A 42,658-nucleotide genomic window follows, 5' to 3' on the forward strand; every position below is an offset into this window, starting at 1 on the left:
ACATTCATGTATATGGTGTTATGTTACATAGGCTTCATTTAGCAACGACCAGGCGGTGAACTACGTCACGGATAGCTAGGTTTATTTGACGAAGCGGCACCATGCGACCATTCCCCGGAGGGGTTCGTCGGTAGCGTCAGATGTGTCTACGAGCCAGCCCGGGAGGGGGCCGGGGGCCCGGGACGGGGCCGTGGCGGGCCCCTGCAGGGGCCCTGCTCCCGCCGCTCGCGCCGGGCCCTCCGCGGGGGAGTGTCGGCCCCCGGGGGTGTCGGCGCGGACACTAGCCTCGGGGGCCGGTGTCCAGCGGGTGCGGAGGTGTCGTGACGTCGTCGAACGGGCCGTCGGCCGCCGCCTCGGCCCGGCCGGGGGCGAGCGTGTCGGCCCTGCCCGACCGCAACGAACTGCCCGACCGGGTGTGGACGGTGCCCAACGCGCTGTCGGTGCTGCGGCTGCTCGGCGTCCCGCTGTTCCTCTGGCTGCTGCTGGGCCCGCAGGCCGACGGCTGGGCGGTGATCGTGCTGATGGTCGCCGGCGCCACCGACTGGGCCGACGGCAAGATCGCCCGCGCCCTCGGGCAGTCCAGTCGGCTGGGCGCGCTGCTCGACCCGGCCGCCGACCGGCTCTACATCGTCGCCACGCTGGTCGCGTTCGTGCTGCGCGACGTCGTCCCGCTGTGGGTGGTCGCCGTCCTGGTCGGGCGCGAGCTGGTGCTGGGGCTGGCCCTGCTGGTGCTGCGCGCCCACGGCTACCCGCCGCTGCAGGTGCACTACCTGGGCAAGGCGGCCACGTTCATCCTGCTCTACGCCTTCCCGCTGCTGCTGCTCGCCGACGGCGACGGCCCGGTCGCGACCGTGGTCCAGCCGGTCGCCTGGGCACTCACCGTCTGGGGCGGGGCGCTGTACCTGCTGGCCGGCGCCTTCTACGTCGTCCAGGTCGCCGGGCTGGTCCGCGCCGACCGGGCGGCCCGGTGACGACGGTGCAGCGCGGTGGCGGGCCACGCTCGCTGGGCGCCTCGCTGCTCGACCAGGTGCTGGCCGAGACCCTCGACCCCGCCTACGCCCAGGCCGCGCGGGCCCGGGACGCACGCGCCGCGGGGGAGGAGGCCCCGCCGTCCCGGCGGCGTGGGCAGCTGGCCGTCGCGCTGGTGCTGGCCCTCGCCGGCCTGCTGGCCGCGGTCACCTACGACCAGGCCGCCGCCGGCGAGCAGGGCCGCGAGGAGGTGCGCGCGGCGCTGGTCGCCGAGGTCGAGGGGGAGTCCGGGATCACCGACCGGCTCGCCGCCGACCTCGAGGTGCTGCGGGCCGACGTCGCCGCCGCCCGGGACGACGCGCTGGCCGCCACCGCCGTCGGGCAGCGGGCCCTCGAGCGGCTCGAGACCGCCGAGCTCACGGCCGGGGCCCTCCCGGTCAGCGGCCCCGGCCTGCTGGTCACCCTCGCCGACGCCGGGCCCGACGCCGACGAGGACCCGGTCGGCGGGACGGCAGAGGCCGACCCCCGCGGCCAGGTCCGCGACGGGGACCTGCAGCTGGTGGTCAACGCGCTCTGGGCGTCGGGCGCCGAGGCGGTCAGCATCAACGGCCAGCGGCTGGGCCCGACGACGGCGATCCGCTTCGCCGGCGAGGCGGTCCTGGTCGACTTCCGGCCGGTCACCAACCCGTACCTGGTCAGCGCCGTCGGCGACCCCGCGACCCTGCGCAGCCGCTTCCTGGGCAGCCCCGAGGTCAACGCCCTGGCCGTCATCTCCGAGACCTACGGTCTGCGCTTCGAGTTCGCCCAGGAGGACGAGCTGTCCCTTCCCGCCGGGAGCCCGCCCGTGCTCCGTTCCGCCGTCCCGGTGTCCGAGGCGCCGCCCGTCCCGGCCCCCGAGCCCGCGCCGGGGGGCTGACCGTGATCCCGATCCTCGGCCTGGCCGCCGGCATCCTGCTCGGCCTGGTGTTCGACCCCACCGTGCCGCTGTGGCTGCAGCCCTACCTGCCGATCGCCGTGGTCGCCGCCCTCGACGCGGTCTTCGGCGGCTTCCGGGCCCGCCTCGACGGGATCTTCGACGCCAAGGTGTTCGTCATCTCGTTCGTGTCCAACGTCGTGGTCGCCGCGCTCGTGGTGTTCCTCGGCGACCAGCTCGGCGTGGGCGCGCAGCTGTCCACCGCGGTGGTCGTCGTCCTCGGCATCCGCATCTTCGGCAACGCCGCGGCCATCCGCCGGCACGTCTTCCGGGCATGACCGGCCAGCTGCACGCGGGTCCCGGGCCCGAGGAGACGCCGGTCGGCGCCTCCCCGGCTCCCGAGCCCGAGGGGACGCCGGGTACGGACGCCGGCCCGCCGGGGGACCCCGCCGGCGGACCACCCGGTGAGCAGCCGGACGCGCAGCCGGACGGGCAGCCGGACGGGCAGCCGGACGGGCCGAGCGCCGCCCCGGAGGGCCAGAGGAGACCGCGGCGCCGACGGGACCCGCTGGCCGCGGCGCTGATCGGTGTCCTGACCCTGCTGCTCGGGTTCGCCTTCGCCGTCCAGGTGCGCACCACGGGGACGGGGGAGGCGTACTCCGCCGCCCGCGAGGAGGACCTCGTCCGCATCCTCGACGACCTCGACGCCCGCGAGGACCGGCTGCGCGAGCAGATCGCCGACCAGCGGGCCGCGCTGCGCGATCTCACCAACGACGACAGCCAGTCCGAGGCCGCGCTGCAGGCGGCCGAGGAGCGCGCCGAGGCCCTCGGCATCCTCAACGGCACCGTCGCCGCCCAGGGCCCGGGGCTGCTGATGACCATCCGCGACCCGGAGGGCCGGGTGCGGGTCGCCGACCTGCTCGACGCCGTCCAGGAGCTGCGCGGCGCCGGCGCCGAGACGATGCAGATCGACGGCGTCCGCGTCGGGGTGTCGACGGCGGTCACCGGCGAGCCGGGCGCCCTCCGGGTCGACGGCACCGAGGTGGAGAGCCCCTACGAGGTCCGGGTCATCGGCTCGGCGCAGGACCTGGAGACGGCGATGTACATCCCCGGTGGCGTCGTCGACCGGGTCGGTCGGCAGGGCGGCAGCGTGGAGATCGAGCAGTCCGAGACCGTCGTCGTGGACGCGTTGCGGCCGCTCGACCGCCCTCAATACGCTCAGCCCGACACCGGTGACGGCGACTGACGCCGTGCCGGACCCCCACCCACCCCACCGACCAGGAGCCGCTGCATGACCACGCCCGACGACCGCCGTTACACCGAGCAGCACGAGTGGGTCCTGCTGCAGCCGGGTGGGGGCGAGGGCAGCGTCGTGCGGGTCGGCATCACCGACCACGCCCAGGACGCGCTCGGCGACATCGTCTTCGTGCAGCTGCCCGAGGTCGGTGCCGAGGTCGCCCCCGGCGCCCCCATGGGCGAGGTGGAGTCGACCAAGTCGGTCTCCGACGTCTACGCGCCGGTCGCCGGCGTCGTCGCCGCGGTCAACGAGGCCCTCACCGACGCGCCCGAGACCATCAACGCCGACCCCTACGGCGCCGGCTGGCTGGTCGAGATCACCGTCGCCGGGGACGGCGGCGACCCCACCGCGGAGCTGATGGACGCCGCCGCCTACCAGGCGCTTGTCGAGGCCGGCTGACCCGCGCGCCGGGCCGACAGCAGCGGTCCCCCCGGCCCCGGTGGCGATCACTATGCTGCCGGTCGGGGCGCCGCGGAGCCCGCTGAGCGACCGCTGAGCCTCACCCTGTACGTTCGGTTGACCCTCGGGTCGGCCGCTGGTTCCATGACCCACGGCCCGCCGTGCTCGACGCGGCGACCGACCCGCGACGGGCTGTCCGGCCCGTCGTCCGCCGGCCGCCCACGGCCAGACCCCAGGTCCGCGGCGGAGCCACCCCTGCACCGGAGGAGACAGACGTGCACTGCACTCGTTGTGGCCACAACAACCCCGAGGGCAGTCGCTTCTGCGCGCAGTGCGGCGCGGCGCTGTCCCAGGAGCGGATCGGCGAGTCCACCAGCGTCATCCCCAAGGTGGGTGGCGAGGACTCCGCGGAAACCCCCGAGGTCACCGAGGCCGACGCCCACGCCGGCGCGGTCGAGTCGCTGCCGGCGGGCTCGGCGCTGCTGGTCGTCAAGCGCGGCCCGAACGCCGGCAGCCGCTTCCTGCTCGACCAGGACGTCACCACGGCCGGCCGGCACCCCGACAGCGACATCTTCCTCGACGACGTGACCGTCAGCCGCCGGCACGTGGAGTTCCACCGCGAAGGCGGCGGCTTCTCGGTGCACGACGTCGGCAGCCTCAACGGCACCTACGTCAACCGCGAGCCGGTCGACGTCGCGACGCTGGCCGGGGGCGACGAGGTGCAGATCGGCAAGTTCCGTCTCGTCTACCTGACCGGTCCGCGCACGGGCGAGCCCGCCGGCGCGTGACCCGGCGCGCAGCCAGGGGGACGGGGACGGTGCCGACGACACGGACGGCGGCGTGAACGCGGCGTCCTCGCGCGCCGACGCGTCCGGGGAGCCCGACGGCCCGCACACGCCGCGCCTCACGATCGGCGAGGTGCTGACCGTGCTCCGCGAGGACTTCCCGGATGTCACGATCAGCAAGATCCGGTACCTCGAGTCCGAGGACCTGGTCCACCCGCAGCGCACGCCGTCGGGGTACCGGAAGTTCTCCTCGGCCGACGTGGCCCGGCTGCGGTACGTGCTGGCCGCCCAGCGCGACCAGTACCTGCCGCTGCGGGTCATCAAGGAACACCTTGAGGCCCTCGACCGGGGTGAACCGCTGCCCGGCAGCACGCCCCCGGCCGCCCCGCCGCCCGAGGAGGAGGCCGACACCGGCAGCCTGACCGGCGAGCAGTTCGCGCGGGCGTCGGGCCTGGAGGCCGGGCAGCTGGCCGACTGCGTGCAGTTCGGGCTGCTCACGCGCGACACGGACGGCCGGCACCCCGCGGCCGACCTGCCGATCGCGCGCGCAGCGGCGGGGCTGGCCCGGCACGGCATCGAACCGCGGCACCTGCGCGTCTATCAGAACGGCGCCGAGCGCGAGGCCGGGCTGGTCGAGCAGCTGGTCGCGCCGGTGCTCCGGGCCCGCTCGGAGGAGGCCCGCAACCGGGCCACCGAGAAGCTGCGCGAGCTGGCCGCCCTCTCCGCCCAGCTGCACGGTGCGCTGCTGGAGGCGCGCCTGCGGGATCTCCTGCGCCCCTGACTCGGGCGTACCGTGGTCGGGGTCGGGTATCGGCCGGAGTCCACGGCCCCCGGCGCCGACCCGTCGTCCACCAGCCGCCCCTACCGATCCACCGCCCGTCCCCGGGCCGCAGCTGAGGGAGCCCCACCGTGCAGGAACTCAGAGTCGTCGGCGTCCGGGTCGAGCTGCCCGGGAACCAGCCGATCCTGCTGCTCAAGGAGACGCAGGGTGAGCGGTACCTGCCCATCTGGATCGGTGCGGTGGAGGCGGCGGCGATCGCTTTCGAGCAGCAGGGGGTGCGCCCGGCCCGGCCGATGACGCACGACCTGCTCAAGGACGTCGTCCGTGCGCTCGGCGCGACACTCGAGGCGGTCAACATCACCGAGATGCGCGACGGCATCTACATCGCCGAGCTCGTCTTCGGCGACGACCGGGTGGTCAGTGCACGCCCGTCGGACGCCGTCGCCCTCGCCGTCCGCACCGGCGCGCCCATCTACGGCGCCGAGGAGCTGCTCGACGAGGTGGGGATCGAGATCCCCGACGAGCAGGAGGACGAGGTCGAGAAGTTCCGCGAGTTCCTCGACCAGATCTCCCCGGAGGACTTCGGCGCCGGCTCCGGCTCGGGCGGCAGCGGCCCCGCCTGAGGAAGGACCTCCTGCCCCCCGCCACTCGCGAGCTCGCGGCGGGACCCTGCAGGAGGCCGCCCTCCTCCCCGCCCTCCGCAGGCTCACGGCGGGACCTGGGACGGGTCGCAGAGCCGGCGGGCCTGGGGCGCATGTGACCGCTGTGACGGGCAGGGGCACGTGCGGCGGCTCCCTGCGGATGGCGGGGCGCTCCGGTCAAGGAGCGGGGCCCTGCGCCGATACCCCTCCGATGGGTGAGTGCTGCGACACGCCGCCCTGCTCAGTTGACCCACCCCAGGGCCCGGCTTACGGTCGGCGAACAACAGCGGTGTGACACCGGCGACCCGACGAGCAGCCCCGGCTGCAGCGACCCGAGTCCCGGTCAGCACCGCGGGGAACCGCGGCGTCAGCTGCGGGAGCAGAGGAGGACGCTGACGTGAGCGACCAGAGCAAGGGCTCCCAGGGTCAGCTCTTCAGCGACGCTGCCGTGGGCGCGCCGTCCTACGACGAGGTCGACAGCGACCTGGTCGGGTACCGCGGCCCGACGGCGTGTGCCGCTGCCGGCATCACCTACAGGCAGCTCGACTACTGGGCCCGTACCGGGCTGGTTGCGCCGTCGGTGCGCAGCGCCACCGGCTCGGGCACCCAGCGGCTGTACTCCTTCCGCGACATCCTGGTGCTCAAGGTCGTCAAGCGGCTGCTGGACACCGGCGTCTCGCTGCAGAACATCCGCAAGGCCGTCGACCACCTGCGCAACCGCGGCATCAAGGACCTCGCCAACGTCACGCTCTTCTCCGACGGCGCCACCGTCTACGAGTGCACCTCCGCCGAGGAGGTCGTCGACCTGCTCGCCGGCGGTCAGGGCGTCTTCGGCATCGCCGTCTCCGGCGCGCTGCGCGAGCTGTCCGGTGAGCTCGCCGAGCTGCCCGCCGAGCGCATCGACGGCGCCCCGCTGCACGCCGCGGACGACGAGCTCGCCGCGCGCCGCCGCCGCCGCGCCGCGGTGTAGACGGGGAATCCCCACACGAGGGCACCCGCACACCGCGGGTGCCCTCGCGCATTTCCCGGCGAGATCGCCGATCTCCCACGCGGGAAGCCGCGTAGCCGCGCCACATCGCCGATCTCGCCGCCTGCACAGCCGCTGGTAGCGTCGACGTAATGGCGGACCGTGCCCCTGAGCCCCTGCCCGCACTCGCCGCGCTGGACCCCGCCGGGTCCTTCGCCGCCCGGCACATCGGCCCGCGTCCCGACGAGACGCAGGCGATGCTGGCCGCCGTCGGCCACCCGACGCTGGAGTCCCTGGTCGACGCCTGCGTGCCCGAGGGCGTGCGCGACCGGACGCCGCTGGACCTGCCGCCGGCCGCGGACGAGGCCACCGTGCTGCGGTTGCTGCGCGAGCGCGCCGAGGCCAACGAGGTCTTCACCTCGATGATCGGCCTGGGCTACTCGGGCACGGTCACCCCCGCGGTCATCCAGCGCACCATCCTGGAGAACCCGGCCTGGTACACCGCCTACACGCCCTACCAGCCCGAGATCAGCCAGGGCCGGCTCGAGGCGCTGATCAACTTCCAGACGATGGTCGCCGACCTCACCGGCCTGCCCGTCGCCGGGGCCTCCATGCTCGACGAGGCCACCGCGGCCGCCGAGGCTATGACCCTGGTCCGCCGCGCGGGCCGGGCCAAGGCCGAGGCCGTCTTCGTCGTCGACGAGGACACCCTGCCGCAGACCCTCGCCGTGTTGCGCACCCGCGCCGAGCCGCTCGGCATCCGGCTGCACGTCGCCGACCTCTCCGCCGGCTGGCCCGCCGACCTGCCCGAGGCCGGCGCCTTCGGCGTGCTGCTGTCCTACCCGGGGGCCAGCGGCGCCGTCCGCGACCATCGCGGGCTGACCGCCGCCGCCCACGAGGCCGGGGCCGCGGTCGTCGTCGCCGCCGACCTGCTGGCGCTGACGCTGCTGGAGGCGCCGGGGGAGTGGGGCGCCGACGTCGCCTGCGGCAGCTCCCAGCGCTTCGGCGTCCCCATGGGGTACGGCGGCCCGCACGCCGGCTACCTGTCGGTGCGCGAGGGGCTGGCCCGGCAGCTGCCCGGCCGGCTGGTCGGCGTCTCGGTGGACGCCGACGGCGACGTCGCCTACCGCCTGGCGCTGCAGACCCGCGAGCAGCACATCCGCCGGGAGAAGGCGACCAGCAACATCTGCACCGCCCAGGTGCTGCTCGCCGTCATGGCCGGCGCCTACGCCGTCTACCACGGCGCTGAGGGTCTGACCGCGATCGCCGCCCGGGTGCACCGCAGCGCGCAGACCCTGGCCGGCTGGCTGCGGGCCGGGGGAGTGGACGTCGTCCACGACCGGTTCTTCGACACCGTGCTGGCCCGGGTGCCCGGCCGCGCCGCCGAGGTGGTCGCCGCCGCGGCCGAGCGGCGGATCAACCTGCGGCTGGTGGACGCCGACACCGTCGGCGTCGCCTGCGACGAGACGACGACGGTCGACACCCTCCGCCTGGTCGCCGGGGCCTTCGGGATGAGCGCGGACGACGCGGCGCTGGAGGACGGCGGGGCCGACGCGCTGCCGGCCGAGCTGCGCCGTCGCACCGCGTTCCTCACCCACCCGGTGTTCTCCGCGCACCGCTCGGAGACCGCGCTGCTGCGCTACCTGCGCTCGCTGGCGGACAAGGACCTGGCGCTGGACCGCACGATGATCCCGCTGGGCTCCTGCACGATGAAGCTGAACTCCGCGGTGGAGATGGCCGCGATCACCTGGCCGGAGTTCGCCCAGCTGCACCCGTTCGCCCCGGCCGAGCAGGCCCGCGGGTACCGGCAGCTGATCGACGAGCTGTGCACGGCGCTGGCCGAGGTCACCGGTTACGCCGCGGTCAGCGTGCAGCCCAACGCCGGCTCGCAGGGCGAGTTCGCCGGGCTGCTGGCCATCCGCGGCTACCACCACAGCCGCGGCGAGGCGCACCGCGACGTCTGCCTCATCCCGTCCTCGGCGCACGGCACCAACGCCGCCAGCGCGGTCATGGCCGGCATGCGCGTGGTCGTCGTGGCCTGCGACGAGGCCGGCAACGTCGACGTCGCCGACCTGCACGCCAAGGTCGACCAGCACGCCGACCGGCTGGCCGCGATCATGATCACCTACCCGTCGACGCACGGGGTGTTCGAGGCCGACATCCAGGAGATCTGCGGCGCGGTGCACGACGCCGGCGGGCAGGTCTACGTCGACGGCGCCAACCTCAACGCGATGGTGGGCCTGGCCCGGCCGGGGCGCTTCGGCTCCGACGTCAGCCACCTGAACCTGCACAAGACCTTCTGCATCCCGCACGGCGGCGGCGGCCCCGGCGTCGGGCCGATCGGCGTCCGGGAGCACCTGGTGCCCTTCCTCCCCGGCCACCCGCTGGTGGACACCGGCACGCAGGGTCCCGCGGTCTCGGCCGCACCGTGGGGGTCGGCGGGCATCCTGCCCATCTCGTGGGCCTACGTGCGGCTGATGGGCCCCGACGGGCTCACCCGCGCCACCGAGCACGCCATCCTCGGGGCCAACTACCTCGCCGCCCGGCTGCGCGAGCACTACCCGGTGCTCTACACCGGCGCCGGGGGGCTGGTGGCGCACGAGTGCATCCTCGACATCCGGCCGCTGACCAAGGCCACCGGCATCACCAACGACGACATCGCCAAGCGGCTGGTCGACTTCGGCTTCCACGCCCCGACGATGAGCTTCCCGGTGGCCGGCACGCTGATGGTCGAGCCGACCGAGAGCGAGGACCAGGGCGAGCTCGACCGCTTCGTCGACGCGATGGTCGCCATCCGCGCCGAGATCGAGAAGGTCGTCACCGGCGAGTACGACCGCACCGACAACCCGCTGCGCAACGCCCCGCACACCCTCGCCATGGTGGCGGGGGAGTGGGGGCGGCCGTACCCGCGCGAGGCCGCCGTGTACCCGGTGCCGGGGCTGCGCGGCCGCGGCTACCTGTCCCCGGTGCGCCGCATCGACCAGGCCTACGGCGACCGCAACCTGGTCTGCTCCTGCCCGTCGCCGGAGGCCTTCGCCGAGCCCGAGCCGGCGCCGGGGCCGGTGGCCTCCGTCCCGGACCGCAGCGAGGGTGCACCCGACGACCTGGGGACGGCGGCCGACGCCGTGCCCGCGGGCGCCCAGGCCTGACGAGCCCGACGAGCTGCGGCGTCGGCCCACCGACCGGCGCTGCAGCTGGCACTCGCCTGCGCTCGACCGTTATCCCTAACAACCGATCGCTGACCAGTGACAGGACGGGAACAGCGGTCGGGGCAGGGCCTCTCCGGTCCCGACCGCAGGCAGGACGTCGACACGTCCGGGCGACGCGCCCCGCGATGATCGCCGACGCTGGATGCGGCCGGTCGGTTCAGCCCTTGGCGTACGTCTCGGCCGTCTTGCTCTCGAACTCCAACGCCACGAACGGTTCGTCGCCCACGACCCAGGCGTCGTGGCCGGGTTCGAGACGGTAGGCGTCACCGGCACTGAGGTCGGCCTCGGCGCCGTCGGTCGCGGCGATGTGGATCGTCCCGGAGACGACATAACCGAGGTGCGCCGCCTGACAGGTGTCCGTGCCGGCCACCGGCTTGATGCAGTCCGACCATCTCCATCCCGGTTGGAGGGTGAAACGACCGACGGTGGCGTCGCCCAGGTGGACGACGCCCACGCTCGTCTTGGCCGGGGTCCGCGACTCGTCGGGGTGGTCCATGTTCTTCGTCTCGATGCTGGCCATCGCTGGTCGCCTCCTGCTCACTCGGAGGAGTTGGGATGACCGGGCAGTGTCCCGCGCAGCGCGACCGAACAGGATGCCCCTGCCGCGTCGGGCGAGGATGTCCGGTGCCATGAACTGTCCGCGCTCCGTCCTCGACGGTCAACGGGTGCGGCCGTGGGAGCGCCTCGCCGCGCCGTCATCGGCGCTCGACGGACCGGATCTGCGCTCGGAGTGGCGATCGGGGCGGCCATGAGGACGTCTCGGCCAATACTGCCGTTATCCCCAACAACCATACCAAAAAACGACGAAGAGGAAAAAGACGACGACGATCCGGGCCGGACCCTAGATCTTCCGGAGCAGCACCCGGCGGACCTCGTGGTCGGCCGCCTTCTGCAGCACCAGGCGGGCGCGCGAGCGGGTCGGCGCGATGTTGTCGCGCAGGTTGGGCCCGTTGACCGCCGCCCAGATGCTCAGGGCGGTCTCACGCGCCTGCTCGTCGGTCAGGTCGGCGAAGCGGTGGAAGTAGGCGCTGGTGTCGGCGAACGCCGTCCGTCGCAGGGCGAGGAAGCGCTCCACGTACCAGCGCTGGATGTCGGTCTCCGCGGCGTCGACGTACACGGAGAAGTCGAAGAAGTCGGAGAGGAACACCTCGGGCGCGCGGCCGTCGGCCCGCCGGCCGGCCTGCAGCACGTTGAGCCCCTCGAGCACGAGGATGTCGGGCCGGTCGACGACCTGCCGGGCACCGGGGACGACGTCGTAGGACTGGTGGTCGTACAGCGGGGCGCTGACCTCCCCGCGGCCGGACTTGACGTCGGCCAGGAAGCGCAGCAGCGCCCGCCGGTCGTAGCTCTCGGGGAAGCCCTTGCGCCCGAGCAGCCCGCGCGCCGCTAGCTCGGCGTTGGGCAGCAGGAACCCGTCGGTGGTCACCAGGTCGACCCGCGGGTGGCCGGGCCCGGCCGCCAGCAGGGTCTGCATCAGCCGGGAGGTGGTGCTCTTGCCGACGGCCACGCTGCCGGCCACCGCGATGACGTAGGGCACCTTGGCCGTCGAGTCGCCCAGGAACTCGCTGCGGGCCGCCCACAGCCGCCGGCTGGCCTCGACGTGCAGCCGCAGCAACCCGGCCAGCGGCAGGTAGACCGTCGTCACCTCGTCGAGGTCGATCCGGTCGCCGAGGCTGGCCAGCGACTCCAGCTGCGTCGCGTCGAGAGGCAGCGAGGTGCCCGCCGCGAGCGCCCGCCACGAGTCGCGGTCGAACACCGCGTAGGGCGACACCTGGGGCCGTGCCGCCGCCGTCACGCCACCCGTCCCACTCCGGTCACGGACCCCATCGTGCCGTCCGGCCTCCACGCCTCACCCGCCCGGGTGGGGCAGGGGCGTGCGACCGGCGGTCGAGCGGACGTCGTCGCACCACCCGTCTAGGGTGCCGGTGTGTCCCTGCTCCCGGGCCGGCTCGAGCGCGTCGAGCGGTACTTCGCCGCGGCTCCGCTGCCGGATGCACGCATCGAGTCCGTCGGCGGTCTCGACGTGCCGATCGGCGGCCCGACCTGGCCCTACCCGGCGCGGCCGCGGCCGGGGGAGCCGGTGACCGCGGACGACGTCCGGGCCGCCGTGGCGCTCCAGGAGGCCGCCGGCCTGCCGGTCGCGGTCGAGTGGATCTGCGAGGACGCGCCCACGGTCGAGGCCGCCGTCCGGGCCGCGGGGCTGACCGTGGGCTCCTCGCCGCTGCTGGTGGCCGTGGACCCGGTGGAGCTGCTGCTGCCCTCCGGCGTGCGGCTCTACCTCGTGGGCGCCGACGACCCCGAGCTGCCCCGCTACGAGCGGCTGGCCTCCATCGCCTTCGCCCACCCGGGACCGCGCTCGGAGGCCGACGGTGCCTCGGTCGGCGTGGCCTTCGGCTCGCCGCGCACCGCGGTGCTGCGCGAGCGGATCGCCACCGGCCGCACCGTCATGATGGTCGCGGTGGAGGACGGCGAGCCGGTGGCGGTCGGCACCCACCACCCGGTGGACGTCGGCGGCGCCGAGGTCACCGAGATCGCCGGCGTGGCCACCCTGCCGCGGCTGCGCGGGCGCGGCCTCGGTGCGGGGCTGGCCTCGGCGTTGACCGCGCACGCCCGGGAGACCGCCGAGCTGGTGTTCCTGGTCGCCGGGGACGACGACGTCGCCCGGGTCTACGAGCGGACCGGCTTCGCCCGCCTGGCCACCGTGGGCGTGGCCGACCTCTCCGCCACGGACTGAGCCGCCGTCAGCAGGTCGGCAGCAGGGGCACCGCCGCCGCCGCGGCCGCGTCCAGGGCTGCCCTGGCCCGGTTCCAGCCCACCGACGAGGGCACCTCGCTGAGCAGGACGACCACGCGCCCGCCGACAACGCCCAGCGAGTGCAGGTGCCGCTGGCCGCCGAGGCAGCACATCCAGCCCTGCTTGACCGCGGCGCCGGGCAGCGTGCCGAAGACGCCGAACTCCTGGTCGAAGCCGTCGGAGGCGATCGGGGTGGCCGTGCGCATCCAGCCCAGCAGCGCCTCGGCGTCGTCCGGGTGCGCGATCACCGGCAGCCGGGCGAGGAAGCGGGCCAGGTCGGCGGCGGTCGTGGTCGTCTCGCCCCACTGCCCCCACCTGCGCGGCGGCGCGGTGCCGGTGAGCCCGTACCGCACGGCGACGTCGCGGACGGCCCGGGCGCCGTCGAAGCGCACCCAGACGTCCGAGGCGACGGGGTCGTCGGAACTGCGGATCATCACCTCGAGCTCCGCCCGGTCGTCCGGTGTCAGGGCGACGGTGCCGGTGCGGGCGCGGTGCAGCACGTCCGCGGCGAGGTAGAGCTTGACCAGCGAGGCGGTGGGGAAGGGGCGGTCGGCCAGCTCGCTGCCCGCCGTCCGGGCCAGCACCTGCGCGGTGAGGGCCTCGGCGGCGCGGATCGAGACGTCGGTCCGGCGCTGCTCCTGACGGGCGACGACGACGGCGAAGGTGCCGAGGCCGCCGTGGGCGGCGGTCACCGCGGGGACGATCTCCGCGGGCGTCACGTCGTCGGCCGCTGCTGCCCACCGGGGGACGCCCACCCCGGTGAGCAGCAGCGCGAGCAGCACGACGGACACCACGGCCGACGGCGCGCCCCAGCGGGCCCGCCGTGGCCTGCCCCGGTGTGCCGCAGCCGTCGGCATGCCGCCATGGTGCCCGGCTCAGGTGACGGGTAGGAAAATTCTCAAGCACCGGCTGTGTGTCCGGAGCGCTGCGCGTCCGGCCCGTCGCGGTGCGGCACGAGACGGGGCCGTTCAGCTCTGCTCGTAGGTGGCGACCAGCACAGCACGGGCGAGGGTGTGGCTGAACAGGTTGAAGCCGAGGAAGGCGGGGGAGGCCTCCGGCGGCACGTCGAGCCGGTCGACGTCCACGGCGTGCACCGTGATGAAGTAGCGGTGCGGCCCGTGGCCGGCCGGGGGAGCGGCGCCCACGTACCCGGGGAAGCCGGCGTCGTTGCGCAGCTGGACCGCACCCTCCGGCAGCCCGGAGCCCTGCTGGTCGCCGGCGCCGCTGGGCAGCTCGGTCACCGACACCGGGATGTCGGCCACGGCCCAGTGCCAGAAGCCGCTGTGGGTGGGGGCGTCGGGGTCGTAGACGGTGACCGCGAAGCTCCTGGTGCCCTCGGGGAAGCCGGACCAGGACAGCTGTGGCGAGCGGTCCTCGCCGCCGGCGCCCATGACCCCGCTCACCTGGGGCCGCTCCAGCGGCGCGCCGTCGGTGACGTCGGTGCTGGTCACCTGGAAGCTGGGCACCTGCGGCAGGAAGTCGTAGGGGCTGGGCGGCGTCGGGCGGTCGGCCATGGACGGGCTCCTCGGGTCTCGCGGGGGACGGCGGGGACGAGTGCCCCCTCGCCGACCCTAGGCAGCCGGGCCCGGGTGCGCTCGGCGGGTCGCCCACCCCGGTGAACAGCGCGTTTCCCGGCGCGGCACGCCCCCGCGGACGCCGGTAGCGTCGGGGAGTGCTCGGTCTCCCCGGCTCGATCCGTGCCTGCCTCTTCGACCTCGACGGCGTCCTCACCCGGACGGCGACGGTCCACATGGCCGCCTGGAAGCGCACCTTCGACGAGTTCCTGCGGTCCCGCGACCCCGGGGCGGCCGAGTTCACGCAGGCGGACTACAACCGCCACGTGGACGGCAAGCCGCGGCTCGACGGGGTGCGCGACTTCCTGGCCAGTCGCGGCATCACGCTGCCCCAGGGGACGCCGGAGGACCCGCCGGACGCCGCGACGGTGCACGGGGTGGGCCTGCGCAAGAACCAGCTGGTGCACGCCGAGCTCGCCGCGCACGGGGTCGAGGTCTACCCCGGCTCGATCCGCTACCTGCGGGCGGCCAAGGAGGCCGGCCTGGCCACCGCGGTGGTCACCGCGTCGCGCAACGGCGGGGAGGTGATCGAGGCCGGCGGCTTCGCCGACCTCATCGACGCCCGGGTGGACGGCGAGGTCGCGGCGGCGCAGGGGCTGCGCGGCAAGCCCGCCCCCGACACCTTCCTGGCCGGGGCCCGCGCGCTGGGCGTGCCGCCGGCGGAGGCGGTGGTGTTCGAGGACGCGCTGGCCGGGGTGGCCGCGGGCCGGGCGGGCGACTTCGGCTACGTCGTCGGCGTGGACCGGGTCGGGCAGGCTGATGCGCTGGCGGCGTCCGGTGCGGACGTCGTCGTCCAGGACCTCGCCGAGCTGCTGGAGGAGGGGTCGTGACCGAGGGCCGGCCGCACTTCCCGATCGAGCCGTGGTCGCTGACCGAGACGGGGCTCGACCACGCCTCCCTCGCCGTCCACGAGTCGGTCTTCGCGCTGTCCAACGGGCACATCGGCATGCGCGGCTCGTTCGAGGAGGGCGAGCCGGTCGTCGTCCCGGGCACCTACCTCAACGGCTTCTTCGAGGAGCGGCCGCTGCCCTACGCCGAGGTCGGGTACGGCTTCCCCGAGCAGGGGCAGACGGTCGTCAACGTGACCGACGGCAAGCTGGTGCGGCTGCTGGTCGGGGACACCCCGCTGGACCTGGCCTACGGCGAGATCGTCGAGCACCGCCGCACCCTGGACCTGCGTCGCGGCCTGCTGCGCCGTCACACCGAGTGGCGCTCGCCGAACGGCCGGGTGGTGACCGTGACCAGCACCCGGATGGTGTCGCTGCGCCGCCGCTCGATCGCCGCCATCGAGTACACCGTCGAGTGCACCGACGGTCAGGGCGACCTCTACATCGCGCTGCAGTCGGACCTGCTCGCCAACGAGCCCGTGGGCAGCGGCTCGGAGGCCGACGATCCCCGTGCGGCCGCGGCGCTGGCCCGCCCGCTGGTGAACGAGATGGCCGTGGCCCGCGGCCAGCGCGCGGTGCTGGTGCACCGGACCGCGCGCAGCCGGCTGCGGATGGCCGCCGGCATGGACCACGTCATCGACGTGCCCGACACCTCCACGGCCGACATCGAGGCCACCGACGACCTCGCCCGCTTCACTCTCGCCGCCCGGCTGCCCCAGGGCTCGTCGGTGAAGCTGGTCAAGTACCTCTCCTACGGCTGGTCCTCCCGGCGCTCGGCGGCGGCGCTGCGCGACCAGGTCGAGGGCGCGCTGGCGACGGCCAAGCTGGCCGGCTTCGAGCGGCTGCTGCGCGAGCAGCGCGAGGTGCTCGACGAGCACTGGCAGCACGCCGACGTCGAGATCGAGGGGGACGACGAGCTCCAGCAGGCCGTGCGGGTGGGCGTCTTCCACCTGCTGCAGGCCGGTCTGCGCGCCGAGCGCCAGCCCATCCCCGCCAAGGGCCTGACCGGCCCGGGCTACGACGGGCACACCTTCTGGGACACCGAGACCTACGTCCTCCCGGTGCTCACCTACATCGCACCGGCAGCCGCCCGCGACGCGCTGCGCTGGCGGCACTCGACCCTGGAGCTGGCCCGCGAGCGGGCCCGGGTGCTCGGCCTGGAGGGTGCGGCCTTCCCGTGGCGGACGATCCGCGGCGAGGAGACCTCCGGGTACTGGCCGGCGGGGACGGCGGCCTTCCACATCAACGCCGACATCGCCGACGCCGTCGTCCGGTACCACAACGCCACCGGCGACGAGGAGTTCGACCGTGACCACGGCGCCGAGCTGCTGATCGAGACCGCCCGGCTGTGGGCCTCGCTGGGCCACTTCGACGACGAGCACGGCTTCCGCATCGACGGCGTCACCGGCCCGGACGAGTACACCGCCGTCGTGGACAACAACGTCTACACGAACCTCATGGCGCAGCGGAACCTGCGCGAGGCGCTCGAGGCCGTGAAGCGCCAGCCCGACGTGGCCGGCCGGCTCGGCGTCACCGGGGACGAGACCGCCTGCTGGGACCGGGCCGCCGCGCTCATGGCGGTGCCCTACGACACCCGGCGCGGGGTGCACATGCAGTCCGACGCCTTCACCCACCACGAGGAGTGGGACTTCGAGGCCACGCCGCCCGAGCGCTACCCGCTGCTGATGCACTACCCCTACTTCGACATCTACCGCAAGCAGGTGGTCAAGCAGGCCGACCTGGTGATGGCGCTGCACCTGCGCGGGGACGCCTTCACCCTCGAGGAGAAGGCCGCCGACTTCGCCTACTACGAGGCGCGCACGGTGCGTGACTCCTCCCTGTCGGCCACCCAGCAGGCCGTGGTGGCCGCCGAGACCGGGCACCTGGCGCTGGCCTACGACTACTGGGGCGAGGCCACGCTCACCGACCTGCAGAACCTGCACGGCAACTCCGGGCACGGCCTGCACATCGCCTCGCTGGCCGGCGGCTGGACGGTCGCCGTCGCCGGGTTCGGCGGGATGCGCGACCACGACGGGCGGCTGACGTTCGCCCCGCGGCTGCCCGACCGGATCACCCGGCTGCGCTTCCGGCTCAACTACCAGGGCCGGCTGCTGGTGGTCACCGTGACGCCGACCGAGGCCAGCTACCGCCTCACCGAGGGGGATCCGCTCGACGTCCACCACCACGGGCGGCGGCTCACCGTCACCGAGGACGAGATCAGCGCCGAGATCCCGCCCGCGCCCGAGGTCGGGCCGGTCTTCCAGCCCCACGGCGTGGCCCCCCGGCGGCGCGGGCGGCGCTGAAAGAGGACCCCCTGCCCGCCGCCACTCGCAGGCTCGCGGCGGGACCCTGCAGGGGGCCGGCAGGCCCGGGACGGGGGAGTTAGCCCAGCAGCCACCAGCCGCCGAGCAGCAGCGCGCCGACGTCGACGAGCAGGAACAGCCCGACCCAGAGCACGGCCGGCAGGCGGGTGAGGCGGGCCAGCTGGTCGGCGTCGGAGTCCGGTGCCGCGCGGCGCCGCCGCGCCCGCTGCAGCTCCAGCACCGTCTTCGGGGCGGCCAGCAGCAGGAACCACGTGCCGGCCGCGGCGAAGGCGGCCTGCGCGGACGGCGGGAGCCACCCGGTGACGGCGAGGACGACGGCGCCGGTGGCCAGCACCGCCCACAGCCCGTACCAGTTGCGGATCTGCACCAGCAGCAGCGCGAGCAGGCCCAGCAACGCCCAGAGCAGCCCGACCGCGTGCCCGGCCGCCAGCAGCGCGGCCGCCCCCAGCCCGAACAGCGCCGGGCCGGTGTAGCCCGCGGCGCAGGTGAGTACCATGCCCGGCCCGGTCGGCCGCCCCGCCGACACGGTCAGCCCGGAGGTGTCCGAGTGCAGCCGGATGCCGGCCAGCCGGCGGCCCGCGGCGAGGGCCACCAGACCGTGCGCGCCCTCATGGGCGATGGTCACGACCGTGCGGGCCGGCCGCCACAGGGCAGGGGCGAGGACGACGGCGGCGGCCGCCACCAGTGCGCCCACGAGGACCGCCGTCGGCAGCTGGGGGAGGGGAGTGGTCACACGGGCCCAGAGCTCCTCGACGGCATCCACGCCGAGGAGTGAACCGCACGCGGCTGTGAACCACGCCGGGCCGGACACGGTCCCGCGCGGCGTGCCGGCCGCCGATGACGAAAGGCGACGGCGGCCGGAGCAACCGCCTCCCCACTCTTCATTTTGCCGTTATCCCTAACATAACTATAATAAACTTGTTTTTAGGAACCCAGGCAGTTGTCACAAAACCATTGCGTCGGGCCATCGCGATTCTGGTCTGCTGCTGACCTGCTCGTCCGGCGGATCGACCGACGGTAGGGGAGTGGCGCCGGCATCTTTGCGATCTCCGTGCTCAACACTTGAGCCTCGTGCTCGGAGAAGGGATCGCTCGGCACATACGCCTGCGTCCTGACTATGAGGAGCCGCCGCACTGACGCTCAGCGGGACGTTTCGTCAGGTGAGCGCGTTGCCGTCGGGGGCCTTCACGTGGGCGATGCGCCGGCCCCACGGCATGTCGTCGGCCGGCGCCAGCGCCCGACCACCGTGGGACTCGACCTGGGTGCGAGCGGCGTCGACGTCGGGTACCTCGATGTTGAGCGGCACTCGGCCGGTCGATGCTTCCTCGGTCGCACCGTCAGAGACGATGCTGAGCTTGGAGTGGCCGACCCGCAGGCCGAGGTAGAACGTCGGTTTGTCGTCCGGCATCCGGCTGGTCTCCGTCGCGCCGGCAATGCCGGCGTAGCAGTGCGTCAGGCGCTCGAGGTCGTGCGTAACGATCATCGGGGTGACGCTGCTGGGCGCGGAGTTTCTCTCGGTGAGGACGTCGACGGGTGAACGCTCGCGCGCTGGAGAACCCATCGGTCGCTGCTCACAGTGCCGGCGTCGTGGACGACCAGGAACCACGTGCACCCGGTGCGCGCGACGGCCGCGCCGATGTGCGACGGGCTGGTGGAGGGGCGGGGCTGCTCAGCGACGGATCGCGCGCAGTGACGTCACGTGACGAAAAGGGTGCGGAGAGAGTGACCGACCAATTCCCACCTCACCTTAGCCAGACTTAGTCATACCCTGGGTGCATGTCCACGACCGTCAACGTCCATGAGGCGAAGACCCACCTCTCGAGGCTCCTCGAGGCCGTCGAGGCGGGGGAGGACGTCGTCATCGCGCGGGCCGGCAAGCCGATCGCCCGGCTGGTGCCGGCGACCGTGCGGACCGAGCCGCGGAGGCCTGGAGCATGGCGGGGCCGGGGATGGATGGCGGACGACTTCGACGAGACGCCCGAGGAGCTGATCGCCGCCTTCCACGGTGACGCCGACTCGTGACGCTGCTGTTGGACACGCACGTCTTGCTGTGGTGGCTGTTCGGCGACCCGCGGCTGACGCCGACGATGCGGGAGGCGATCGCGGACCCGAGGTCGACGGTCCTGGTGTCAGCGGTGACGGCGTGGGAGATGGCGATCAAGGCCGCGGTGGGCAAGCTCGCCGTCCCTAATCGCCTGACCCAGCAGCTGGACCAGGAGGGTTTCGAGGCACTGCCGGTCACCGTCGAGGACGGCCTGGCAGCCGGCGCGCTGCCGAGACACCACAGCGACCCGTTCGACCGCATGCTCATCGCCCAGGCCGCGCGCCGGCGGTTCGTCTTGGTCACGGCGGACCGTCGTTTCGCTGGCTATGACGTGCGGACCCTGTCGTAGCCAAGTTTCAGCGGAGGAGACCTTCCGCCCAGTTACTTGACATAATGTGCATTATCGGCGTTGACCCTCAGGCGGCCGAGAGGGGTTGCGGGCGCCGACCGGGCCGACGGACATTCCGGTCGGTCAGGACGCACACTCGGCACGATGCACGATGTCTCGTCGACCGGTGCGTCGACCGGTGCGTCGACCGGTGCGTCGACCGGTGCGTCGACCGGTGCGTCGACCGGTGCGTCGACACGGCGGCGGCGACACGGCGGCGGCGACACGGCGGCGGCGACACGGCGACGGCTTACCGCCGCGTCAGCTCGACGACCGGTTGGCTCGACGTCGGGTCAGCTCGACGACCGATCGGCTGATCGATCGATCGGTTCGGCGACCCGTCGCTGCGTCGTCCTGGCGATGCCCGTGCCGTTCGTTCGCTCGGTCCTCCGGCCCGGCCGCCGGCCGTCGCACGTTGCCCGACGCCGCGATCTACCCACAGCCACACCGGGCGCCCGCCATCGCCCCTCTCGGGCGCCACTTCCCCGGTCTCCTCGTCTCCTCTCCCCTCACCCATCCGTCATTCCGTCACGGTGACGGAATGACGGATGGGTGAGGAGCTCGACGGGCGGACTGTGCAGGGGCTGCCTAGGGTCGGTGACATGCAACTCCGACGCCCGATCGCTGCCCTGATGACTGCCCTGGCGCTGTTCGGCGGCGGCGCCACGATGACCGCCTGTCAAGCAGCCGGGCAGGACCAGAACGACGGCAGCACCGATGAGAACGTGCCGCCGAACGTCGAGACCGACGAGGAATCCGACCCGTCGCAGGACAACGTGCCCGACCTGTCCGACCCCGAGGACGGCGTCGAGCAGGGCAACGGCAACGACGACGCCGACGACGGCTGATCCGCCGGGCCGGTGCGGTCAGCCGGCGGCGCGCTCGGAGACCCAGAGCCTGTCGAGCCGGCCGGTCGACCGCACCAGGTCCTGCAGGGAGCGTTCCAGTTCGGCCTTGGTGTGCCGCTCGCCGAGCAGGGTCTGCACGTCCTCGATCGCGCAGCGCAGCTGGTACAGCCGGTCCTGCAGCCCGTCGAGCTCGGCGCGGGTGACCAGCACCACGTCACCGGACAGCCCGGCCTTCGCCGTCGCCGAACGCTGCTCGTAGGCGCGCTGCCGGCAGGCCTGACCGCAGTACTGGCGCGGCCGCCCCACCGACCCCTGCTGGGGCAGCACCCGGCGACACCAGCCGCAGCGGCGCTCGCTGCCACTCCCCTTCCGCGGGCTGGGCAGCCCGGTCTCGGTCGTTGCCTCCTCGTCGATCATCCGGATCGTGTCTCGCTCTGCCACGCTGGGCACCGTAGACGCCGGTACCGACAGAACCGCGGGACACGCCCGGTGCGCGCCTGCGGGAGGTCCCGATCAGCGTCTGGACCAGCGGCGTTAGCGTGTCGGCGTGGCCTCGGTCCGGTATGCGTTCCTCGACGGGCCCACTCCCCTCGCGATGGCCCACCGGGGCGGGGCGATCGAGCACCTGGAAAACTCCATGCCGGCCTTCGAGGCCTGCGTGGCGATCGGCTACCGCTACCTCGAGACCGATGTCCGGGTGACCGCCGACGGCGTGCCGGTCGTCTTCCACGACCCGACCCTGGACCGCGTCACCGACCGCTCCGGACGGGTCGATCAGCTCACCTGGGCCGAACTGGCACCGGCGCGGATCGGCGGGCGGGAGCCGATCCTGCGGCTCGAGGAGCTGCTCGGCGCCTGGCCCGACGTGCGGTTCAACCTCGACATCAAGGCCCCCGGCGTCGTCGCCCCGCTGGCCCGGACCGTGCGCCGGCTGGGCGTCGAGGACCGCATCTGCCTGGGCTCGTTCTCCGACGCCCGGGTCGCCGCGGCCCGCCGGGTGTTCGGGCCCTCGGTGTGCACCTCGCTGGGACCGCGTGGGGTGGCGGCGCTGCGGCTGTCCTCCTACTCCCCCCGCGCCGCCGGGCTGGTGCGCATCCCCGCCGGCTGCGCGCAGGTGCCGCTGCAGCTGGGGGGCCGGGCGCTGGTCGACGAGCGCTTCATCACCGCGGCGCATGCCCGCGGGCTGCAGGTGCACGTCTGGACGGTGGACACCGAGGAGGAGGCCACCGCCGTCCTGGAGCTCGGGGTGGACGGCGTGATGACCGACCGCCCGGCGATGCTCCGCGGCCTGCTGGAGCGCCGCGGCCAGTGGGTCCCGCGGTGAGCGCGGCCGTCCCGGGCGGCGTCGTCCCCGGCGACATCCCGGCATGACCAGCGCCTGCTGGACGACCCCGATCACGGCTGACACCCTGCGGCCGTGACGACCGCCGCCACCACCGGGCCGACCAGCCCCGCTGCCGACCGCGCGCTGCGCCGCGAGCGGTTCGGCTGGTACTCCTACGACTGGGCGATGTCGGTGTTCAACACCAGCGTCACCACGGTCTTCCTCGGGCCCTACCTGACGGCAGTCGCCGAGGAGGCGGCCGGCCCCGACGGCCGGCTGGGCTTCCTGGGCCTGTCCATCCCGCCGGGCAGCTGGTTCTCCTACGTGCTGTCGGCCTCGGTGCTGCTGCAGGTCCTCGTGCTGCCGCTGACCGGCGCCGTGGCCGACCGCACGGGGCGCAAGCGCGAGCTGCTCGCCGGGTTCGCCGCGCTGGGGGCCCTGGCCACGACGGCGCTGTACTTCGTCGCCGACGGCCGCTACCTGCTCGGCGCGGTCCTGTTCATCCTGGCCAACATCAGCTTCGGCGCGGCCACCGTCGTCTACTACTCGTGGCTGCCCACCCTGGCCGCGCCCGACGAGCGGGACGCCGTCTCCAGCCGCGGGTGGGCGTTCGGTTACGTCGGCGGCGCCCTGCTGCTCGCCGTCCACCTGGGGCTGGTGCTCGGGGCGCCGTCCCTGGGGCTGACCACCGGCGAGGCGGTGCGGATCTGCCTGGCCACCGCGGGCCTGTGGTGGGGGGCGTTCACCGTCTTCACCGTCTCCCGCCTCCGCAACCGGCCGGTGCGGGAGGCGGCCGGGCGGCCACGCAGCGGCTTCCGTCAACTGGCGACGACGATGCGCGAGATGCGGGCCTTCCCGCTGACGTTGTGGTTCCTCGGCGCGTACCTGCTGTTCAACGACGGGGTCCAGACCGTCATCTCGCTGTCGGCGACCTACGCCACCGAGGAGCTGGGCCTGGAGCAGTCGGTGCTGACCGGCGCGATCCTCATGGTGCAGGTGGTGGCAATCGCCGGCGCGCTGGGCCTGGGCCGGCTGGCCGCCCGCTACGGCGCCAAGCGGACCGTCCTCGGCGCCCTGGTGGCGTGGATCGGCGTCCTGCTCGCCGCGTTCTTCCTGCAGGCCGGCGCGGTCGGGCAGTTCTACGCCCTCGCCGCCGTCATCGGGCTGGTGCAGGGCGGCACCCAGGCGCTGTCCCGGTCGCTGTTCAGCCAGCTCATCCCGGCCGGCAAGGAGGCCGAGTACTACGGCTTCTACGAGATCAGCGACCGCGGCACCAGCTGGCTGGGCCCGCTGGCCTTCGGGCTGACCTACCAGCTGACCGGCTCCTACCGGCTGGCGATCGTCAGCCTCGTCGTCTTCTTCGTGGCCGGCTTCGCCGCGCTGGCGGCGCTGCCCATCCGCCGCGCGGTCGTCGCGGCGGGCAACACCCCACCGGAGCGTCTGTGAGCGAGCCGGCGAGGTCACCGACGAGCAGAGCACCCCGTGGCACGGGGCCGACGAGCGCCGGCGAGACGGTCGTCGTCGCCGGCGCCGGACGACGGGGACGCCGACGTGCACTACCAGGTGCTCTGCCGGCGCCACCACGTGCTGGGCCAGCTGGGGCCGACGGCGGCCGGTCCGGGCCAGCTGGCGCTGCGCTGAACTCGGTCGAACCGCGGGCCTCGGCGTCCTCCTCCCCCGGTGTGCTCACGGCCGCCAGGGTGCCCGGGGAGCGGCCCGGGCTCACCCGGAGGGGGGTCGCTGAGCGTCGCCATACCACCCCATGCGATGATTCGGGACCGATTCCGCGGAATCTCTCCGCGAACTCTGTCGTTGGTCCTCTTGATCCCGCCGTGCAGTGGGTAGACCCCTGCTGCGACGGTGAGTCCGGACTGACACCACCAGCACGAGAGGACGGTGTGCCATGGGCGAGCGTTCCCTGCGGGGCAGCCGACTGGGCAGCGTGAGCTACGAGACCGAGCGGAACACCGCGCCGATCGAGCGGCAGTACGCGGAGTACCGGTGCCCGTCGGGTCACCTGTTCACCGTGCCCTTCGCGGACGACGCCGAGCTCCCCGACACCTGGGAGTGCAAGTTCGACGGGGCGGCCGCCAAGCTGGTCGGTGGCACCGAGCCCGCGCCCAAGAAGGTCAAGCCCCCGCGGACGCACTGGGACATGCTCCTGGAGCGCCGCTCGGTGGAGGACCTCGAGGAGGTCCTGGCCGAGCGCCTCGAGGTGCTCCGCGGGCGGCGGACCCGCGCCAGCTGACACAGCCGCCCGACGGCACGCAGAACGGCCCCGGTGGGATCCCCACCGGGGCCGTTCTGCGTCCCCGGTCGATACGAGCTCCCGACCTCAGCGGTCGATCACGGGACCGGTGCCGGCGACACGCGCCGACACGCCGTGCGCCCGGCAACAACCCCATGATCAACGGTGTGTGGACGGGGGGTCCCCCCAACGGCATGAGGCGGTTCAGGGGCGCTCGTCGCGCACCAGCTCGTCCCGCACGACCTCGCCCTCGATGACCAGCGGCCGCCCCGCGCGGTAGGCGTGCGCGCCGGCGCCGGACGGGCCGCCCAGGGGCCCCTCCGCGCGGGCGCTGCGCACCCGCACCGGCCCCCGCAGCTCGACCGGCAGCCGGGCGGCCACCGTGCGGCCGAGCAGGCCGCGGACCAGGAAGCGCGTCGGCGGCAGCAGGCACAGCAGCCCGACGACGTCCCCGAGGAAGCCGGGCAGCACCATCAGCAGCCCGCCGACGGCGATCAGCCCGGCGTCCCCCAGTGCCCGCCCCGGGGCCCGGCGTTCGCGGGCTCGCTCCCGCAGCTCGGCCAGCGCCCGGCTGCCCTGCCGGGCCAGCAGAGCCCAGCCCAGCGCGGTGGTGGCCAGGGTGGCCAGCACCGTCCACCCCACGCCGATCCACGAGGCGACCAGGACGAGGACGACGACCTCGGCCAGCGCCCACAGCCCCACCAGCACGCGCACGCGGTGTCCCACGGCTCTCCTCCCGCCCGCACACCCCGGCGGCCCCGGGGTCCGCCTACCGGACCCCGGTCGACCGCCCGCCGTCGCGGACACGTCCCGGCACGGGGCGGCGGACCCGGCCCGGCAGCCGGTCGGCCAGCCGGTCCTGCAGGCCCCACCAGGTGACCCGTACCAACGCCTCCTGAACGATCGAGCGGCTCATCTTGCTCCGCCCGAACGCGCGCTCGGTGAAGGTGATCGGCACCTCCACCACCCGGGCGCCGGCGCGGACCGCCCGCCACGCCCAGTCGACCTGGAAGCAGTAGCCCTGGCTGGCGACGTCGTCGAAGGGCAGCCGGTCGACCAGCTCGCCGCGCACCGCCCGGAACCCACCCGTCGCATCGGCCAGGGGCAGCCGCAGCGACCACCGCGTCCACAGGTTGCCCGCGCGGGAGAGCAGCAGCCGGTGCACCGGCCAGTCCTCCACCCGGCCGCCGCGCACGTACCGCGAGCCCAGCACCAGGTCGGCGCCCGCCAGTGCCGCCAGCAGGTCGGGCAGCTGCTCGGGGTGGTGCGAGCCGTCGGCGTCCATCTCGACCAGGACGTCGTAGCCGCGCTCGCGGCCCCACCGGAAGCCGGCGACGTAGGCCGGTCCCAGGCCGGCCTTGGTGGTCCGGCGCAGCACGTGCACCCGCGGGTCGAGGGCGGCCAGCTTCTCGGCCAGCTCGCCGGTGCCGTCGGGCGAGCCGTCGTCCACCACGAGGGCGTGCGCGTCCGGGACCGCCGCCTGCAGCCGCTCCAGGATCGGCTCGAGGTTCTCCACCTCGTCGTAGGTGGGGACGACGACCAGCACCCGCGGCGCGGTCACGCCGTCCCCGTGCGCGCCCGGCGGCGCAGCGCGGGCGCGGCGACCACCAGCAGCGCCCCGACCCCCAGCGCGCTCAGCAGCCACTCCGGGCCTGCCCCCAGCCGCTCGGCGAGGGTGCTGGAGTCCCGCTGGGCGATCTCCTCGACGAAGACGGCGGACTCGAACAGCCCCGAGGAGGCGGCCAGCGAGCCGTCGGGGGCGATGACCGCCGAGATGCCGCTGGTGGAGGCCAGGGCTACCGAGCGTCCGAACTCCACCGCGCGGACGCGGGCCGCGGCGACCTGCTGCTCGCTCTCGGCGCTGTACCCGAAGGTGGCGTTGTTGGTCTGGACGACGAGCATCCCGGCACCCGCGCGGACGGCGTCGAGCACCAGACCGTCGTAGACCACCTCGAAGCAGATCACGTCGGCGATCCGGGCGCCGCCCACCTCCAGCAGGCCGACCTCGTCCCCGGCGGCGAAGTCGCGGCGCACCAGGTCGACCTTGTCGCTGAACAGGCGGAAGAAGTCGCGGGCCGGGATGTACTCGCCGAAGGGGACCGGATGGCGCTTGACGTAGGTGTCCCCCGGCCCCGTCTCGGGGTCCCAGACGATCGCGGTGTTGCTGATGAACTCCCCCGGGCCGTCGACGACCGCCCCCACCAGGATCGGTGCGCCGATCGCGTCGGCGGCCCGGCTGATCTCCCGGGCGGCGTCGGCGTTGCCGTAGGGGTCGATGTCGGAGCTGTTCTCCGGCCACACGACGAGGTCCGGCTGCGGCTGCTCCCCGGCGGCGACTGCCTCGGCCAGGCCGATCGTCTGGTCGACGTGGTTGTCCAGGACCGCACGGCGGCGCTCGTTGAACTCCAGGCCCGGCTTCGGCACGTCGCCCTGCACCACCGCGACCGTGCGGGTCGGCCCGCCCGCGGTCAGCGAGGAGCCGGGCAGCGGCAGCCAGGCCAGCCCGCCCAGCGCCGGGACGGCCAGCGCGCCCAGGGCGGCGAGCGCCGCGGCACGCCGTCCCCCTCGGTGCAGGCGCAGGACGGCGGCGGCCAGCAGCGTGCCGGTGAGCGCGATCGCGAAGCCGACCAGGGGCACCCCGCCGTACGCGGCGAACGCCAGGAACGGGCCCTCGGTCTGGCTCAGGCCCAGCCGGCCCCACGGGAACCCGCCGAAGGGGAACCGGCCGCGCAGCGCCTCCTGGCCCACCCAGAGGGCCGCCGCCCACAGCGGCCACAGCGGCAGCCGGGACGTGGCGGCCGTCGCCGCGCCGAGGAGGGCGACGTAGGCGGCCTGCGACATGGCGAGGGCCAGCCACGGCAGGGCGCCGACGAAGATGCCGCTCCAGGACAGCAGCGGCACGAAGAACGTCAGGCCGGCCACCAGGCCCAGCCAGGCCCCGGAGCGGGCGCGCTGCCCGTGGACGGCCAGCGCCAGGGCGGCCGGACCGAGCGGTGCCAGCAGCGGCAGCGAGGAGCCGGGGAAGGCCAGCAGGAGCAGCACGCCGGCGAGGACGGCCAGCAGCGTGCGCCACGGCAGGCGCCACCGGGACGCGGCGGCGGGGGCCCGGCCGGAGGACCCGGCGGGCCGCTCGAGGGTGCCGGTCGGCGTCGCTGACGGCACCTGTGCCTCCCGTGCACCCGTGCGGCCGGGAGCTCCCGGCCGCTGGTCCGCCCCCGCGCCGGTCGGACGGGGTCGCGACCACCGGCGGCGACGCCGGTGGTCCGCGACCCAGCATCCCATCCCGTCGCGGACTTGCCGACGACCCGTTCGGGGTCACCTGTCCGTGCCGGAACCCGGTGCGCGCCGACGGCGGTCGCGGCCCGGCCGTCGCGCCCCGGGGCCGGCCGGCCGGTCGCTGGTCGCGAGGGGCGGGTCGTTGTCCGGGTGCACGGGGCCGGGCGGACCTCCGCCGGGTGCCCGGCGCGCGCCGCCTCCGGTCAGCCGCCGGCGCCCGACGGCCCGGGCTGCGGCCGGGGCGACGCCCGTCCGCGTGGCCGGGGAGCCCGCACGACTGGTCCGGAGGAGCTGGCACCGGTGCCCCCGGGTGGAACTGCAGGCACTGTAAGGAACGTGCCACCGGGGTCCGACGCCCCCGCGGACCGTGTGACGGACCGTGACCTGTTCGTGCCCTACGCGGCGGGGTCGCCGACCGGGGCGCCGTCCACCAGCAGCCGGCGGCAGGCGGGCCGGCCCCGCCCCGCGAGGACCGCCGAGAGCGTCTCCGCCGTCGCCCACAGCGCCAGGTCCGCCGGCGCGCCGATCGCCAGCGGCCCCGGCGGGTGTTCCGCGCGGGCGGCGTGCCAGCCGCCGTGCGTGGCCGCGTCGAAGGCGTCGAAGGGGCGCAGCCCCGACATCGGCGTGCGGTGGTCGACCGCCGCGTGCACCCCGCCCCACGGGTCCAGCGGGGTGACCGGGGCGTCGCTGCCCAGCGCGAGCGGGACCCCGGCGTCGGCCAGGTCGGCGAACGGGTTGGTCGCCAGTGCCCGCTCCACACCCAGCCGCTCGGCGTACATCCCGGCGTCCCCACCCCAGGCCGCGTCGAAGGCCGGCTGCACGCTGGCGACCATCCCCCAGTCCCGCAGCCGCTCGACGGCCGCCGGGGACACCATCTCGACGTGCTCGAGGCGGTGCCGGCACGCGCGCACCGCGGCCCGGCCGAGTTCGGCGACGACCACGCCGACCGCGTCGAGCACCTGGTCGACGGCGGCGTCCCCGATGACGTGGAAGCCGGCCTGCACGCCGGCGCGGGTGCAGGCCCGCACGTGCTCGACCAGGGACGCCGTCTCGAAGCGCAGGTGCCCGGTCGTCTCGGGTCGGTCACTGTAGGAACGGCTCAGCGCGGCGGTGTGCGAGCCGAGCGCGCCGTCGCAGAACAGGTCCCCGCCAGCACCGGCCAGGCCCAGCTCGCGCACCAGCTCCAGGCCACCGCGCTCGGCGAGCTCGCCCCAGTAGCCGAGCACCCGCGGTCCGGGCTCGGCGGCGGCGATCGCCAGCAGGCCGGCCAGGTCGTCGGCGCCGGACACCTCGGGGCCGGCCATCTCGTGCAGGCTGCCGATGCCCAGGGCCGCCGCCGCCGTCCGGGTGGCCCGCTGCGCGGCGCCGCGCTGGGTGGCGTCCACCGCGCCGTAGGCGGCCTGCCGGGCGGCGTGGTGGGCGTCGAGGCGCAGCTGCCCGTCCGGGGCGAAGCCGGGCAGGCCGGCAATCCCCGGGATCCGGTCCAGGAGCGCGGTCGAGACGGTGGCGGAGTGGACGTCGACCCGCGCCAGGTAGGCCGGCCGGTCGCCGACGACGGCGTCGACGTCGGCGCGGATGAGCCCGCGCCCTTCCGGCCAGCCGGTCTCGTCCCAGCCGGTGCCCAGCAGGACGCCGCCCGGAGTGGCCGTGGCGTGCGCCCGGAGCGACGTCACGGCGTCGGCAAGGCTCAAGCTGGAGTGGAGGTCGAGGCCGTTCAGCGCCAGACCGGTCGCCGTGGCGTGCACGTGGGCGTCGACGAAGGCGGGGGTGAGCAGCGCGCCCTCCCCCGCGAGCACCCGGTCCGCGGACGGTGCGCCGGCAGCGTCGCCCACCCAGGCGATCCGGCCGCCCTCGACGAGCAGTGCCCGGCCGGCGCGGTCGCCGATCGTCACGTCGGTGACCAGCAGGCGTCCGGTCACGCCCCCTCCCCTCTGTCGCGCGGCCGCCGTCCGCGCCCGGGGAAGGACACCACGGCGCCTCCGGCAGTGCCTCCCGGGGGGCCGGCGTCCGGTGGCCGCGGGCCGCCCCCGGCGGTAGGCAGGACGGTGTGACGGCCGACGGCGGGGAGCTGCGCACGGCCCGGTTGCGGCTGCGGGCCTGGACCACCCGCCGGGACGACCTGGCGCGCCTGGTGGACCTCTACGGCCGCGACGAGGTCACCCGCTGGCTGGGCGGGACACCCTCGGTCCCGCCGGTGGAGCTGGTCGCCCGGTGGCGCGCGGTGGCCGAGGCCGACGAGCGCTTCGGGGTCTGGGCGCTCGAGCTGGACTCCGGGACCGTGGCCGGCACCGTGCTGCTCAAGCCCCTGCCGCACGGCGTGGGCGAGGTGGAGGTCGGCTGGCACCTGCACCCGGACAGCTGGGGCCGCGGATACGCCACCGAGGCGGCGCGGGCGGTGATCGACCGGGGGTTCCAGGCGGGCCTGCCGGAGGTCTACGCCGTCGTCCGGCCCGGCAACACCGCGTCGGTGGCGGTCTGCGCCCGGCTGGGGATGACCCCGCTGGGCCGCATGCGCCGCTGGTACGACGTCGAGCTCGACGCCTTCCGGCTCATGGCGCCGGTCGTGGTCGACTGAAGGAGGACCCCCTCCTCCCCACCCCTCGCGAACTCGGGCGGTGCCCGGGAGGGGGCCGGGGCCATCGACGTCGACCCAGCAGCTGATGGAGCCGCTCAGCGGCCCCGGCGGCGGCGCAGCAGCCTGCGCGCCTTCGCCAGGGGGCTCGCCTTCGGGCGGGCGCCCCGGACGTCGCTGTGGTCGAGCCGCACGGCCTCCTCCAGGCTCGGCGCGGTGCCCCCCAGGTGCGCCGGCTGCCACCAGAGGTCGTCGGGGCCGGCCGGCGGCTGCGGGTAGGTGCGCTGCGCCTCGTCGACCAGCGCCTCCATCGCCGTGCGGATGCGGGCCAGCAGCGCGCGCGGCTCCTCCCCCGGCTCGGGCCGGATCGGCTCGCCGAGGACGACGGTGACCGCCACACCGCGGGTCAGCTGGATGGGGTGGTGCTTGGTGAACAGCCGCTGGCCGCCCCACACCGCCGCGGGGATCACCGGGACGCCGGCGTCGATCGCCATCCGCGCGGCGCCGCCCTTGAGCTCCTTGACCCGGAAACTGCTGCTGATCGTCGCCTCCGGGAAGACGCCGACCACCTCGCCGTCCTTGAGCGCCCGGACCGCGAGGTCGAACGCGCCCGCACCGGCCTTCCGGTCGACCGGGATGTGGTGCATCGCCCGCATGAAGGGCCCGGAGAAGCCGTGGTGGAAGACCGAGGCCTTGGCCATGAACCGCACCAGCCGGTGCTGCGGCAGCGCCGCCAGGCCGAGGAAGGTGAAGTCCAGGTAGCTGACGTGGTTGCTGCAGATGACCGCGCCACCCGTCGGCGGCACGTGCTCGGCGCCGCGGACGTCGAAACGGAAGCGCAGCAGCCGGAAGACGACCAGTGCCAGCCGGATGACCAGCCGGTAGGGACGGTCCCGGAGATCCGGGCGGGGGCCGAAGAGGTCCCGGCGGACGACGTCGCGCCAGCTCGCGGTGTACATGGCGGGACGATAGCCGCCGTCCCCCGGCAGCGCTCTCAGGTGTGGGTGGCCTCGACCGCCGCGCGCACCACCGCGGTCAGGTCCCCGGTGTCGGCGAACACCCGGCGCTGCAGGTCCGCCCCGGTGCCCCGGTCGAGGACCACCGCCACCCCGTCGGCCACGCGCCGCTCGTCCCCGGCAGCGGCCAAGGCGGGACGCACGTGCTCCAGCAGCGCGGTCACGACCTGCGCGGCCGGCGCAGGGCGGCCGGTCGCGGGGTGCACGAGGTCGCCGGTCAGCCCCGAGCGGCTGGCCCGCCAGGCCGCCATCCGCACCACCTCGCTGCGGACCGCCGGCGCGGGCACCCCCGCCCGCCACTCGCCCGCGGCGGTGTCGACGAGCCCGCGCACCAGCCCGGCGAGGGTGACGGCGTCCTCGGCGCGCAGCGCCACGTCGGCGACCCGCACCTCGACGGTGGGCCAGCGCTCGGACAGCCGGGCGTCGAAGTACACCATCCCGGTGTCGACGATCGTCTCGGTCGCGAGCAGCTCCCGCACCAACCGGTGGTAGGCGGCCGCGTCGCCGAACAGCTCGTTGGGGCCGGACGACGGCCAGCGGTTCCACGCCTGGGCCCGGTAGCTGGCGTGCCCGCTGTCGCGGCCGAGCCAGAACGGCGAGTTGGCGGTGAGCGCGGTCAGCACCGGCAGCCAGACACGGATGCGGTCGAGGACCGCGACGCCCTCCTCGTCGTCGGCCACGGCGACGTGCACGTGGCACCCGCAGGTCAGCTGCTCGGCGGCGGTGAGGCCGAAGGTGTCGGCCATCTCGGTGTACCGCTCCCCCGGCGTGGTGCGCGGCTCGACGCGCACCGGCGAGCTGGCCAGGGCGGCCACCCGGGCGCCGACGCCACGGGCCGCCGCGTCCGCCCGCTCCCGCCAGTGCCGCAGGTCGGCGGCGACGTCGTCGAGGCCGGTGCAGACGCGGGTGCCGAACTCCAGCTGCTGGGCCTTGAGCTCGGGCACCAGGCGCGCGGCCGGGTCGGCTCCGCCGGCCTCGTCGTCCCGGGCCGCGCGGTCGTGCTCGTCGACCGTCTCGCCCTCCCCGCGACGGGCCGCCACCTCGAGCGCAGCCGGCCCGAGCGGTACCGGCCGCCCCGAGGGGTCGACGACCAGCAGCTCCTCCTCGACACCCACCGTCCGCACGCCGACCAGCATCGTCGGGGACCTGTGGTACCGCGCGGCGAGCGGGTGAGAGACCGGACGCCGGGTTCGGTGCTCCGGCGCCGGAGGCGCCGTTCTTGTGGTCGACGGCTCGACCGATTGAGTTGTTATTATTGTTGTTGGGTATAACGGTAGAGTGGCTGCATGACCGACCGGTGGGCACAACCACTGCCGGCGATGCCGGCTCCACCCCCCGAGCGGGCCTGGCAGCGACTGCCGGTGCCCCCGGGCTACGAGGCCCAGTGGCGCCGGCTCGTCGACGCCGCCCTCGAGGTCGGCATGGGGCCGGACGCCCTCGTCGAGGAGGGCATGGCCCCGATCGCCGAGGCCCGCGACTGGAAGCCGGCCACCGTCGCCCTCTACAGCAAGGTGGCCCGGTACGGCGGGATCGCGCTGCCCATGGTGCGGACGCCGGAGCCCGACCCGCAGACCCTGGAACTGCGGCCACTCTCGCAGATCAGGAGCGAGGACCCCGAGCACCTGCGCACCGTGGCGTGGTGCGCGCTGGCCTTGGGCTGGCCCGGCACCGTCGGGCAGTTCCGGTCGCTGCGCCGTGACCAGGTGCACCCCACCGCGCGGCGGGTCGTCGTCCGCACCGAGGACGGCGAGTGGTCGGTACCGGGCGCGCTGACCGCGTGGCACGCCTGGGAGGACTGCCGTGCCCGGTTCCCCGCGCTCGCCGACAGTCCGTGGGTGCTGCCGGCGCTGCGCCGTGGGCCGGGCCTCGCCTCGGCGGTGGGCGCCCAGCTCTCCACCCAGGCGCTGCAGGTGACCTTCGCCAAGCACGCCGTGCGGACCGCGCAGCACCTGCGCATGAGCGCGCCACCGTCGCGGCGCGAGTGGGCCGAGGCGCTGGCGGTGCAGTACCTGACGCTCTCCTACGACTCCTACCGTCGGCTCGCGCTCGCGGGCGGCACCGAGCCGGTCGCCCCACGCGGCGCCGTGCGCGCCAAGCGCAGTGCCGCCCGGGCGGCACGGGAGGCCGAGGGTCGCGGCTCCTGACCGAGGCGCGGATCCCCCGTGGTTGCTGGAGGTGTTTGCCTTTTGTTTTTTGTAGGTGATCGTTGGGGATAACGGAGACGTACGCGCCATAGACGTGCGCCACGGGTCCGGCATGACAGCGGCACGAGTTGCCCGCCGGTCGGTCCAGGGACGGGCGCCGGCTCTGGCGGCACCGAGCGCTCGGCCACAGCGAGCCCAGGCCGTCGTGGCGCCCTCCGCAGCCGATGCCGTTGCCCGGTACTGCAGCAGGGCTCAGAGGGCCGGGTACCGGGTGGGCCTCTCCCCTACCTCGGTGCGTGCGGGGGTCCCTCGCGTTGGTGATTGCGATGTTGTGGATAACGGGCCGACGCCCGGCGCGCACGCAGGACGACCGTGCCGGTGTCCGTGACGCGCCGACTCAGAGAAGCGTGAGCTGCTCGCCCGCCGGTGCTGCGGCGGGGCGGGCCTGCGCCGTCCGGGCGCCCGGACGGGTCGGCGGCAGGCTCCCCGCCGGGAAGTCGCTCTCCCCATCGCCGGGGATGCCGGCCGGGGTGTCGCCGACGTCCGCCCCGCGCGCCGCTCCCCCGGCCTGCCGGTCGAACCCGTACCGGGCCAGCAGCGGGGCCACCCGCCCGGCCAGCCAGGTGCGGTACTCCGGCGCCACGACGGCTCCGCGGCGGTAGAGCTGCTGATAGCGCGGCACGAGCTGCGGGTGCTCGCGGGCCAGCCAGGCGGAGAACCACTCGCGGGCGCCGGGGCGGAGGTGCAGGGGGACGACGGTGACGCCGCTGGCACCGGCCTCCGCGATCGCCCCCAGCGCGGCGTCGAGGTCGGCCAGCCGGTCGGTGAGGCCGGGCAGCACCGGGGCGAGGAACACCCCGCAGGACAGGCCGGCATCGGTGATCGCCCGTACCAGCTCCAGCCGCGACCGCGGGCTGGGCACCCCGGGCTCGAGCGAGGCGTGCAGGTCGCCGTCCCAGATGGCCATCGAGACACCCAGCCCGATCGGGACGTCCCGGGCGGCGGCCGCCAGCAGCGGCAGGTCCCGGCGCAGCAGGGTGCCTTTCGTCAGGATCGACAAGGGCGTTCCGGAGCCGGCCAGCGCGCCGATCACCCCGGGCATCAGCCGGTACCGCCCCTCGGCGCGCTGGTAGGGGTCGGTGTTGGTGCCCAGGGCGACGTGCTCGCGCTGCCACGACGGCCGAGCCAGCTCGCGGCGCAGGACGTCGACCAGGTTGGTCTTCACGACCACCTGGCTGTCGAAGTCTCGCCCGGTGTCCAGCTCCAGCCACTGGTGCGTGCCGCGGGCGAAGCAGTTGTGGCTGACCACGCCGTTGGCGATGAAGTCCCCTGTCCCGGTGGTGATGTCGTACATCGGCATCTCGAGCCCCAGGTCCTGGACCTCGACCACGCGGAGATCGGCGTCGCTCGTGACGGCGATGCCGTCGAGCGGGCACGTGCGGCGGATCGCCGGGTCGACCAGGTGGATGAACCGCACGTGCTCACGCAGGCCACCCCTCAGGTAGCCGCGGCGATGGTCCGCGCAGACGTCCAGCGCATCAGCCGACCGGCCGAACCCGAGCAGCTCATCGTTGGTCGTCAGGTACGGGCGGCGGTCGCGGCCGGCCATCGCCCCGGTGACGTGCTTCCAGCCGCGGCCGGTCAGGAAGCGGTGGTCGCCACTGGCGACGAGCTCGGTCCCGTCGGCCAGACGCACCCGGTGGGCGGGCTTCACCGTCGACCAGTGCGCCAGCACCTCGGTCGTCACGTAGTGCCGGTACGTGCCACGGCGCTCGGTCCCGACGATCCGTTCGCCTACCCGCAGGTCGGCGATCGCCTTCTGCCGCCCGTCGGCCATCAGCACGAGCGTGTCGCCCCGTAGGCAATACACACACGCATGCGAACAGCCCCTGTAGGGGTTGATCGTCCAGCGGAACGGCACCGCCGAGTCCCCAGGTACCTCGTTGAGCGCACTCTTGCTGCGCACCTCGTGGAACGTCAGCCCGGGGAACTCCGGAACCTGCACGCTGCGCAGCAGGCCGCGCAACGTCGGCATGCCGGGCAGCGTCGCCGGGTCCTCGGCGTCCAGCCGCTGGGCGTCCCACCGCATGCCGGCCATCCGAACACACGTTCGAGAGCCTGTCCAGCCGGGGCTACAACGGCGGGCGGTCCTCGTAGAAGGTGGAGAGCACCACCGTCGTCCGGGTGCTGACGTTGGCCGTCTGCCGGATGGTGCGCAGCAGCGCCTCCAGCGCGTCGGGGGACGACACCCGCACCTTGAGCAGGTAGCTCTCCACCCCCGCCACCGAGTGGCAGGCCTCGATCTCGCGCAGGTGGGCCAGCAGGGACGGCGCGTCGTCGGGGGTGGCGGCGTCGGACGGCGTGATCGCCACGAAGGCCGTCAGGCCCAGGCCGAGGGCCTTCGCGTCCAGCTTGGCGTGGTAGCCGGTGATCAGCCCGCGCTGCTCGAGCCGGCGGACGCGCTGGTGCACCGCCGACACAGACAGCCCCACCCGCTCGGCGAGCTCGGTGTAGCTGGCCCGCCCGTCCCGGGCCAGCGCGGCCAGCAGCGCCCGGTCGACGTCGCCGGAGGTGAGCGGCCCGCCGCCGTGGTCAGCCGGGGAGGACGACGAGCTCACGCGGGCCCTCGTTGAGCGCCGTGACGCCGTCGTCGGTGCAGACGACGATGTCCTCGATCCGGGCGCCGCAGCGGCCGGGCAGGTAGATGCCCGGCTCGACGGAGAACGCCATGCCCGGCTCCAGCGGCAGGTCGTTGCCGGCGACGATGTAGGGCGCCTCGTGGGTGTCCAGGCCGATGCCGTGCCCGGTGCGGTGGATGAAGTACTCCCCCCACCCGGCGGCGGCGATGACGTCGCGGGCGGCGGCGTCCACCTGCTCGCAGGTGACCCCGGGGCGGACGGCGGCGGTCGCGGCGCGCTGGGCCTCCTGGAGGACGGCGTACCACTCGGCGACCTCGGCCCCCGGCGCGCGGCCGACCGCGTACGTGCGGGTGCAGTCCGACCGGTAGCCGGTGGCCGTCTCGCCGCCGATGTCCACCACGACGACGTCCCCCTCCTGCACCACCCGGTCGGAGAGCTCGTGGTGCGGGCTGGCGCCGTTGGGCCCGGACCCGACGATGGTGAAGTCCACCGACACGTGCCCCTCGGCGAGGATCGCCGCGGCGATGTCGGCCCCCACCTCGGCCTCGGTGCGCCCGACCTGCAGCCACTCCCCCATCCGGGCGTGCACCCGGTCGATGGCCGCGCCGGCCGCGGTGAGCTCGGCGACCTCGGCCGGCGTCTTCACCATGCGCAGCCGGTCGACGACGGGGCTCCCCAGCTCCAGCGCCGCCCCGGGGAGGGCACCGGCGACGCCGAGCGCGTGCAGCGCCCAGGTGCGGTCGCCCACGGCCACCCGCGCCGGCGCGGCGCCCAGGCGCGCGGTGGCGGTGCGGCCGAGCAGCGCGAACGGGTCGTCGGTCTCGTCCCAGGCCAGCACCTCCAGGCCCAGGGCGCCGGCCGGGCTGGCGTCGACCATCGGCGCCTCCAGCCGGGGGACGACGAGGAACGGCTCGCCCCGCCGGGGCACGGCCAGCGCGGTCAGCCGCTCCATCGCGTGGGCGTCGTAGCCGCAGAGGTAGCGCAGGTCCGAGCCCGGGGTGACGACGAGGAGGTCGACCCCGGTCTCCGCGGCGACCTCCCGCACGGCAAGCATGCGGTCGAGGGTCACCAGCGGCCCGGACGCGGTCGGAGCGGCGGTCGGAGAGGACACGAACGGGAGCGTAACCAGCGGATACGACGACAGCGTCCGGCCGTTACCGTCCCGAGTCGTGACGACGATGCTGCTCGACGCCGCCAGCCTCTACTTCCGGGCGTTCTACGGGGTCCCGACCAGCGTCACCTCACCCGACGGGCGCCCGGTCAACGCGATCCGCGGCTTCCTCGACATGACCGCCCGGCTGGTCACTGCCCACTCCCCCGACCGGCTCGTCGCCTGCTGGGACGACGACTGGCGCCCGGCCTTCCGCGTGCGGGCGCTGCCCTCCTACAAGGCGCACCGGCTCTCCCCCGACGGCGGCGAGGAGACCCCCGAGGAGCTCGGCCCGCAGGTGCCCGTGCTGGTCGACGTGCTCGCCGCGGCGGGGCTGGCGCGGATCGGCGCCCCCGGCTACGAGGCCGACGACGTCATCGGCACGCTGGCCACCCGCGCCCGGGGCCCGGTCGACGTGGTCACCGGCGACCGCGACCTGTTCCAGCTGGTGGACGACGAGCGCGGCGTGCGCGTCCTCTACACCGCCCGCGGCATCACCGACCTCGAGCTGGTCGACGAGGCGGCCGTGACCGCGAAGTACGGCATCCCGGGGCGGGCCTACGCCGACTTCGCCGTCCTGCGCGGCGACCCCAGCGACGGGCTGCCCGGGGTGGCCGGCATCGGCGCGAAGACCGCGGCCGCGCTGATCACCGAGTTCGGCGACCTGACCGGCATCCGTGCGGCTGCCGCGCGCGCCGTCGTCCCGAAGCCGCCGCTGACCGCCGCCGTCCTCAAGAAGCTGCACGCCGGCGCGGACTACCTCGACGCCGCCCCGGTGGTGGCGGCCGTCGCCCGCGACATCGACCTGCCGGCGGTGGAGGGCGCGCTCCCCCGCCGTCCGGCCGACCCCGGCGCGCTGGCGGCGCTGGCCGCCGCGCACGGCCTCGAGTCCTCGCTGCGGCGACTCGGTGCGGCGCTGGGCTGGCCGGAGGACACGCTGAGCTGAGCGCTACACCTCTTCCCAGGTGTAGGCGGCGGTGTCCTCGTCGGTGATGACGATGCGGAGGGTGACCTCCTCGCCGTCGGCCGTGGTGCCGGTGCACTCGTAGTCGGCACCCTGCTCGACCTGCATCTCGTCGTCGCAGGTCAGGTCGATGGCCACGCCCTCGATCTGCTCGAACTGCGCAGCGACGTCCTCCTCGACCCGCCCGGTGTCGAGCACGGTGTCGGCGAAGAGCCGGGCGAGCACCACGGCGACCAGCAGCAGGACGGCCGGGACGACGATGCCGGCCACCAGGCCCTTGCGCGACCGGCGCGGCGGGGCAGGCGGCGGCCCGTGGGGCGACTGTCCCCACGGCTGGCCGTACGGAGCCTGCCCGTACGGCGGCTGACCCGCGGCCGGCTGCCCACCCCACGGCTGCCCGTACTGCGGGGACGGCGGACCGTAGGCGGGCCCGCCCTGCGGCGGCTGCCCGCCGTACGGACCCGGCGCCGGCGGACCCCAGGGGCCGGGCTGCGGCGGCCCGGGCTGCTGGGGCCACTGCTGCGTCGGCCACGGCTGCTGGGGGGGCCGGCCCGGCTCACCGGGCGGCGGGCCGCCGTGCGGGGGGTTGGTCATCGTCGACAGATCCTGCCCCACCCACGGCTCAGCCGCCGACCGCCACGGCCACCACGCCGCGCCGCACCCGGTCCACCGCCGTCCGGGCCGTGGCCGCGAGCGGCTTGTCCGCGACCTTGGCCAGCTGGTCGAGCAGGTCCAGCAGCTGGCGGGCCCAGCGCACGAAGTCGCCGCCGGAGAGCTCGGTGCCGGCCTGCTCGGCCCCGGCCAGGACGCGGTCGAGGCTCTGCCCGTCGGCCCAGCGGTAGGCCGCCCAGGCGAACCCCAGGTCCAGGTCGCGGGACGCCGGGACGCCGTGGTCCAGCTCGACGTCCTGCAGCCGCGCGCGGATCTGGCGCATCTCCGCGATCGCCGCGGCGACCTTGCCGGCCGGGACCGCGGGCTGGCCGGGCATCTCCCGGCGGGCCTCGAACACCAGCGTCGAGACCGCGGCGGCCAGCTCCGCCGGGGTGAGCCCGCGCCACACCCCCGAGTGCAGGCACTCGGCGACGAGCAGGTCGGCCTCCGACCAGATGCGCGCCAGCCGCCGGCCGTCGTCGGTGACCACCGGACTGACGTCGGCGACCTCGTGGTCCACCGGGTCCTCCCCCTCGGCCACGGGCGGCGCCGCGGGGTCGGGCACCAGGTAGCCCAGGTCCTCCAGCACGTCGCAGGTGCGGTCGAACTGGCGGGTCAGCGAGCCGGTGCGCTCGGCCATCCGCCGATGGGTGGCCTCGGCCTCCCGCGTGGCCCGCAGCCAGCGCTCGGCCGCCCGCACCCGCTCCTCCCGGTCGGGCAGCGCGTGCACCGGGTGCGCGCGCAGCGCCCGGCGCAGGTCGTGCAGCACCGGGTCGTCGGCGGCCGCGGAGCGGTTCTTCACCCGCCGTGCGCCCAGGTCGTTCTCGACCCGGGCGTTGCGCAGCGTGGCGGCCAGGTCGCGGCGGGCGTGCGGGCTGCGGTGGTTGAAGTTCTTCGGCACCCGCACCCGGGCCAGCGCGCTCACCGGCGTCGGGAAGTCGACGGTGCCCAGGCGCCCGGCCCACTTGTCCTCGGTGAGCACCAGGGGGCGTGGCTCGGTCAGGTCGGTCACCCCGGGGTCGAGGACGACGGCCAACCCCTGCCGCCGTCCCGACGGCACCCGGATGACGTCCCCGGGCCGCAGCGCCGCCAGGGCGTCGGAGGCCTCCATCCGGCGCTTGGCCGCCGAGTCGCGGGAGAGCTCCTTCTCCCGGTCGGCGATGTCCTGGCGCAGCCGCGCGTACCCGGCGACGTCCCCGCCCTCGGAGTGCATCTCGGCGGCCCAGCGCTCGGCGTCCCGCTCGTGCCGGGCCGCGGCGCGGGCCAGCCCCACCACCGAGCGGTCGGCCTGGAACTGCGCGAACGAGGAGGCCAGCAGCTCGCGGGCGCGGGCCCGGCCGAAGGAGCTGACCAGGTTCACGGCCATGTTGTAGCTGGGCCGGAAGCTGGACTTCAGCGGGTACGTGCGGGTGCTGGCCAGCCCGGCGACCACCGAGGGGTCCATGCCCGGCGCCCAGACGACGACCGCGTGCCCCTCGACGTCGATCCTCCGCCGTCCGGCCCGGCCGGTGAGCTGGGTGTACTCCCCCGGCGTCACGTCGACGTGTGCCTCGCCGTTCCACTTGACCAGCCGCTCGAGGACGACGGTGCGCGCCGGCATGTTGATGCCCAGGGCGAGGGTCTCGGTGGCGAACACGGCCTTGACCAGACCGCGGACGAAGCACTCCTCGACGGCCTCCTTGAACGCCGGGACCAGGCCGGCGTGGTGCGCGGCGATCCCGGCCAGCAGGCCCTCGCGCCACTCCCAGAAGCCGAGGACGTGCAGGTCCTCCTCCGGCAGCGACCCGGTCCGCTCGTCGACGATCGCGGCGATCTCCGCGCGCTCGTGCTCGTCGGTCAGCCGCAGGCCGGCGCGCAGGCACTGGTCGACGGCGGCGTCGCAGCCGTTGCGACTGAACACGAAGGTGATCGCCGGCAGCAGGCCGTTGCGGTCCAGCCGCTCGATGACGTCGGGGCGGGCCGGCGGCCGGTAGCGCGGCTTGTGCCAGTCGCGCTCGCGGCGGGAGCCGCCGTTGCCGCCGCCCCAGGTGTCGATCCGCCGCTCGTACTCGCGCACGTAGCGGACCAGCTCCGGGTCGACGACGCTGGCGCCGCGCTCGCGGGTGGACTGGCCCCGCGGAGAGTCGTCCTGCTCGGCGGCGTGCGCGGCCGGGCGCAGGCTGAACAGGTCGAACACCCGGTTGCCGACCAGCATGTGCTGCCACAGCGGGATGGGCCGGACCTCGCTGACGACGACCTTGGTGTGGCCGCGGACGGTGACCAGCCAGTCGGCGAACTCCTCGGCATTGCTCACCGTCGCCGACAGCGACACCAGGGTCACCGACTGCGGCAGGTGGATGATCACCTCCTCCCACACCGCGCCGCGGAAGCGGTCGGCCAGGTAGTGCACCTCGTCCATCACGACGTAGCCCAGGCCGTCGATCGCCGGGGACTCCGCGTAGAGCATGTTGCGCAGCACCTCGGTGGTCATGACCACCACGGGCGCGTCGCCGTTGATGGCGTTGTCCCCGGTCAGCAGGCCGACCTTCGCCTCGCCGTAGCGGTCGACGAGGTCGTTGTACTTCTGGTTGGACAGCGCCTTGATCGGTGTCGTGTAGAACGCCTTGCGCCCCTCGGCCAGCGCCTTGTGGACGGCGAACTCGCCGACGACGGTCTTGCCCGCGCCGGTGGGCGCGCAGACGAGGACGCCGGCACCCTCGTCGAGGGCCTCGCAGGCCTCCACCTGGAACGGGTCGAGGGAGAAGCCGAGCTGCGCGGCGAAGTCGGCGAGCGCGGGGTGGGCACCGCGCCGACGGGCAGCCGCGTACCGCTCAGCGGGGCTGGACATGTCTCCACGTTAGGCGCGTCTCCCCCACTCGGCGCGGTCGGTCTTGTCGGCGCTGTTGCTGGGGATAACGGTGATGCGACGAGATGGGTCCGAGGATGATCAGCTCAGCTGGTCGTCGGGCCTCGGCTCAGCGGCCGGCGCCCACCACCGCCAGGGCCCCGGGCACGCAGACGCTGACCGCCGGCAGCGGCGCGACCGGTTCGCCGTCGGCGTAGGTGGTCAGCCCCTCGCCCGCCAACTCCACCCGGCGGGCGCGGTGCACGGTGACCGCGGGGTGCGTCACGTGCGTTCCGGCGGTCAGCCGTGGCCGGGTGCGCACCAGCTCGCGGCGGCTGACCGGCCCCACGACCGTGACGTCGAAGGCGCCGTCGATGGGGTCGGCGGCCGGGCAGACCCGCAGGCCGCCGCCGTACCAGGCGGTGTTGCCCACGGCGACCAGCGTGGCGGCCAGGGTCCGCGGCTCGCCGTCCAGGACGAGGGTGAGCTCGCGCGGCCGCAGCCGGGCCAGCTCGGCGAGGATGGCCACGTCGTAGCGGCGCGGCCCCCGGGGCCAGCGCAGCCGGTTGGCCCGGTCGGTGACGGCGGAGTCGAAGCCGCAGCACAGCACGGTGGCCCACCAGCGCCCGCCGGTGCGGCCGGCGTCGACGGAGCGGACCTCCCCCGCCCGCAGGTCGGCCACCGCCGCCTCGGCCGCGGTGGCGGGGTCGGCCGGCACGCCGAGGGCGAGGGCCAGGTCGTTGCCCGTACCGGCCGGGACGACGGCCAGCGGCGTGCCGGTGCCGGCGACCGCCTGCAGGCCGGCGTGCGCGGCGCCGTCCCCACCGATCGCCACGACCGCGGCGGTGCCGGCGGCGACCGCGGCCGCGGCCTGGGCCTCGGCGGCGGCGCGGGTGGTCGCGGCGACGGCCGCGGCCCGCACGGTCAGCCGGCGCCGCAGGCGAGTCACAGCGTTTAGATCACGTGTGGCGGGCGAACGTAAAAAACAAGACAAAGGAAACATCAACAGAGTAGATAAGAATAGAATTATA

41 protein-coding genes are annotated in these 42,658 nt (G+C 74.8%); 22 read left to right on the forward strand and 19 right to left on the reverse strand.

The window, feature by feature from the left end; genetic code table 11:
• The first annotated feature begins 320 nt into the window (after window positions 1-320).
• From CNO22_RS05465 to gcvP, 10 genes are all read left to right on the forward strand, one after another.
• On the forward strand, window positions 321-971 hold the full coding sequence (locus CNO22_RS05465; RefSeq protein WP_100498328.1) for a CDP-alcohol phosphatidyltransferase family protein: 651 nt from the start codon (window positions 321-323) through the stop codon (window positions 969-971).
• Window positions 968-1,885 carry a DUF881 domain-containing protein gene (locus CNO22_RS05470; RefSeq protein ID WP_100498329.1) on the forward strand — a complete coding sequence of 306 codons (918 nt, stop codon included), beginning with the start codon at window positions 968-970 and terminating at the stop codon, window positions 1,883-1,885. The genes CNO22_RS05465 and CNO22_RS05470 overlap by 4 nt, the downstream gene beginning before the upstream one ends.
• Before the next feature lie 2 nt (window positions 1,886-1,887).
• Window positions 1,888-2,220, forward strand: a complete 333-nt coding sequence (locus tag CNO22_RS05475) for a small basic family protein (RefSeq protein ID WP_072913992.1) — start codon at window positions 1,888-1,890, stop codon at window positions 2,218-2,220.
• The gene (locus CNO22_RS05480; protein ID WP_232806811.1) at window positions 2,217-3,128 is read left to right on the forward strand and encodes a DUF881 domain-containing protein; all 912 of its coding nucleotides are present in this window, start codon (window positions 2,217-2,219) and stop codon (window positions 3,126-3,128) included. Before CNO22_RS05475 ends, CNO22_RS05480 begins: the two co-directional genes overlap by 4 nt.
• Window positions 3,129-3,173: 45 nt before the next feature.
• Entirely contained in the window at window positions 3,174-3,578 is a 405-nt protein-coding gene (gene gcvH, locus CNO22_RS05485; RefSeq protein WP_100498330.1) for a glycine cleavage system protein GcvH, read from the forward strand.
• A gap of 275 nt (window positions 3,579-3,853) precedes the next feature.
• Entirely contained in the window at window positions 3,854-4,366 is a 513-nt protein-coding gene (gene odhI / locus CNO22_RS05490; protein ID WP_012948792.1) for an oxoglutarate dehydrogenase inhibitor Odhl, read from the forward strand.
• Between the two features lie 52 nt (window positions 4,367-4,418).
• Window positions 4,419-5,144 carry a transcriptional regulator FtsR gene (gene ftsR / locus CNO22_RS05495; RefSeq protein WP_100498331.1) on the forward strand — a complete coding sequence of 242 codons (726 nt, stop codon included), beginning with the start codon at window positions 4,419-4,421 and terminating at the stop codon, window positions 5,142-5,144.
• Window positions 5,145-5,272: 128 nt separating this feature from the next.
• Complete coding sequence (locus tag CNO22_RS05500) at window positions 5,273-5,767, forward strand: bifunctional nuclease family protein (protein WP_100498332.1); 495 nt, start codon at window positions 5,273-5,275, stop codon at window positions 5,765-5,767.
• 415 nt (window positions 5,768-6,182) lie between these two features.
• A complete protein-coding gene (locus CNO22_RS05505) occupies window positions 6,183-6,755 on the forward strand; it encodes a MerR family transcriptional regulator (RefSeq protein ID WP_100498333.1) in 573 nt (190 codons plus the stop codon).
• 149 nt (window positions 6,756-6,904) lie between these two features.
• A complete protein-coding gene (gene gcvP / locus CNO22_RS05510) occupies window positions 6,905-9,901 on the forward strand; it encodes an aminomethyl-transferring glycine dehydrogenase (RefSeq protein ID WP_100498334.1) in 2,997 nt (998 codons plus the stop codon).
• A gap of 217 nt (window positions 9,902-10,118) precedes the next feature.
• On the opposite strand, the gene CNO22_RS05515 is transcribed toward gcvP, so the two are convergent.
• Window positions 10,119-10,481 (reverse strand): cupin domain-containing protein, encoded by a 363-nt coding sequence (locus tag CNO22_RS05515; RefSeq protein WP_100498335.1) that lies wholly within the window; start codon window positions 10,479-10,481, stop codon window positions 10,119-10,121.
• A 321-nt stretch (window positions 10,482-10,802) separates the two neighbouring features.
• Window positions 10,803-11,756, reverse strand: a complete 954-nt coding sequence (coaA, locus tag CNO22_RS05520) for a type I pantothenate kinase (RefSeq protein WP_100498336.1) — start codon at window positions 11,754-11,756, stop codon at window positions 10,803-10,805.
• A gap of 132 nt (window positions 11,757-11,888) precedes the next feature.
• Between coaA and CNO22_RS05525 the strand changes: the two genes are divergently transcribed.
• Window positions 11,889-12,695, forward strand: coding sequence for a GNAT family N-acetyltransferase (locus tag CNO22_RS05525; RefSeq protein WP_100498337.1), 807 nt, complete (start codon window positions 11,889-11,891; stop codon window positions 12,693-12,695).
• 7 nt (window positions 12,696-12,702) lie between these two features.
• On the opposite strand, the gene CNO22_RS05530 is transcribed toward CNO22_RS05525, so the two are convergent.
• Together CNO22_RS05530 and CNO22_RS05535 are read right to left on the reverse strand one after the other, a co-directional pair.
• A complete protein-coding gene (locus tag CNO22_RS05530) occupies window positions 12,703-13,611 on the reverse strand; it encodes a class A beta-lactamase-related serine hydrolase (RefSeq protein WP_232806812.1) in 909 nt (302 codons plus the stop codon).
• 111 nt (window positions 13,612-13,722) lie between these two features.
• Window positions 13,723-14,268, reverse strand: a complete 546-nt coding sequence (locus CNO22_RS05535; RefSeq protein WP_100498339.1) for a YbhB/YbcL family Raf kinase inhibitor-like protein — start codon at window positions 14,266-14,268, stop codon at window positions 13,723-13,725.
• 158 nt (window positions 14,269-14,426) lie between these two features.
• On the opposite strand from CNO22_RS05535, the gene CNO22_RS05540 reads away from it, so the two are divergent.
• Both CNO22_RS05540 and CNO22_RS05545 read left to right on the forward strand, forming a co-directional pair.
• Complete coding sequence (locus tag CNO22_RS05540) at window positions 14,427-15,158, forward strand: HAD family hydrolase (protein ID WP_100498340.1); 732 nt, start codon at window positions 14,427-14,429, stop codon at window positions 15,156-15,158.
• Entirely contained in the window at window positions 15,155-17,518 is a 2,364-nt protein-coding gene (locus tag CNO22_RS05545; RefSeq protein WP_100498341.1) for a glycoside hydrolase family 65 protein, read from the forward strand. The genes CNO22_RS05540 and CNO22_RS05545 overlap by 4 nt, the downstream gene beginning before the upstream one ends.
• 79 nt (window positions 17,519-17,597) lie before the next feature.
• Here the strand turns inward: CNO22_RS05545 and CNO22_RS05550 are convergent, their stop codons facing one another.
• Window positions 17,598-18,272: a M50 family metallopeptidase gene (locus tag CNO22_RS05550; RefSeq protein WP_232806813.1), complete on the reverse strand. Its 675-nt coding sequence runs from the start codon at window positions 18,270-18,272 to the stop codon at window positions 17,598-17,600.
• Window positions 18,273-18,695: 423 nt separating this feature from the next.
• A complete protein-coding gene (locus tag CNO22_RS05555) occupies window positions 18,696-19,022 on the reverse strand; it encodes a VOC family protein (RefSeq protein ID WP_232806814.1) in 327 nt (108 codons plus the stop codon).
• A gap of 293 nt (window positions 19,023-19,315) precedes the next feature.
• Between CNO22_RS05555 and CNO22_RS05560 the strand changes: the two genes are divergently transcribed.
• The 3 genes from CNO22_RS05560 to CNO22_RS05575 all read left to right on the forward strand — a co-directional run bounded on the left by CNO22_RS05560 (window position 19,316) and on the right by CNO22_RS05575 (window position 20,819).
• Window positions 19,316-19,561: a type II toxin-antitoxin system Phd/YefM family antitoxin gene (locus CNO22_RS05560; RefSeq protein WP_100498344.1), complete on the forward strand. Its 246-nt coding sequence runs from the start codon at window positions 19,316-19,318 to the stop codon at window positions 19,559-19,561.
• Window positions 19,558-19,932 carry a type II toxin-antitoxin system VapC family toxin gene (locus CNO22_RS05565; protein WP_100498345.1) on the forward strand — a complete coding sequence of 125 codons (375 nt, stop codon included), beginning with the start codon at window positions 19,558-19,560 and terminating at the stop codon, window positions 19,930-19,932. Before CNO22_RS05560 ends, CNO22_RS05565 begins: the two co-directional genes overlap by 4 nt.
• Window positions 19,933-20,573: 641 nt before the next feature.
• Complete coding sequence (locus CNO22_RS05575) at window positions 20,574-20,819, forward strand: hypothetical protein (protein WP_100498347.1); 246 nt, start codon at window positions 20,574-20,576, stop codon at window positions 20,817-20,819.
• Between the two features lie 18 nt (window positions 20,820-20,837).
• On the opposite strand, the gene CNO22_RS05580 is transcribed toward CNO22_RS05575, so the two are convergent.
• Entirely contained in the window at window positions 20,838-21,260 is a 423-nt protein-coding gene (locus CNO22_RS05580; protein ID WP_232806815.1) for a hypothetical protein, read from the reverse strand.
• A gap of 106 nt (window positions 21,261-21,366) precedes the next feature.
• Here CNO22_RS05580 and CNO22_RS05585 point away from each other — a divergent pair, with 106 nt between their 5' ends.
• The 3 genes from CNO22_RS05585 (at window position 21,367) to CNO22_RS05600 (ending at window position 24,391) form a co-directional block, all read left to right on the forward strand.
• Window positions 21,367-22,143 (forward strand): glycerophosphodiester phosphodiesterase, encoded by a 777-nt coding sequence (locus CNO22_RS05585; protein ID WP_198588124.1) that lies wholly within the window; start codon window positions 21,367-21,369, stop codon window positions 22,141-22,143.
• Window positions 22,144-22,236: 93 nt separating this feature from the next.
• Window positions 22,237-23,589, forward strand: coding sequence for an MFS transporter (locus tag CNO22_RS05590; protein WP_100498348.1), 1,353 nt, complete (start codon window positions 22,237-22,239; stop codon window positions 23,587-23,589).
• A 457-nt stretch (window positions 23,590-24,046) separates the two neighbouring features.
• Window positions 24,047-24,391, forward strand: a complete 345-nt coding sequence (locus CNO22_RS05600) for an RNA polymerase-binding protein RbpA (protein ID WP_012948772.1) — start codon at window positions 24,047-24,049, stop codon at window positions 24,389-24,391.
• A 204-nt stretch (window positions 24,392-24,595) separates the two neighbouring features.
• On the opposite strand, the gene CNO22_RS05605 is transcribed toward CNO22_RS05600, so the two are convergent.
• The 4 genes from CNO22_RS05605 to CNO22_RS05620 all read right to left on the reverse strand — a co-directional run bounded on the left by CNO22_RS05605 (window position 24,596) and on the right by CNO22_RS05620 (window position 29,586).
• On the reverse strand, window positions 24,596-25,117 hold the full coding sequence (locus CNO22_RS05605) for an FxsA family protein (RefSeq protein WP_100498349.1): 522 nt from the start codon (window positions 25,115-25,117) through the stop codon (window positions 24,596-24,598).
• Between the two features lie 43 nt (window positions 25,118-25,160).
• A complete protein-coding gene (locus CNO22_RS05610; protein ID WP_100498350.1) occupies window positions 25,161-25,952 on the reverse strand; it encodes a polyprenol monophosphomannose synthase in 792 nt (263 codons plus the stop codon).
• The gene (lnt, locus tag CNO22_RS05615; RefSeq protein ID WP_100498351.1) at window positions 25,949-27,553 is read right to left on the reverse strand and encodes an apolipoprotein N-acyltransferase; all 1,605 of its coding nucleotides are present in this window, start codon (window positions 27,551-27,553) and stop codon (window positions 25,949-25,951) included. Before lnt ends, CNO22_RS05610 begins: the two co-directional genes overlap by 4 nt.
• Before the next feature lie 509 nt (window positions 27,554-28,062).
• Window positions 28,063-29,586: an amidohydrolase gene (locus CNO22_RS05620; protein WP_100498352.1), complete on the reverse strand. Its 1,524-nt coding sequence runs from the start codon at window positions 29,584-29,586 to the stop codon at window positions 28,063-28,065.
• 128 nt (window positions 29,587-29,714) lie between these two features.
• Between CNO22_RS05620 and CNO22_RS05625 the strand changes: the two genes are divergently transcribed.
• Window positions 29,715-30,242: a GNAT family N-acetyltransferase gene (locus tag CNO22_RS05625; RefSeq protein ID WP_100498353.1), complete on the forward strand. Its 528-nt coding sequence runs from the start codon at window positions 29,715-29,717 to the stop codon at window positions 30,240-30,242.
• Between the two features lie 95 nt (window positions 30,243-30,337).
• On the opposite strand, the gene CNO22_RS05630 is transcribed toward CNO22_RS05625, so the two are convergent.
• Both CNO22_RS05630 and CNO22_RS05635 read right to left on the reverse strand, forming a co-directional pair.
• Entirely contained in the window at window positions 30,338-31,198 is an 861-nt protein-coding gene (locus tag CNO22_RS05630; RefSeq protein ID WP_100498354.1) for a lysophospholipid acyltransferase family protein, read from the reverse strand.
• A 35-nt stretch (window positions 31,199-31,233) separates the two neighbouring features.
• On the reverse strand, window positions 31,234-32,379 hold the full coding sequence (locus CNO22_RS05635; RefSeq protein WP_232806816.1) for a glutamate--cysteine ligase 2: 1,146 nt from the start codon (window positions 32,377-32,379) through the stop codon (window positions 31,234-31,236).
• Between the two features lie 162 nt (window positions 32,380-32,541).
• Between CNO22_RS05635 and CNO22_RS05640 the strand changes: the two genes are divergently transcribed.
• A complete protein-coding gene (locus CNO22_RS05640; RefSeq protein WP_100498356.1) occupies window positions 32,542-33,399 on the forward strand; it encodes a hypothetical protein in 858 nt (285 codons plus the stop codon).
• Between the two features lie 397 nt (window positions 33,400-33,796).
• Here CNO22_RS05640 and CNO22_RS05645 read toward each other — a convergent pair whose 3' ends face one another.
• Genes CNO22_RS05645 through CNO22_RS05655 form a run of 3 tightly spaced genes read right to left on the reverse strand, consistent with a single transcriptional unit; the run spans window position 33,797 to window position 37,149 of the window.
• Window positions 33,797-35,497 (reverse strand): Rv2578c family radical SAM protein, encoded by a 1,701-nt coding sequence (locus CNO22_RS05645; RefSeq protein WP_232806817.1) that lies wholly within the window; start codon window positions 35,495-35,497, stop codon window positions 33,797-33,799.
• Window positions 35,498-35,531: 34 nt separating this feature from the next.
• Window positions 35,532-36,017 carry an Lrp/AsnC family transcriptional regulator gene (locus CNO22_RS05650; RefSeq protein ID WP_100498357.1) on the reverse strand — a complete coding sequence of 162 codons (486 nt, stop codon included), beginning with the start codon at window positions 36,015-36,017 and terminating at the stop codon, window positions 35,532-35,534.
• Window positions 35,992-37,149 carry a M24 family metallopeptidase gene (locus CNO22_RS05655; RefSeq protein WP_232806818.1) on the reverse strand — a complete coding sequence of 386 codons (1,158 nt, stop codon included), beginning with the start codon at window positions 37,147-37,149 and terminating at the stop codon, window positions 35,992-35,994. Before CNO22_RS05655 ends, CNO22_RS05650 begins: the two co-directional genes overlap by 26 nt.
• A 67-nt stretch (window positions 37,150-37,216) precedes the next feature.
• On the opposite strand from CNO22_RS05655, the gene CNO22_RS05660 reads away from it, so the two are divergent.
• Entirely contained in the window at window positions 37,217-38,134 is a 918-nt protein-coding gene (locus CNO22_RS05660; RefSeq protein ID WP_100498365.1) for a 5'-3' exonuclease, read from the forward strand.
• A gap of 3 nt (window positions 38,135-38,137) precedes the next feature.
• On the opposite strand, the gene CNO22_RS05665 is transcribed toward CNO22_RS05660, so the two are convergent.
• The 3 genes from CNO22_RS05665 to CNO22_RS05675 form a co-directional block, all read right to left on the reverse strand.
• Window positions 38,138-38,746 carry a DUF4333 domain-containing protein gene (locus CNO22_RS05665; RefSeq protein WP_100498358.1) on the reverse strand — a complete coding sequence of 203 codons (609 nt, stop codon included), beginning with the start codon at window positions 38,744-38,746 and terminating at the stop codon, window positions 38,138-38,140.
• A gap of 28 nt (window positions 38,747-38,774) precedes the next feature.
• Window positions 38,775-41,630, reverse strand: coding sequence for a DEAD/DEAH box helicase (locus tag CNO22_RS05670; protein ID WP_100498359.1), 2,856 nt, complete (start codon window positions 41,628-41,630; stop codon window positions 38,775-38,777).
• 127 nt (window positions 41,631-41,757) lie between these two features.
• Complete coding sequence (locus tag CNO22_RS05675; protein WP_232806819.1) at window positions 41,758-42,576, reverse strand: diacylglycerol kinase family protein; 819 nt, start codon at window positions 42,574-42,576, stop codon at window positions 41,758-41,760.
• Window positions 42,577-42,658 lie beyond the last annotated feature (82 nt).

Source organism: Geodermatophilus chilensis (genome assembly GCF_002802985.1).
GTDB lineage: Bacteria > Actinomycetota > Actinomycetes > Mycobacteriales > Geodermatophilaceae > Geodermatophilus > Geodermatophilus chilensis.

Bases quoted from the DNA above. Each gene is read 5' to 3' on its own strand.
- gcvH (WP_100498330.1), top strand. From the start codon at position 3,174: ATGACCACGCCCGACGACCGCCGTTACACCGAGCAGCACGAGTGGGTC.
- CNO22_RS05630 (WP_100498354.1), bottom strand. From the start codon at position 31,198: ATGTACACCGCGAGCTGGCGCGACGTCGTCCGCCGGGACCTCTTCGGC.
- gcvP (WP_100498334.1), top strand. From the start codon at position 6,905: ATGGCGGACCGTGCCCCTGAGCCCCTGCCCGCACTCGCCGCGCTGGAC.
- CNO22_RS05670 (WP_100498359.1), bottom strand. From the start codon at position 41,630: ATGTCCAGCCCCGCTGAGCGGTACGCGGCTGCCCGTCGGCGCGGTGCC.
- CNO22_RS05640 (WP_100498356.1), top strand. From the start codon at position 32,542: ATGACCGACCGGTGGGCACAACCACTGCCGGCGATGCCGGCTCCACCC.
- CNO22_RS05660 (WP_100498365.1), top strand. From the start codon at position 37,217: ATGCTGCTCGACGCCGCCAGCCTCTACTTCCGGGCGTTCTACGGGGTC.
- CNO22_RS05665 (WP_100498358.1), bottom strand. From the start codon at position 38,746: ATGACCAACCCCCCGCACGGCGGCCCGCCGCCCGGTGAGCCGGGCCGG.
- CNO22_RS05645 (WP_232806817.1), bottom strand. From the start codon at position 35,497: ATGGCCGGCATGCGGTGGGACGCCCAGCGGCTGGACGCCGAGGACCCG.
- CNO22_RS05560 (WP_100498344.1), top strand. From the start codon at position 19,316: ATGTCCACGACCGTCAACGTCCATGAGGCGAAGACCCACCTCTCGAGG.
- CNO22_RS05555 (WP_232806814.1), bottom strand. From the start codon at position 19,022: ATGATCGTTACGCACGACCTCGAGCGCCTGACGCACTGCTACGCCGGC.
- CNO22_RS05480 (WP_232806811.1), top strand. From the start codon at position 2,217: ATGACCGGCCAGCTGCACGCGGGTCCCGGGCCCGAGGAGACGCCGGTC.
- CNO22_RS05575 (WP_100498347.1), top strand. From the start codon at position 20,574: ATGCAACTCCGACGCCCGATCGCTGCCCTGATGACTGCCCTGGCGCTG.
- CNO22_RS05535 (WP_100498339.1), bottom strand. From the start codon at position 14,268: ATGGCCGACCGCCCGACGCCGCCCAGCCCCTACGACTTCCTGCCGCAG.
- CNO22_RS05530 (WP_232806812.1), bottom strand. From the start codon at position 13,611: ATGCCGACGGCTGCGGCACACCGGGGCAGGCCACGGCGGGCCCGCTGG.
- CNO22_RS05600 (WP_012948772.1), top strand. From the start codon at position 24,047: ATGGGCGAGCGTTCCCTGCGGGGCAGCCGACTGGGCAGCGTGAGCTAC.
- CNO22_RS05515 (WP_100498335.1), bottom strand. From the start codon at position 10,481: ATGGCCAGCATCGAGACGAAGAACATGGACCACCCCGACGAGTCGCGG.